Source organism: Carboxylicivirga sediminis (assembly GCF_018156225.1).
GTDB lineage: Bacteria > Bacteroidota > Bacteroidia > Bacteroidales > Marinilabiliaceae > Carboxylicivirga > Carboxylicivirga sediminis.
Window position 1 is genome coordinate 173,015 of record NZ_JAGTAR010000003.1, and the last position, 57,671, is coordinate 230,685.

Sequence of the window (57,671 nt, forward strand, 5' to 3'; positions counted from 1 at the left end):
TCAGCTTCATTGACAGCACCGGTATTGGCACCTTAATCAGTGCATTAAAAACAGCCAGGCAAAATGGCGGCACCTTTCAACTATGCTGTATTAAAGCTGACGTGCTAAGCCTGTTAAAACTTATGAAGCTTGATAAAGTTTTTGATATTTTTGAGTCAGAAGAACAAATAGTATAGTTAAAACCGCTTCGGCGGTTTTTTTTAATGCCTCAAATCAGCTGTTTTTAATTGCTGCTCAATGGCACTTAAATTCATTTCTTTGAGATATTCAATAGTTGATTGTGGCAATAATTGATTTAACCTCTGAGCATCATCGTTTTTTATAGCCTGGCGAACTTTACTGGCACTAATAAAATCACCCGCCACTCCTTCCGTTAATTGCTTGCGCTCCACCTCAATTAGCTCAACTCCTTTGAAAGGCAAAATAGTTTTCATGGCCTGGTTATAAAGCTGTGTTGTGGCACAATAGTTTTCGGTACCCACATAGCGTTTACATATACCAAGCTTAGGAACAATATGCTTGCAAAATATTTGTATATCCAATTCGGCTTGTTTCTGAGTCACCATATCTGGCGTTTCATTCTTTAAGAAGTAATTAGGAAAAGTAGCACACGATACAACATATTCACCACCCTTCACAAGCCTGACATTCGGTAAGTGACGTGTTCCTCGTCGTATCATTTCATAGCGATCGCCAAACTTAAAAACCGATTTTTCTGTTTCCACCACAAAAACATACACCAGTTCGTTTTCCACTGCTGCTTTCTCAATCAGGTATTGATGTCCCAATGTAAACGGGTTACCATTCATGACAATTGCAGCCACTTGTTTTTCTCCTCCCGTGGAGCGAATCGTACCTAAATATTTCTTGTAGTCATTAATATCTTTATACCCGAATTCAAAGACCGATATAAGCGGTTGTGCTGACGCAATATGACGATAGCCCAATCCTTCAAACCGGAGAATATTATCGGGCCTTGTAAAAACAAAAGCCTGCTGATAGTGATTCATCACATGCTCAGTAAGGTGAGTAACAATATGTGCGAAGGCTCCCGATTCACGAAAGCGGGGAGCCACAGCAACGTATTTAAGTATCTTACCTAAACAAGATCCCACCCCAACTATATCATCGTTAAGGTTATAAAGAATCACACTGTATTCCACTAATGACTCATCAAAATAAAAGCCCAAAGGGGAAAGAAACCGCCGGATTAAGTCAACATCATATTTACTGCTTAAATCAGGCTCTTCTATTCTAAAATCAGAATTCTCAATCATCACACTATTTCCTAAACTCAGTCTGACATAAATGCAAAGTTACTGTTACCGCTAAAAGATCTGCCGATCCACCAGGGGATATTTTCATATCGTTACACCAATCAACCAGGTCGGTATAGGTTTCACGACGATTATTATCCCAATCATTCAAAGCCTGCTTTGCTTTTGCTTTCAACTCTTCAAGCATAACAGCATTGTGACGATAGATAACATTGGTATCGTTATTCAATGAGATAAGTTTTAACAACACCGGAATTAAAAGGTCATGCACTTCAGTATCTGTGCACTCTTTTAGCTTTTTGTCAATACTATTATTAAGGCAGGGTAACGAATGGTGTAATACGGTTGGCATACCCTGCTCTGCCTCGCCCCTTGCGCCTGCCGCTTGCAGGCCATACTTCATGAAACTTTGCTGACCGTGCGTCAGTACATCGTCCTCACGTGCTGAACACAACTCCCGCTGCACCAATCCTCTTGTAAGCTGCTGAATGACCGAAGAAAAGGCATTTATTTTGAAGTAACCATATCTATTCACCACCCGCACAATGGCAAAGCAACTAAGTGCCAGGAGAAAAATCGCTCCCTTATGCGTGTTAATGCCATTGGTTGCATTGAACATGGCGTCTTCCATTTTAAGGCCAATCTGTTTAATACGAGGCAATATGACAGATACATCTTTACCTTTAAAATCAATTGCTAATTGACAAACCTCTATGAAATAAGGGGAAATAACCGCTGATGAATTTAAAAAAGTAGTAAAATCCATATCGGTATGCGCACCGCTCGACTGGCGACACACAAGCCCAGGCTTAGGACTCAGCGACACTTCGTACAGCAAGCCCTGAAGGGCAATAGATGCCACCTTGGTAACCACCTCTTTCATCCTCAGTTCACGCAGGTAGTTGTCAATGGCCTCCTCCATGCTTCTTCGCACATCGACAATCGCATGGCGCTTAGTTTTTCGACAATCTTCGGCTGCATGCTCACAAATAAAACAGACCTTTGCTTTACCAGACGATACCGGTTGTCCATCTGCATCCAGCACATCTAAATCTACAATTCGTCCCAGTACAAAGCTTTGCTCAAAAGTTTCGGTTATGGCCTTCAGTTCCATTGCACTGAGCTGCTGCTTATCAAACAAATAAATAACAGCATCACCTGCGGCATCCGTTAACACCTGTTTATTACTCCATCGGTTATTAGCATTCAAACTAACGATATAACGTTCAAAATCAGCTTCAACCTCTTTGATAAATGCAGTAAGTATATCGTTAGTTTTGGGCAGCCCCGGAATATTTAATTGGAGAGAAACCAGGTGGTACTGCTTTTGAAGCAAATCAAGCTTATATTGCTGACGCGCCTCCCTCGCCAGCAATAAGCTCTCAAATATCTCTGTCTCCTTAATTATCTCCATTACTCTTTCACCTGGTGAATCACATCAATAACAGTTCCATCACGGTATTCTACAATACCCACCACTCGTTCAGTTGTTTCAATTGGCTTAGCTTTACCTGTAATTCCCTCAACCTCTTCTGCTAACACTTCAATATCTTTGACTTTAATTCCTGCTGATTCAAGGTTCGCTTTTAATTCTGATTTTTGTGGATTAACACAAATCCCACGTTCGGTCACCAATACATCAATGCTTTCACCCGGGGTAACAATGGTATGTACTTTCTTCTTAACAATAGGTATACGACCTCTGAAAGATGGGCATACAACAACCGTGAGATTTGCACCAGATGCCGTGTCGCTATGACCTCCAGATGCACCTCGCACATATCCCTCCGAGCCTGTAATCACATTAACGTTGAAGTTAGTATCAATCTCTAAAGCCCCAAGTACAACTATATCCAACTTATTGGTCATACAACCACAGTTAAACGGATTGGCATACAAGCCAGCAGGAATTTCAATGTGATACTGATTCTCTAATAAGGATGAACTGACTGCTGCATCAAAAGACTGCACGTCAAAAATAGAACGAAACAGGCCTTCATTCAGCATATCAACACCATAGGAAGTAACACCTCCTAAAATAAAGCTGCCCTTTATCGAGCGATGCTTCATTATTTTTCGGATGTATTTGGCTACTGCCAATGAAGCACCACCTGCTCCCACCTGGAAACTGAATCCTTCTTTCAATTCGCCGGAATGCTCAATCACCTGAGCTGCCAAACGAGCAATCTGCAGGTCCATAGGTGCTTTGGTAATACGCGTGGTTCCACCAGCAATTTTAGAAGGATCGCCAATAGAATCAACTTTCACCACGTAATCGATGTAGTTTTGTGTAATAGACTGTGGTACACAAGGATAATCCACAATATTATCGGTGACTACAATCACCTGCTTGGCATACCAAGAGTCGATGGCTGCGTAACCCATTGAGCCAAACGCTGACGGACCATGTGCACCTGTTGCATTGCCTTCTTCATCAGCAGCCGATGCTGCCAGAATTGCTAGATCAATTTTTATTTTACCAGTGTGCACACTACGCACACGTCCACCATGCGAATGAATGACAAATGGCTTAGGCAAAACGCCTTCGGCAATGGCTTTCCCCAGTTCACCGCGAATACCACTGGCGTACACCTGAGTTATGGTACCATCCTTAAAATATGGTAAAATCGGGTCATGAGCAGTAGTTAGGCTACTGGCTGCCAAAGTAATATCCTTAATACCCAAATCTGCAAGAATCTTGATGGCTTCGTACACCAGGTTATCCCCCCCACGCAAATGGTGATGAAAAGATACCGTCATTCCATCACGAGGTTTGGTCTTTAATATGGCATCACGCAGCGTATCACAGATTTTGCTGGAATGTGGCATTTTGGCTTTATTGGGAGGCGGAACAGTTTTTTCTTCCATCCATCCTTTTTTCAGCTTTGAAAACGCTCCTTCAAAAGCCTCTAACTTCCCAATACCCTCAAGCTCTTCAGGTATTTCTCTTTGCAATATATTTTTCACAACTGTCGGGTTTAAAGCGATTCAACATCAATATCGGCCATTTCAAGTACACGTAAAGCACGTTGCACAACGGGTGCGTCGACCATTTTTCCATCAACAGCAAATACCCCAATTCCTTCGGCCTTGTTACGTTCAAAGGCTTTCACAATTTTAGCCGCTTTACGAATCTCCAACTCGGTTGGTGTAAACACCTCATTCACCACTTCAATCTGACGTGGATTAATGATTGCCTTACCTGTAAAGCCGAGCTTTTTGATATATTCAGCTTCTTCGCGCAGTCCTTCCTCATTTTCAACATCAACAAAAACGGTGTCGAATACATCTATTTTACATGCTTTAGCTGCCATTACTACCTGCTTACGGGCATAGTCAATACCTACACCATCATTCGCTTTTACCAGCTGCATATCGGCTGCCAAATCCTGCCCGCCAATTGAAATAGCGTCAATACGAGGTGAATATCTGGCAATATCATAAACATTTTGAACGCCGAGAGCGGTTTCAATCATCACATGCACATTCATCTGATTATGCGGCAAGTTATGCTCATCTTCAATTTGCTCGATAAGCTCCAGAATGCGCTTAATCTCATCAACGGTCTCCACTTTGGGTAGCCGAAGTGCATCGGGTTGAAGAGGAACAATCTGCTTTAAATCCTCCAATCCAAAAGGCGTATCAATATGATTAACCCTGACGGTTACCTCACACCCTTCATAGGAAATATACTTCAACATATGGGCTACCAAAATACGGGCAGCATCTTTCTGGTTAAGTGCAACAGCATCTTCCAAATCAAGCAGGACACCATCTGCACCATATACGCTACCCTGCTGCAACATCGCCGGATTATTGCCGGGAATATACAGCATTGTGCGTCTTTTAAAGGTTCGTTGTTTGACTTTCATCGACAATTACTTTAGGGTTCCGGATTGTAGTTGGGCAGCTCTCTTCAATGCCGTTTCCAGGCGAGCTGAGACAGTTGGCGGTAAAGCGCCTTTATCATTAATGATTAAGCGGACATCATCAATTTTAAAATCATCCAGATTGGCATGTATCTGACCCAACAAATCATCACCAAACTGCTGCATAACAATTGACTTCAACTCTATAATACGCCCGGCACCTTTCTCAACCGGCTCAACCAGAATCAGTACATCACTTGATTCGAAACTTCCAGCCTGAGCTTTTGTTTTAAGTTCCATAATTAGCAATTAAAGAAATATTTCATCAAATATTGAATATAATCTCTTAAAAACCTACTTATAACAATGGTTATAAAACATATCTTTCCACAGTGCAACTAAACGATTACATTATCAATTGATATTCTGTACATTATTACATTACATGATTTTCATCAGGCTATCGCTAAAATTCACAAACAATTGATTATACAACCATTAACTCCCGAATCAAATTAGCAATAAAAAGCTTTGAATTTCAGCCAAAAATCTTTTCTTAAGCAAAAAAGCCTGACACCAAATCTATGGCATCAGGCTTATAAGCTATTTTACATCTTGGTTTACAAGAAATCGTCGAAATACCTTGTTACTTTTTCCATGAGATGAATACGGTCCCGACCAATTACATTATGCTCATGACGTGGGTATGCGAAGTAATCTATCTGCACCCTATTCTTAACACATTCGCGCACAAATGTCAGACTATGCTGCCAAACCACAACCGGATCGATAGCCCCATGAACTACCAACAAACGTCCTTCAATGTTATTTACTTTCCCATTCAGATTGGCCAATTCATAACCTTCGGGATTCTCCTGTGGCATATCCATATAGCGTTCGCCATACATAATCTCATAATATTTCCAGTCAATAACCGGTCCACCTGCTACGCCCACCTTAAATACCTCAGGATGCTGAGTCATCATTGAGATAGTCATGAAACCACCATAGCTCCAACCATGCACACCGATGCGCTCTGTATCAACATATGGTAATGATTTCAAATACTCTATGCCCTGCATTTGATCTTCCACCTCCAACTGCCCCAATTGGCGATGAATGGCCTGCGCAAATGCCTTTCCTTTATTGGCTGTCCCACGGTTGTCCAGAGTGAAAGCAATGTAGCCTTTTTGAGCCATATATAATTGCCATCCCCGGGCACCAGCCAGCCAGCGATTCTGAACCATTTGCGAATGCGGTCCTCCATACACGTATACGATGACCGGATACTTTTTAGCTGGATCAAATCCTACAGGTAACACCATTCGTGCATCCAATTCAAATTGCCCATCTTTGGTTTTTAATTTAACCAACTCTACCTTTCCAGTTTCAATCCCTTTATACGGATTATCTACAACATGTAATGTTTTAATTAAACACCCTTGCGTATCCTTCAGGTTAGTCTTTGAAGGCACATTAAGCGAGGAGAAATTGGTAATGGCATAACGACCATCCTTACTTATTTTTGCACGATGAACGCCTTGCTCACTAGATATGCGCGTCATCTTACCCGAGGACAAGCTCACTTTGTAAATATGACGCTCTAAAGCCTCTTCTTTAGTGGATTCAATAAAAATATTTTTGCCAGCAGCATCAAATCCAAGTACATTGGTTACTTCCCAGTTGCCATTTGTCAATTGCTTTTTAAGTTTTCCATCAAGGCTGTAAATGTAAAGATGATTATAACCGTCTTTCATCGATTGCCAGATGAACTCACTTTTACGCTTAGGAATAAATAATGCAGGGTGTTGTGGTTCGGTCCATTTATCATCCTTCTCTTCAAACAAAGTGGCCACCAATTCTCCAGTTGTGGCACTATACTTTTTAAGCTGCATATGATTTTGCTCTCTGTTCAGCTCTGCAATTAATATAAACTGATTATCAGGGGTCCAGCAAACGTTTGTAAAGAAGCGATCATATGGAGCGCCTGTATTTAAGTAAATGGTTTCTTCAGTAGCAAGGTTGTAAATCCCAACTGTTACCTGATGGCTACTCATACCGGCCATGGGGTATTTAACGTTCTCCAACTTGGCAACTCGCTCATCTACATTAACAAGCGGATAATCACTGACCATTGAGTTATCTTCGCGATAAAAAGCCAGCGAGCCACCATCGGGCGACCAAAATGTTCCCTTATTGATACCGAATTCATTGCGATGCACAGTATGACCAAAAATCACATCGTCACCTTCTTTTCCGGCCACAAAAACCGGCTCGTTATTATTCGATTGTATAAATAAATCATTTCCGACAGTGTAGGCCACCTGAGCGTTATCTGTATTCAAATCAAAATTTTGCCCATTCTTAGCTTTGCCTACGAACATGGTTATCCGACCTTCGCTTTGATCGACAGTATAGAAACCACTGTTTGTTGTGAACGAAAAAGACGAGGCCGTTTCCCATTTCAATGCCGGCAACCGTTTCAATTCCGTATGATCTTCTTGCTTTAGGATGTTATTAAGCCAATTTAAATCAAACAGAAACAATGCTTTTTCATCTTTAATACCCTGCACCATCACCGAATCTTTTCGTTGAATGACCAGCTGGTTCATGTCTCCTCTAAAACTAACATTTAAAGCTCTTGGATAGTAGTTATATACTGTTTTTCCTCCATAAATAACATCTTCCAGCGATAACTGCCCCTCAGCAGGATGCAGACTAATTATGGCTAGAAACAAGATTAAGATTTGCCTCTTCATCAGATATATTTTAATTAATTAGATTATAATTTTTTACTCAACAACGCAATAATATCGTAGCGATTAAAGTTATCAATCAAGTGCATAATTGGTAAAATATTGTCAACTAAACAATGAGAAAAGTAATTAGTTTGATCTTTAATATGGGGTAAAGCCGTATGTAACAAACCAAACACACAGTTTAGGCGCTTTAAGTTTTTTTATTTTTTTTGCGCTATCAAACCTAATAATTGACAACTTTTGAATATCTTTCTGAAAATTTTGAACCTGTAAAATCTCGATAAAGCGCTAATAAAATGAAAAAGCACCCAATTATTTTCTTGCTACTAGCAGTTATTGCTTTATTCTCTCCTCTGAAATTAAACTCACAAGAAGATGTGTTATTCAACAATTGTATTAACCAGCTTAAATCACCATTTGTAGCCAGTGGTCAGCCTTTCAGAGCTTTTTTAACAGGTACTGAAGTCGCAGAATTTCATACAACTTTTTTCTCAGGAAGCATGTATCGTGTTGTAGCATGCAGCCATGAGGATAATAATATTCTCTTTTCTATTTACGATAAAGAGCGAAACCTGCTCTTTTCAAATGAACAATTTGAAGCAGCCGGTTCATGGGACTTTAAAATTGAAGGCTCGGTTGAGTGCATTGTTGAGGCTCGTTTAAATCCTAATAAATCAACTTCTGGTATTGCCATGTTAATGATTGGATTCAAAAGCTTAGAGGCCTTCAATTAATCATCAAAAGGCCCTTACAAATAAAGGAAATTAATACATCTACCTCACAGAGGTTACCTGAATATGCAGTATGAGCGAAGAAATATTAAAAGCCCTGATACAGCTGTTTGCGCTCATTGCATTTCCCAGAACTGAAATAAAATCACGCAGAATAATTGTTAAGTCATTTTTAAATCAACAACTTAACACTAGACTCGTCGAAGATTATCTGCTATTATTCGATAAACTGCAAGGCGAACATGAGCAGCGCCTGTCTGACAAAGATAAATTCTATAAACGTCATGCAGCCAGCTCTGTAAAAGTTCTTAAGATTGCAACAGGTATCAACGAAGCACTTACCTATTACCAGAAACTTATTGTATTGATTCAACTAATAGAGTTTCTGAATATTGATGTTGGCATGAGTGATTATGAGCGTGAGTTTATTGAAACAGTCGCACTCACCTTTAATATTCCGCAAGAAGAGTATCAGTCAATAATATCTTTTGTTACAAGTTCGTTTAACGCAGTACCCGATGCCAATAACGTATTAATTGTCGACAGCATACCCCGTTACGAATCAACGGCTTTCAAACATTTATTCTGGGAGAACCTGAAAGGCGAATTACGTGTTATTCATTTAAAATCAGTCAACCTATTTGCGTTCCGTTTTAATGGTAACATGGACCTGAGCATGAATGGGCAGCTGATAAACGAAGGAAGGGTACAGATTCTCAACCCAGGCAGTTCGCTCCGAAACAAGCTGATTGATACCATATTTTACAGTGATATTTTCAGTCAATTTATTACTGACAGCACTGAAAATGCCGTTGATTTCAGATGTGTTAATGTCGAATACCACTTTAGCAAGAAAGCCATTGGCTTGCATAAAACATCATTTGCAGCTAAATCAGGAAAGTTAGTCGGTATAATGGGTTCAAGTGGTGCTGGAAAAAGCACGTTGGTCAATGTTTTAAGCGGCATTAATGCCCCAACCAGAGGGCAGGTCTTAATTAATGATATTGATGTACATAAAAACCTGGATCAGGCAAAAGGCCTTATCGGCTATGTAGCCCAGGACGACCTGCTGATGGAAGATTTGACCGTGTATCAGAACCTGTATTACAATGCTAAGCTTTGCTTTGACAATTTGCCAGAATACCGTATTCGCCGGAAAGTGTTAAAGTTGCTTAGAAATCTGGGGCTCTACGAAATCCGTTTTATGAAAGTGGGCAGCCCGTTGAATAAGAAGATTAGTGGCGGCCAGCGAAAACGTCTTAATATAGCCCTGGAACTTATCAGAGAACCATCCATATTATTTCTTGATGAACCAACATCTGGGTTGTCATCACGCGATTCAGATAACATCATTGACCTGCTCAAAGAATTATCGATTAGAGGCAAACTGGTATTTGTAGTCATCCACCAACCGTCATCAGCTATCTTTAAAATGTTCAACCAGCTGCTGGTGCTTGATACTGGGGGCTACCTGATATACAATGGCGATCCCGTTGAAAGCGTTAATTATTTTAAGGCGTGTATCAACCATGCCAATAGAGATGAGAGTGAATGTCCGACCTGCGGTAATGTTAATGTGGAACAGATACTGAACATTGTCAACTCACAGATACTGGATGAATACGGAAATTTTACCCAAACCCGCCGTGTTGATCCCAAAGAATGGTATGATCTGTTTCATGAAGGCTGGGAGTCCATCGAACCACCAGCATCCGCTAACAGTGCGCTGCCCCCAAAAAGTTTTCAAATACCCAATAGAATAAAACAGCTCTTCATTTTTATGAAGCGCGACATTGTTTCTAAACTAGCCAATAAGCAATATCTATTAATTAACCTGCTTGAAACGCCAGTACTGGCACTTCTGCTAGCCACTATCATACGTTATTACGATGTTGATAATACCACCGATTCAGTATACAGCTTTGCAAAAAACCCTAACATAACTGTATACATAATTATTTCGGTTATTATCGCATTGTTTGTTGGACTCACGGTAAGTGCTGAGGAAATAATAAACGATCGTAAAATTCAACGGCGTGAATCATTTTTAAACCTTAGTCGCTTAAGCTATTTGTTTTCCAAGCTATTTATTCTCTCAGGACTATCAGCTATTCAGTCGGCTTTATTTGTGCTTATTGGCAACTTTATCATTGAACTCGAAGGCATGTTCTTTCAATACTGGTTGATACTGTTTAGCTGCTCTGTTTTTGCCAACATATTAGGACTGAACATCTCTGACACATTTAAAAAGACGGTCAATATATACATTATCATCCCATTCTTAATCATTCCCCAATTAATACTTAGTGGCGTATTTATTAGTTTCGACAGGCTAAACCCTAGTATCTCAAGCCCCGAACGCATTCCATTATATGGTGAGATAATAACTGCCAGATGGGCATTTGAGGCCCTGGCGGTTGCCCAATACACCAGCAATGAGTTTGATAAGGATTTTTACAGTTATGAAAAGCTTAAAAGTCAGGCAAAATATCGTAAAGAGTTTTGGATACCATCACTTAATAATCATCTACGTAAAATCGTCAATCAGACCAACGAAGAGCAAGCAACTAGTCATGAACAAATAACTTACTCTGCAAAGCTAATAAACAAAGAGTTAGAAAAACACCACCAACTCTACCCTAATCGTTCTGGTCAGCTTACACTTCTTTCTAATCACCAATCTGGATACAATCTGGATTCGGTAGATAACTACCTTCAGTATTTAAAAAACTACTATAAGACACTATACAACAAATCCGATAACCGACTTGATGATAAAATAAAACAACTTACAAGCACAGAAGAAAATCGTAAAATTTACCTGGAAGCTAAAAGTAAGTATCACAATAACGATCTGGAACGCTTTGTAACCAACTCAAACAATTTTTTCTCCAATAAGATAATCGAATATGACGGTGAGCTATGGCAAAAGATTGATCCCATCTATCAGGATCCGGAGAGTCAGTTTCTGAAAGCTCATTTCCTGGCACCAACCAAACCCTTTGATCAAAGAAAAATAGATACCTATTATGCAAACACCATTGTTATTTGGGTTATCAACCTTATCCTGTTTCTGATGCTTTATTTACGTGCACTGCCAGGCTTATTATCATTGCGCACTAAAACAATATGGTACTTTAAGGACAGAAAAAAAACTGAATAAGCAACTATTGCTACTTATTCAGCTTTTCAAATTTCTTTGAGTAGTTGGGTATTACTCTTCCATTTCAATCATTTTGAAAGGAATATTAATTATCGACTGGTAGTCTTCTCCTGCTTCAAACATGTCTTCATCATCTTCTTCATAATACCAGTTAATCTCAACCGGGTTTCCTTTTTTATGAATCAACTCAAGACGTTTAAAAATATCTAATATGCATTTTGAAGAACTGGTATTGAAATATTCTAACTGAATATTCACATTGGTTTCTTCAGAAGGTGCTTCTCCAAATTTCTCAAGCCAGTCAATTATTGGCTTGTAAAACTCAACAGAATTTTCAGGAATAGAGCGCCCCTTAATTTCAACTACTCCTTTTTCCCCATCTAGTCTTACAAATGGTGTCTTTGGACTTCCTTCGCGAATTATTGTTTCCATACTGGTAGCTATACGGTTAACTAATGTATACATCTAGCGAGAAAAAGATGTATTCATCATCAAATTGATAAAAATAATATTCTAATTTATTGCCTGTTTTTCGAACGATATCGAGCATTCCCAGGCCTCCCCCTCCTTTTTCAGAAAACTCATCGTTATTAAGTATATCCCTGTACAACATACGAACTTCTTCATCCGACAAGGAATTTACCTGATCAATTCGGTCTTTAATATAATTTAATTTTTCCTTTTTCACAAAATTGCCTGTTGAAATGCGGTAAAAGGTGCCATCTTTACTTAAAATGATGATTCCAAAATTACTACTCTGTTCAACAGGTGCTGTACTTGGCGGCAAATCGACGTGATGGTACAAATTCTGCAAACTCTCCACAAACACATTGTAGACCTTTTTTCGAACACGATTTTTTTCATTTTTCATGTTCAAACTGTTCTCAATGGATTCTAATGCCTCAGATATCAACTCTGGTGTAATTCCTCCATTGTACTCCAGGATAATATCCCCTTGCTTTTTTTCTAGATACCAGTTTTTTAAATCAAATGCCATTGCCAATGGTCTAATTGTCTACAAATATAGAAAAATATTAATACCGTCCGATTATGCACAAGTTTACATTAAATACTGCATTTTCTGTTTATTTGATTGACTTATTTGGTCAATCCCTTGTAAATGCTGACAAAACACCTTTTTTAGCTGATATTTTATATACCCCCTCCTTCGGTATATAATACATCGCGTGGCTTAAACTGAATAATTTTCGATTTCGGAGCAACTGAGTTAGTAACCCAAACGTTTCCACCTATAACTGAACCGGCCCCCACAGTGATACGCCCCAAAATAGTTGCCTGGGCATATATAACCACATCATCTTCAATTATTGGATGGCGAGGAATACCTTTGATTGGATTACCGTTTTCATCCAGTGGAAAGCTTTTAGCCCCCAGGGTAACCCCCTGAAAGAGTTTAACATTATTGCCAATAATAGAAGTGGCGCCTATAACAACTCCTGTACCGTGGTCAATACTAAAGTACTCACCAATTGTTGCCCGTGGATGAATATCGATTCCAGTTTCAGAATGTGCCATTTCACTTATCATACGTGGAATCAACGGGACACCTATAGTTAGCAGTGCATTAGCTATACGATAATTAGTAATGGCCCTAATGGCCGGATAGCAGAAAATAACTTCTCCTTTACTTTTAGCAGCCGGATCACCTAAGAAAGCTGCTTCAACATCAGTCACCAACATGCGTCTGATTTCAGGAAGCTTACTGATAAACTGACTGGCATAATCATGAGCAATACTTTTTCGTTCACTCAAATCAAATTTCTCGGGCATCTCACACATAAAACACAAGCCTGCAAAAATCTGATCGACTAAAATCGTATAGAGATTTTCAGTATTCACCCCAATATAATAGCTAACACTATCGGGACGTATTGAACTATCGCCATAATAACCAGGAAACAGAATCTCACGAGAAAGATTAACAACCTGTTCCAATGCACTTAACGAAGGCATTTTATGGTCCTTAAAATGCGGATGACAAACACTTTTATAGCTTTGCTCCTGCGAGAGTTCGTTGATGGCTTTTTTAATTCTTGAAAAGTGGTCAGTGGTCATTGTTTACTGTTTAATAGTTGGTTAATATGATATTTTGCTTGCTCAATACGCGATTCACCATTACCCTTTATCACTTCATAGACAAAGTTATAGTTTTCCAGTTCTGATCGATAACGTTCAAACAGATACAATCTTTTTGATTCATTTTCCCTTATCCCATCATCTATCCACTCTATATCGGGATAGCACAATAAATGCAGATCAATTGAAACACTGCCTATCAGTTCCTCCAACCATTCAGGAACTGAATTATAAACCTCAGCAAACCACACTTTTGTAATAATTAAAAAGGTATCGAAAACAACCAGCGATTGCCCTAAACCCAAAACTCGTTCATAACTGTCCTTCTGGTGTATGGCAATTTTTTCAACATCCTGATAAGTATATGGCCTGTTTAAACCTTCAACATATTCGCGGGCATACTCAGGTACCCACTGTCCTCCATAAATATCGCTTAACTGTTTCGATATACTGGACTTTGCTGTTGACTCAGGCCCTGTAAAAACAACTGTTACTGGTCGCTTAAGCTGCATGTTTTGCCATTAATCGTTTCCACTCATAAAACCCGATGATAGCACCTATTGTGTAAATCACAAACAGGAAACTATAAAAATACAATCCTTTATAGATATACATACCCATAGAAACACTATTAATTACCACCCAAAACAGCCAATGATGAATGTATTTACGAGCCAACAACCAAGTAGCCAAAATTGATGCTGCGGTAGTAAACGAATCCAAATAAGGCAAATCAGAACTGGCAATATCTACAAGTGCCGGAATATTCAATAACGCGGCTAGCAAACCACAGTAAATAATTACTCCCGCCAAAAAGAGTTTAGTTAATAGTCTTGATGAAACAAGTTTAATGGGCACCTCTACCGAGTCATCAGAAGCCTGACCACTTAACCAGTACCACCATCCATAAATACTTATGGCAACATAATAGAATTGCAGTCCCATATCTGCATAGAGTGCCGACTGGTAGAATACTACAATGGAAACACCTGATGCAATAATGCCCCAGGGCCATAGCCTGGGATTCTCGCGAATAGAGTATATTAAATAGATGATTGAAGCAACTGTTCCTGTCACCTCAAGACCATACTGAGCAATAAATTCGTTCATTGGTTAGGGTACAAACTTTAATTATTTAAGGTATTGAGAGTAATCTCTTTTTGATTCTACAATCTCAACAGCCTTTTGATAGGCATCTGATATAGGATTAATTGACTGGAAATACTCAGACGGGCTGAACAAATCTCTGGCAATTAGAGCTTTCAACTGTGCTTCTGCTAACTGTCTGGACACGTCCCATTCTTCCTTGTTAAATTCTACTTGTTCATTCTGGCCTTCCTCAATCAGTAAATCTACCAAGCTGGTATTCACATCAAATCCTTCCTCGAAGGTTTTATAATCAGGATAAAGACGTTTTAAATCTTTTCTATTATTATCCACATAATTCAATATCATTCTATTAACAGAACCACTGGCAATTAGATCTCGGTAATAATCAGAGTACATACTTGTATCAACGGCCACAAACACATCAGGCATTATACCTCCACCGCCATATACTGTGCGACCAACCACCTTGGTTTTATACTCCAGGGCATCATCAAAGTGGATACTGTCAACATTTGACAACTCTCCATGCAGGTAACGCTCATCCAACTCACTATGATAAGCATCAACGCCGTTTTCGTAATCCTTTTGTATGCAACGACCCGCTGGTGTATAATACTTAGCAATAGTCAGGCGAATCATCGATCCATCAGGAAAATCAAATGGTCGCTGAACCAAGCCTTTGCCAAAACTACGCCGCCCAACAACCAGGCCTCTATCCCAATCCTGCACTGCTCCTGAAACAATTTCACTGGCCGATGCTGAACCTTCATCAATCAGAACCACCAGGTTTCCTTTTTCAAACAAGCCTTTTTTGCGGGCCAAATGTTCTCTACGCTCACTATTCAAACCCTCAGTGTATACCAGTAATTTATTCTTATCAATAAGCTCATCTGCAATATCAATCGCAGCTTTCAGGTAACCTCCTCCGTTACCTCTCAGGTCGAGAATTAGATTCTCAAATTGATGTTCTTCCAGGCTTTTGAGTGCCTCTACAAACTCCTCATAAGTATTTAATGCAAACCGGGAAATTTTCACATAAGCTGTTTTGGGCGTAGCCATGTAAGCTGCCTCTACACTATGTAATGGAATTTTATCGCGTACCACAACAAATCTTAAGTCGTCACTGGTACCTCGTCGTAAGATAGTCAGATCTACTTTGGTACCTTTCTTACCCCTCAAATACTTAAAAACATCACTGTTCTTAATCCCAATACCAGCTACATTATCGCCATCAATCGATATAATGCGGTCACCAGCCCTGATGCCAACTTTCTCTGATGGCCCGCCAATAACCGGGTTAACCACCATCAAGGTGTCATCCATAATATTAAACTGAATACCAACACCTTCAAAGCTACCATCAAGCGGCTCATTCATAGCTGCCACCTCATCGGCCGAGATATAAACGGAGTGCGGATCCAAACTTTTCAGCATACCAACGATGGCCTCTTCAACCAGCTCTTGATTGTCAACTGAATCAACATAGAGCGAACTTATCAACTGATATGTTAATTGTAGTTTTTGAATATTTTTATCAAACACCTGAGCACTTACACTCGTCACCAACAAAAGGCCAACAATTGCCATTGTTATATTCTTTTTGAATCCCATCTCAGTAGTTTTAGTTATATAATCATCAGCATCAGACTCTATTAATAAACAAAGGCCGGAAAGAAAAAGTTCCTACCGGCCATATAAATCTCGTAATAAGATTATTCCCATTCGATAGTTGCAGGTGGCTTTGAGCTGATATCATAAACAACCCTGTTTACACCTTTCACTTTATTGATAATGTCATTAGATACTTTAGCTAGGAAATCGTATGGCAGATGAACCCAGTCTGCAGTCATTCCATCTGTTGATGTAACAGCACGCAAGGCCACTACCTTCTCATAGGTACGCTCATCGCCCATTACGCCCACTGACTGAACAGGTAACAACATAGCACCAGCCTGCCATACCTGATCATATAGGTTGTTATCCTTTAAGCCCTGAATAAAGATGTGATCTACCTCTTGCAACAGTGCTACTTTTTCAGCAGTGATATCACCTAAGATACGAATGGCCAAACCTGGTCCTGGGAATGGGTGACGGCCCAACAGGTTTTCATCAATCCCCATAGCACGTCCTACACGACGTACTTCATCTTTAAATAACAAATTAAGCGGTTCAACCACCTTAAGGTTCATTTCTTCAGGTAAACCACCCACATTATGATGCGATTTAATGGTTGCCGATGGACCATTGACCGATACTGATTCTATCACATCAGGATAGATAGTTCCCTGCGCTAACCATTTTACATCCTGAATTTTGTGCGCCTCGGCATCAAACACTTCGATAAATACACGACCAATAATCTTACGTTTAGTTTCCGGATCTGAAACACCGTCCAGCTCACTCAGGAATTCTTTCTTGGCATCAACACCTATTACATTCAGACCCATGTGCTTGTAGGAGTCCAGCACTGCTTCGAACTCATTTTTGCGCAACAGGCCATTATCTACAAATATACAGGTTAGGTTCTTTCCAATCGCCTTATGCAACAACACTCCAGCAACTGTACTATCAACACCTCCTGATAATCCAAGTACTACTTTATCATTGCCAAGCTTATCCTTTAATTCCTGAACAGTTGTTTCAACAAATGAATCAGGTGTCCAGTCTTGTGTACAGCCACAAACACCTACTACGAAGTTCTTCAGAATCTGCGTTCCTTCAGTACTGTGGTACACTTCAGGGTGAAACTGCATGCCATAGGTTTGTTCACTTTCAACCTTGTAGGCAGCCACTTTAACATCCTTGGTACTGGCAATTATCTTATAACCCTCAGGCAGATTAACAATGGTATCGCCATGTGACATCCAAACCTGAGAATGATCACTTACATTGGTCAACAGCTCACTTGTTGTATCGACATAATGCAAATTAGCACGACCGTATTCACGTGTTTTAGAAGGTTGTACTTCTCCTCCATAAAACTGCGATAAATACTGAGCGCCATAGCAAACGCCCAACAATGGCATTTTTCCTTTAATTGCAGTCAAGTCAGGCTTTGGTGCATCATCGTCGCGCACACTGTATGGACTACCACTTAAGATAACCCCCTTAACGGTTTCGTCCATCTCGGGACAATTATTAAACGGGTGTATTTCGCAATACACATTAATCTCGCGTACGCGTCTGGCAATTAACTGCGTATACTGAGAACCAAAATCCAGAATGATAATTTTTTCCTGCATTAATTTGCACCTTTATTTTCGATAAACAGATAGCCTGACAAACCATTTTAGATGGCCTGAATTTGCTATGACTGCAACCAAAGTTATACTTGAAAAATTTTGTGCAAATATACGATTTAATATTTGATAATAGCGTGGTTAAAACCAAGTAAAGCATCAAATCTTTAACCTGGGTAAAGTAACTTTCCGACTCTCTGAACCATCTGGTTTAAGCAGGTAAAAAGTCAATTCATCTTTTGCTTTGGTCAACGCTTTAATCGTTAGAAACACCTCACATGAGCTTTTGTCCTTGAGATTCACCCCCTCTATATCTTCTACAATATCCCCTTTTTCAATACCGCTTTCTTCGGCTGCAGTACCTTTCCAAATACCATTGACTATAAACAGGTCATCTTTCATAATCAAATCAATTCCAAAACTTTCTATAGCCAGGTCATTTGAATTTTCATCTACTTCAATAAAAAAACGCTTTTGCGGGTAGTCTAAAATAAAATTACCCTGTTCAAGCATTTTCATACCAATTTTAGATTTGCCATCACTCGTCTCAAGACTCACACTTTGAAATTGTGTAATACCAATTTGCAATGTAGAGTTGCAATAGATACTTGTCTCGTAATCACCTGCTCCCCAGGCTCCATGCGAGTTAGTGCCGCTGGAAACATAATCAGGCTGGCCTATTGCCTTTTTCTTGGTTAACCAGCTGGCGGTAGGATTATACAATGAAAATATATCACCACTGCCCGTGTCCAGCAATACCCAACCTATATTTTTGCTGTTTATCTTACACTTAATAAATGGAGAGCTCTGTTGCTTATTTACATGCATTTTAGCTCCTTGCTTACTCTGCTTGCCCAAAGTTTGAAATGAATCTGTTATTACTAGCTTCTTTTGATGCCAATCAATTTTAAAGGCGCCAAATCGCAATAAATTACTACCAATAATACCTTTGTACCCTAAACATTTAAAAGGCCCTGCAAACATATCAACATACATAACCGGTATATCTTCATACTGTAAATCCCCCACCTCAATCAGCGGCATCCTCACTACCTCTGCCATTTGCTTTTTTCCGGTTGCATCACCTATTCTTATCTTACTTGAATTGTCATATTGCTGATTGGTTGAATCCTTGAACAATACACACATCGCTCCGGTATCTAGCAAATACCTTCCTTTTATACCATTCATATTGGCCTCTATCACAATCTTATCATGAAGATATTCAAAGGGTATTTCTGTATAGAAATTATCAGTAACTGGTTGTCCTTCATTAAACTGTCCACACACAATAGATTGTTGCATGAATAACAACAAAACAATAGTCAGAACAAGAACTGTATTTTTATTTGCATTGATATTTACATTCGCCACACTGTTCATATTTACATATTTAGATTTGATTGTAAGTTATTCAATTCTCTGCCTTGCTCAAATATCATTATTTTCAAGCTTAATTTTTATTAAATTCGTTTCAAAATTTGAGATTTTGGAGAAAAAGCAAGAGGCATCGTGGTATGCTTTATATACTAAATCAAGGGCTGAGAAGAAAGTTTTTGAGCAACTGACTGCTATGGGTATTGAAACCTATTTGCCTTTAAAGAAAACTTTAAGACAGTGGAGCGATCGTAAGAAATGGGTCGAAATGCCAGTGATTAGCTCTTACATCTTTATAAAAATACCCAAAGCCGACTACCAGAAAGTATTTGATGTTAACGGTATTGTGGCCTATGTATCTTATAAAGGAAAGGCCTGTATTATTCCTGACAATGACATACTTGCTATGAAGCGTGCCATTGAGAATCAAATGGAATTTAGCGTTGAGAGCGGTCAAATTGAAAAAGGTCAACAAATCACTGTGACCTCTGGCCCTCTGGAAGGCATAAAAGGTGAAGTAATTGATATACAAGGGGCAAAAAAGATAATTTTACGCATCAACCAAATAGGCTACACCCTTGTTGTTAACCTGGACAGTGCCACATTTAAAAAAGACTAAAGCACAAGCAGACATGATATTGATATATTATCTGCCTATACTACCCAATTAACCAAACCACATGAGCATCAATAAAGAAACGAAAATACTAGTTACCGGCGCAGCTGGTTTCATTGGCTTTCACTTATGTCAACGCCTTTGTACAAGTGGATTCAATGTTATTGGCATTGACTCTGTTAATGATTACTACTCAACACAGTTAAAGAACGATCGCATTGAGCTATTAAGTAATTACCCGAATTTTACTTTTAAACGCATTGACATATGTGACAAAGAAAAGCTAGACAAGGAATTTGCTTCGCACAAATTTGAGGTGGTTATAAACCTGGCTGCACAGGCCGGTGTAAGATACAGCATTGAGCACCCTTATAAATATATTGATAGCAATTTAATCGGCTTCATCAATATACTAGAGGCCTGCAGGCAACATCCTGTACAACACTTGATTTATGCCTCTTCCAGCTCTGTATATGGCAATTCAGAGAGCATTCCTTTTAGCACACAGGCTCCCTGCAACGAACCGGTATCATTATATGCAGCCACAAAGAAAGCAAATGAGATGATGGCACACAGCTACGCTCAGTTATACAGAATCCCTGTTACCGGCCTGCGCTTTTTTACCGTTTACGGACCTTATGGACGACCCGACATGGCTTATTTTTCATTTACCCGAAAAATAATAAATAACGAAACCATACAGGTTTATAACAATGGCGACCTCGAGCGCGATTTTACTTATGTGGACGATATTGTAAAAGCCATTGAAAAACTAATTGATTTGCCTTTTGACTCGAAAGAAGAGAAGGAAAAGCCTTATCGCCTTTTCAATATTGGGAATAATAAACCTGTTAAGCTAATGGCTTTTATCAACACACTTGAAAAGCACATTGGTATAACAGCCAATAAAGAATACCTGCCCATGCAGAAAGGTGATGTATTCAGAACTTATGCTGACATAAGCGCACTTGAAGAACGTATAGGTTTTAAACCATCCACCAGCATCGACGAAGGACTGAAACAATTTATTGATTGGTATAAATCGTATTATAACGGACAGCAGAATTAATTATGCATTACGAAGAAGAATTACCCATTGAGGATTATATTTATAACGAAGCCTTAAAAGAACGTCATTACGATATGGAGCGCTTCAAAGAGCTAATTGCTGTTAATGACAGTAGTAATGAAGAAGCCGCCACAGAGCTGTTGTACGTTTCAAAAAGACTGTTTTACAATCATCATGGCTTGGATAAAATAATGATGGCACGTGATACCATGCTTCACTTTTGGGATGTGGAAACGGATGACGACACTATTCCTGCAACAATGAATAGTGGCATCAAGGAACATGATGAATTAATAGAAGATGTATTAAATGCCATGAGCGATATGGATGATCTTCAAAAGCTGAATATCAAAAAACTGGCTAATCGCTACCCTGAGCTATCCTTTTTGTCTCTGATGAAAATTATTTTGCTTGAATTACAAGAAGCAACGCCTAGCAAAATAATGAAACAACTGGATGAAGCCTTATCAATTTACCCAGATGACATCTTACTTAAGTTAGAAAAAGATACTCAGCTCAATAAACAGGAAAAAAAGGGCAGTTATATCACCAGCAGCTTGCTTGAATCTAAAAAAGCCTCAGAGTTATTTCGTCGCCAAAGCATTCACTCTTTTGAGTTAATGAGTTTAAATACCGCCATTTATGAGTTTCTGGTCAATCAAAAAGACATCCTTTCACTGGATGCCCTGATGTTTGCCTCCCAAACACTCTATCCTGAGTGGGAAGATGCCTGGAGCGACAAACTCCTTTACAGCGAAATACTAAAAGTACAGTTTTGCCAAATGCTGGTGGCTGGCAACCAGGCTATTTCATGAGAAATAGCCTTTTAAATTTTCTACCAGCGGACCAATATTTTCGGCCCCACCAGTGAAATAGGCTGTACCTAAATCAACTACTTTCTTTCCAGATTGAGTGGCTAATCCTTCCAGAAACTTACGAAGAATAAGCTTGAATGTGATGGCCTCTCCTTTTTCTAACTTTATAGCTGTCTTACACTCTTTTACAATACGCTCAATGGCTTTTTCGGGATAATAGTACGCCAGCAGGTCAATAAATGATTCAATGTGTATACGGACAATTTCTGAGTTAAACGAACTGTCGGCATAATGCCCCAGTTGCTTTAGTTGTGCCCCGATGCTACTTCGTATAAACTTGTTTTCAATCACAAATTCAATCTTATTCAAGTCACCACGTAGCTTTGATTTAGCAACAATAACAAAGAATGCTTCCTTAATATCAGACTCTGTCATGTGCGTGTATTTCAAATCACTTTCGTAGGCCAGGCGTCGCACCTTAGTCTCTGGTATTTGCAGATCAAGACTCATCTCAAAATTGGTCTTATTCTTCAGGTCGCCATACTTACGCAGCAAATTAAATATCAGCACCTCAAAATCATTTTTATTCATTGAACCAAAGCCACGATTCGAATACTGCTCAATAAATTCAGCTGCAAACAATTCTTTATCAAAAACCTCCATGTAGTATATTTTTCTTTATCAGGGTTTATAGTCTACATCTAACTGCCTGCCTTCACGCGCAGCTTTATTATCTTGTGCATTTCCCAGCGCTAAACCAATTATCATACCTACGCCAATTCCAATTCCTAGGGTACCCATATTGTCTGTTATCTGTCCCCATGCAATGCCCAGAGGCACACCAAACACAGTCATACCCAGCACCATCCATAAATTACGATAGTAGCCTTTGGGCACCAGCTTCAGTTCCTTTTCAAGCAGCTTAATGATGGCCTTTTGCGAGGCGGCTATTTGCTTTCTTAGTTCAAACTTTTTGTCAATGGCATGATTCACCAGCTGTATATTGTCATTCACAAATTCAACAATAGCTGAGGGCAATTCTCTCTTTTGCAGTTCCACCACCAGCTTACGAAATTGATGATAACGCATATAATCTTTTGATGGCACATCATTTGGTTTTATTTCAATCAGGCTAATTATTGTCATGGCACTTGATTTTCTGTTCTTTGATTAATATCCAGGCATCCTATCATCTGAAATAATCCACTTTCCAACATGTAGACAGCTTTAACTATTGGATGTTGATGGTGATTATAAGAATACCTCATCGCATAGTTACAATAAAATATCATAAACACCCCATGAGTCATCCTGCTCAAACTCCCCTCCCTCCAATTCAATTGCATTATAATCAGTGAACGAACAGCAATCTTCACTTTTCCGAACCGCATCCACATAGAACGTAAAAAGCAAATCCTCATTATGATACACATAGCAATTAACCACTTCGGTCTGCCAGCCAATTGAATATAAATTGATGTATCCCAGATCATTTTCATCAATAAAATCAAATTCCACACTCTTCTGAGTGATAACATCTTTTATTTGAATATCATCGATTGAAAAGGTTCCATTGGTAAAAAGATTCTCTCCGCTATTCCTGTCAATCATGTTGAAAATAAACGCCTGAGGTGGCGTCATACAGGCCGGACAATCTTTGACCATATCGCATGCACAGGCGAATAAAATCAGAACGAAACTACAGGAGAGTTTAGCTTTCATAAGTTTGGTATAGTTTAGACAAGCCTAAAGGTATCAATTAGATGAATTTATTGAAATAATTAGGTACAAAAAAGGTGCAGGACTTTACTAATCCGCACCTTCTCGCACCCAAATATCAACTTTATGCCAATTTCTGATTAGTAAAAACTAAACCATTTTCACCAGCATCAATAATGATAGAAGAATCAGCATGCACTTCACTACCCAATATTTTCTTCGACAACTCATTCAGAACCAATCGCTGAATCACACGCTTCACAGGCCGCGCCCCAAACTGAGGCTCATACCCCTCTTGGGCAATGTAATCCAATGCTGCATCTGTTATTTCAATATGCATCTGTTTAGCTGCCAGCATTTTTTTCAGGCTATTCACCTGAAGCACTACTACTTCTTTCACCTCGCTGATATCCAAAGGTGTAAACATGACCACCTCATCAATTCGGTTCAGAAACTCAGGCCTAATCGATTGCTTTAATAAGGTCAGTACTTCGCGCTTAGTATCCTCCACAACCGAGAATCGCTCATCCATATTAATTCCTTCCAGCTTATTCTGAATAATGTGGGCTCCCATATTGGAGGTCATGATGATAATGGTATTCTTAAAATCAGCCACTCGTCCTTTATTGTCGGTTAATCGGCCCTCATCCAACACCTGCAGCAAGACATTAAATGTATCAGGATGAGCCTTTTCTATTTCATCGAGCAACACTACCGAGTAAGGTTTTCGCCGCACAGCTTCGGTTAGCTGACCTCCTTCATCATAACCTACATATCCTGGAGGTGCACCCACCAGTCGGCTAACAGCATGCCGCTCCTGATATTCGCTCATATCAATGCGTGTCAAGGCATTTTCGTCGTTAAACAAATAATCGGCCAGGGTTTTGGCCAACTCGGTTTTTCCCACTCCGGTTGTACCTAAAAACAGAAACGAACCTATGGGACGACGACTGTCCTGCAAATCAGCACGTGAACGACGTACGGCATCTGCCACCACCTCAATGGCCTCTTCCTGACCAACCACACGCTTGTGCAACTCATCTTCGAGCCTTAACAGCTTTTCACGTTCGCTACTCATCATCTTCGACACAGGAATACCAGTCCAGCGCGCCACCACTTCAGCAATATCTTCGCTGGTTACTTCTTCTTTTATCAAGGCGTTTTCCTGATTAGATTTCAGTGTTTCCTGAGCCTTTTCCAGTTTCTCCTCCTCGGCTTTAATTTTACCATAGCGCAACTCCGCAACCAAACCAAAATTACCATCCCGCTCAGCTTTATCGGCTTCCTGTTTGTACTGATCTATTTGCGTTTTCAAATTTTGCACCTCTTCGGCGGCATTGCGCTCCGACTCCCATTTGGCATAGATGCTATTTCGCTGCTCTTTTAAATCAGCCAGTTCTTTCTTAATCTGACTAATCTTCGGTTTATCATTTTCACGTTTAATGGCCTCCAGTTCTATCTCCATTTGCATGATGCGCCTGTCCAATACATCCAATTCTTCAGGTTTTGAGTTCATCTCCAGTCGCAGCTTCGATGCTGCTTCATCCATTAAGTCAATGGCCTTATCGGGCAAAAAACGATCACTGATATATCGGTGTGACAACTCGACGGCAGCTATAATGGCACCATCTTTTATACGTACCTTGTGATGATTCTCATACTTGTCCTTAATGCCACGCAAAATTGAAATGGCACTCTCTTTATCCGGCTCATTGACCATCACTTTCTGAAAGCGTCGTTCCAACGCCTTATCCTTTTCAAAATACTTTTGAAACTCATCCAATGTGGTAGCTCCAATGGCACGTAATTCGCCACGTGCCAAAGCTGGCTTAAGTATGTTGGCAGCATCCATCGCTCCTTGTCCGCCACCAGCTCCAACCAAAGTATGAATCTCATCAATAAATAATACGATGCGTCCATCCTCGGCCACCACCTCTTTCACGACAGCTTTCAGACGTTCCTCAAACTCACCTTTGTATTTAGCCCCGGCGATTAGCGCACCCATATCAAGCGAATAGATAATTTTATCCTTTAAATTCTCGGGCACATCACCCCTCACCAATCGGTGCGCCAAACCCTCTGCAATTGCTGTTTTACCAGTACCTGGTTCCCCCACGAGCATCGGGTTGTTTTTGGTGCGTCTGGACAAAATCTGCAGGATACGCCGAATTTCATCATCCCGACCAATGACCGGATCCAGCTTACCATCATTGGCCAACTTATTCAGGTTGCGTGCATATTTTTCAAGCGATTGATAGGTTTCCTCTTGTGATTGTGAGGTAACATTCTTTCCCTTGCGCAACTCACCAATAGCCGATGATAAATCTTTTTCATTGATGCCATTATCTTTCATCAGGCGCGCCACCTCATCTCCAGCGCCGAGCATGGCTAAAAGAATGTGCTCGATGGATACATATTCATCCTTCATCTTTTTTGCCCTGACCGATGCATCATTTAATGTAGCTCCAGCCTTTCTTGACAGCATCATATCGCCCCCCTGTACTTTGGGGAAGCTTTGAAGAATACTCTCTAATGTTTGTTGAAATATGGCCGCATTAACGCCCAACTTATTAAGCAAAAATGGCAACACATTCTCGTCAACTGTATAAATGCCTTTCAAAAGATGGGCATTTTCAATTTGCTGATGCTGCATGCTCTGTGCAATCTGCTGCGCCTGTTGCAGCGCTTCCTGCGATTTGATGGTATAATTATTAAAGTTCATGGTCTTTTGTTTATACCCTGCTCACATCAAATGCTATACCTTTAACAAAAATCAGTCAACATGTCATTTAACCAACTAACAAATAAGACATTATGACTCTATCACTCTTTATTTCTATGACAATTATTCAGTTAGTATTAATATCCTGTAGTATTATTTAATCTTTCATATACAGGATAGTGTTCCATAACATCTGGAGCCATCTTCATCAGTCGTTTTCGCTCTGCCTCATTGTTCATCCACCTGTACACCCATGAAATCCCCAACTTTTTATGATAGTAATTCTGCTGCTGATAAACTGAATCATTTAATGCTTCTTCCAGACTCACAAATAAGTAACCTTGATTTCTGAGCATATTTATAATCCGGGGCAGGTAATCGACATTAATCGTATTATCATGACAAAGATATATCTGCTTTATTTGCCGATGGTATTGATCAATGGAAAGTGAATCCATCCACATAAAGTTTTTAATTGTCGCATTAACATATGCCTCACCTATAACAGCTGCCTTCTCAATACTATCTGTTTTTATGTAATACTCATAAATGGCATTAAACATCCAATCTGAACTTTCTATAGTAAATGGTGTAATTGTGAGATGGAGAGAATCAAGCACTTCCCCTATAACACCTTGCTCAATTGAGTCGTTACCCAAGCTATTATAAGGAAACCTGAAATACTTCATAGTTTTGCCAGCATCCGCGCAAAGCGTTTGGCTAAGCAACATTCCTTTAATAATATCATCTCTAAAAACTTCTAATCCCACCTTTGAATAATCGGTATGAGCAAAAGTATGGGTACCCACCGTAACCAATTCACTTTCTATCCAGTGTTCCAACAATTGTTCGTTTATCTTTTTATCTGCGGAATCAAAGATTAGTCCTTCGTTAATAAAAATGGCAACAGGTATTGCGAGTTCCTCCAGACTATCTAAAAGCAAAATCTTATAGCCATCTTGAGCATACAGTGATATGTTTGGCACATCATCAATGCTTATAGCAACCATCTTTTGGGCTGAAAGATTAGCAAAAACCACATTGCATAAAAAAACGAGTATAAGATTAAGCCTCCTGCTATTCACATTATTAATATTAATATTTTGTTAGGATAACATTAAACATTTAAAACCTAATATAGCATAAAACATTAAATTTAAAAGCAATTACAATACAATTGCTTTCAAACTTTAGTTAATGTTATAAAATATTAAAAAAATGATTTTTATCACATCCCATGATTGAAGCCATGAAAATTTGCCTAAATTTGGATTGGGAATGCAACTGGGAGTAAAACAACGCAACAACAGGAATTGAATTTTAAAAACGGTTATTTACTATTTGCGTATGAGTTACTTGAAGTTTGACAAGGCTCAATTGGTTAACACTGAATATTCGCTAAAAAGAGAGTTTATTCGAACCAACCGAGCCGGTTCTTTTGCCAGTTCAACAATTATTAACTGCAACACACGAAAATACCATGGCTTGCTCATCTGCCCCATCGATAAATTTGGTGGCGATAACCATGTTTTGCTTTCTTCACTCGACGAAACAATCATACAACATAGATATGAGTTTAATCTGGGTATACATAAATACCCAGGGACATACGCACCTAATGGCCATAAATACGTTCGCGAATATGAAGTAGATCCCAATCCTGCAATCACCTATCGCGTTGGAGGTGTATTGTTGAGAAAAGAACTATTATTGGTTGAAAAAGAGCAACGCATCCTGGTAAAATACACCCTGCTGGAAGCAAACTCTCCCACTACGATTCGTTTTCAACCTTTTATTGCATTCCGTAATATACATGACCTGACGAGTGCAAATATGGTAGCCAATACGCGTGCCAATACAGTTGCCAATGGCGTTTCTGTTCGCCTCTATGATGGATTCCCGAAACTATATATGCAAACCTCGCGTGAATCGGAATTTATACATGCACCCGACTGGTACTATGATATTGAATATACCGAAGAAAAAAATCGTGGCTATGCCTGCCATGAGGATTTATTTGTACCCGGCTACTTTGAGATGACTATCAAAAAGGGTGTCCCTATAATATTCTCAGCAGGTACAAGTGAGAGCTCACCAGGTAGTCTGGTAAGGCAATTCAACAGCGAACTTAAAAAGCGTATAAAAAGAGATAGTTTTGAGAGTTGCCTGGATAATTCAGCTGAACAGACCATTTCGAGAAAAGGTAAGCATGTTTCCATCATCAATGGTTTTCCATTTTTAAGCCACAGTGAACGTAATACCTATTTAGCCATTCCGGGCCTTTGCCTGTCGCGTGGTGATGAAAAAACCTTTCTGGAGGTGTTGCAAACATCTGCCCAAACACTCCTTAACCGCTTTTCTCCTGATGCCAACATCAACAAAGAAAAAACCTCTGTTGATGTACCGCTATGGTTTTTCTGGACCCTTCAAAAGTACGTTGAGTGGGGTGCTGATAAAAAAGAAGTTTGGCAGAAGTTTCGAAAAACAATTAAAACCATACTCAGCAATTATAAACAAGGTTCTCACCTGGCTGTGGAACTACATGATAATGGTTTACTCTGGACCAGTCAAAAAGGAGTGTCCTGGATGAAAGTAAGAAATAACGGGACCTTCCTGCAACAACGCATGGGCTACCTGGTTGAAGTTAATGCGCTTTGGTACAATGCCATTAGTTTTGCCATAGAACTGGCAAATACCACTGGCGATAAAGCTTTTATAAAAGAGTGGCAAGCCTTCCCTCAGAAGATTACTGAGAGCTTTAATGCCATATTCTGGACAGATGAAATGGGTTACCTGGCCGATTATGCCATTGAAGGCTATACAAGCTGGAGCACACGCCCCAATATGCTGTTTGCCTTATCACTCCCATACTCATGCCTTAGCACTGAACAAAAAAAATCGATCCTGGATAAAATAGAAAGAGATTTACTAACTCCCAGAGGCCTCAGAACACTTTCGCCCAATAACCAGGATTACCTGGGCGTAATTTCGGGCAATGAGTATGAACGCAACCGGGCCTTTCATAACGGCTCGGTATTTCCATGGTTGCTGGGCCATTATGCCGAAGCCTATCTGAATTTATATAAAGAGTCGGGCCTGTCACATATAAAAAGAATATTTGAGGGATTTGAAGAATGCGTCAACGAACATGGCATTGGCTCCATCTCTCAAATCTATGATGGTAATCCGCCTCATAAGCCGAATGAAGCCACGTCATATGCCTTAAGTGTGGCTGAAATCATCAGAGTAGGTAATATGATTAAGAATGTATCAAAAGAAGTTGACGTATGAAAGTATTAATGTTTGGCTGGGAATTCCCCCCTCATATATCCGGTGGATTAGGTACTGCCTGCTATGGCTTAACCAAAGGGCTGTCGAAAATTGATGATTTGGACATCATATTTGTGGTGCCTAAGGCATACGGAGATGAAGATGAAAGTAAAATGAAGTTGGTTGGAGCCAACAATACGCATATTAAACAGATACAGGAACATATTCGGAAGTTTAAAAGCAAGCACACTTATCTGGAAGTCGAATCGGAACTTATCCCATATAACGATCCGGATGAATATTACACATTCAGAAACTCGAAGCTTTTTGGTAAGAATAAACTGTTTAAGGTGAATAGTGAAGGTAAACTAGAGTTTACAGGTAAATATGGTGCCAACCTGATTGAAGAGATCTATAAATATGCCTACGTAGCCTCCACTATTAGCATGGACAATGAACATGATATTATCCATGCACATGATTGGTTATGCTATCCTGCAGGCATTGCAGCCAAGGAAGTATCGGGCAAGCCACTCGTTGTACATGTACATGCAACAGACTTCGATCGCAGCGGAGGAAGCGTTAATCCTAAAGTATTTGAAATTGAAAAAATGGGTATGGATGCAGCCGATAAAATTATAGCTGTCAGCAACCTTACGCGCAATATTATCATCGAAAAATACGGTCAGGATCCATCTAAAGTTGAAACAGTTTACAATGCGGTAGAACCCGTTTCTTATGAGCAAAAACAGGCCAATAAAAAAGGGGTTAAAGAGAAAGTAGTCACGTTTTTGGGCCGGATTACCATGCAAAAAGGACCTGAGTACTTTGTTGAAGCAGCCAATGCCGTGTTAAAAAGAACCAACAATGTAAGATTTGTTATGGCTGGCAGCGGCGACATGCTTGAAAAAATGGTAGCCAGAGCAGCTCAGTTGGGCATCTCTGATCGCTTTCACTTCACAGGCTTCCTTAAAGGAGATGATGTATTTAAGATGTTTGAGATAAGCGATGTATATGTCATGCCATCAGTATCTGAGCCATTTGGCATTTCACCTTTGGAAGCCATGCAATCGAATGTACCGGTTATTATATCAAAGCAGTCGGGTGTATCAGAAATCCTCACCCATGCCATAAAAGTTGATTATTGGGATATTGACGCATTGGCCGATGCCATATACGGCATTATTAAATACGACTCCCTATCGCGTGTTTTTAAAGAAAAGGGCAAAGAAGAGGTGGACAATCTGAAATGGACCAATGCTGCCCGCCACGTGCACCAGGTATACAGTACTGTGATTAACTAAATCCTTTAACTCTTAAACTAATAACAATGAAGTCTATTTGCTTATATTTCCAAATTCACCAACCCCTTAGATTGAGAAGATACCGTTTTTTCGATATTGGCAATGACCACTATTATTACGATGATTTTACCAATGAATCCATTATCAGTAAAATGGCAAAGGAATGCTATTTACCAGCCAATGAGATACTACTTGACCTCATTAGATCTAACAAGCAAAGTTTTAAGGTGAGCTTCTCCATCACAGGCGTCACTCTCGATCAGTTTGAAAGCTATGCTCCGGAAGTAATCGAAAGTTTTAAACAATTGGCAGAGACTGGTTGCGTTGAATTTCTGGCTGAGACGTATTCGCATTCACTGGCTGCACTCAAAGACCAGGATGAGTTTAAAGTGCAGGTTAAGTCTCATAGTCAACGCATACAAGAGCTGTTCGGTCATAAGCCTAAAGTATTCAGAAACACCGAGCTAATCTATTCAGACGATATTGGAGCTGCGGTAGCCAGCCTGGGCTATAAGGGTATGATTACAGAAGGTGCCAAACACATATTGGGCTGGAAAAGCCCCAATTACCTGTATTGCAACGCCTTAAACCCCAAACTAAAACTACTGATGCGCAATTATACACTCAGCGATGATATTGCTTTTCGCTTCTCGGTGCAAAGCTGGAATGAGTGGCCGCTAACAACAGAGAAATTTGTGAACTGGCTTGACCACCTTGACGAAAAAGAAGAGATAGTGAATGTATTTATGGACTATGAAACCTTTGGTGAGCATCAGAAAAAAGAATCAGGTATTTTTGAATTTCTTAGCAACCTGCCTGCAGCCATTCTCAAGTCAGGTTCATATAAATTTATAACTCCATCAGATGCCATAAAAGAGTATCAACCTATTGCAGTAGCACATGTTCCTCATGCTATTTCATGGGCCGATGAAGAACGTGACCTGTCGGCCTGGTTAGGTAATTCATTGCAGAATGAAGCATTTACCAAGCTCTATGAGTTAAAAAAGGATGTGGAGTCACTTAATCATGAACGTATCAACAAAGACTGGAGCTACCTGCAATGTAGTGATCATTTTTACTTCATGTGCACCAAGTTTTTCTCTGATGGTGACATGCACTCCTATTTCAATCCCTACAACTCACCATATGATGCATTCATCAATTACATGAATGTGCTCAGCGATTTTAAAATAAGACTTGATGAATTGAGAGAAGATGGAAAACCTGCCACATCCATCGAAAATGAACTACTCAAAAAAGACAAACTCATTAAGAGATACGAGACAGAGATAAAAAAACTAAAGAAAAAGATTTTATCGGATTAACAAAGTGAGCATGTAAGCTTCACTTATCTTTTATAATAACCAATCATATAATATGCGTATGAAAAAAATAAAGCCAACCCCGGATTTTATTTTTGAAGTCAGTTGGGAAGTATGTAACAAAGTAGGAGGAATTCATACGGTTATTTCTACAAAGTCATTATCCCTGAAAGAAACTTTTAAGGATAATATTATATATATCGGACCTGATTTTAACTATAAAGAGCATAGCAATAAAGAGTTTAAAGAAGATAACAACCTCTATCCTGAATGGAAACAAAAAGCCATTGAGCTGGGAATTCCTATTCGCATAGGTCGCTGGAAAATACCCGGTGAACCGCTTGTTATGCTCATTGATTTTAAGCCGCTATTAAAGAATAAGGATGCCTTCTATGCCAAAATGTGGGAGGTATATCGCCTTGAATCACTTTATGGAGCAGATGATTACCACGAACCTGCCATATTTGGCTATGCCGCCGGTCAAATTATCGAAAGCTTTGTAAAAGAGCATTTCACAGTGCGTGAAAAGGTAGTAGCCCATTTCCATGAGTGGATGACTGGTGCCGGATGTTTATACATTGAACATCATATGCCCGAGATAGCCACCATTTTTACCACGCATGCCACCATGCTCGGACGGGTATTGGCCAGTAATAACGAACCGCTGTACGACAAACTATACGAGTTCAATACTAAAGAAAAAACGAACCAATACAACGTATCGGCCAAATGTTCATTGGAGAAAAAAGCTGCACTGGCAGCCGATTGCCTGACAACTGTAAGCGAAATAACTTCCAAAGAGTGCAACCAGTTTTATGGTAAGCCGGTGGATGTGGTGCTGCCCAATGGTTTTGAAGATGACTTTGTACCTGAAACAGACAGCTTGGTTGCCTCACGTAAAACATCAAGAGAGCTGTTAAAAAATGTAGCCGAAGCCATGTTGGGCTATCAGCTGGCAGATGACACACTTTTTCTGGGCACAGGCGGACGCTATGAGTTTAAGAACAAAGGACTGGATGTATTTTTGGATGTACTCTCCACTATTAATCATGATCGGGCACAAGAGCGCGAGCTTATCGCATTCTTTTTTATTCCGGCCGACCAACGCGGACCGCGTAAAGATCTGATTGAGCACCTGGCAAATAATAAAAAAGATACAGCGTTGGTGACACCGTTTATTACACATTACCTTGGTAATATTGATCATGATCCGATTCTGAATAAAATCAAAGCACTGGGTTTTAGTAATCAGGCCAATGAAAAAGTAAAGGTGATATTTGTACCCACCTATCTCACCGGTCAGGATGGTATATTTAATAAATCATACTACGAGCTATTATGCGGACTCGATTTGTCTGTTTTCCCATCCTACTATGAACCATGGGGATATACGCCAATGGAAAGCATAGCGTTTGGCGTGCCTACCATCACCACCTCATTGGCAGGTTTTGGCAATTGGGTAACGCAAATTGAAGAAAACGGCAATGGTGGTGTAGAAGTATTTCACCGCAATGATTCCAACACCGATGAATTGGTGCATAATATGGCCCATTACATCCAACACTTTAGCCAGCGCACCAACGATGAGTTACTTGGTTATCGGGAAAATGCTCACAGGATAGCTCAGAAAGCATTGTGGAAGAATTTTATTGGGTACTATTTTAAAGCTTACGAACTGGCCATCAAAAACAACATGAACAAAGGAACTGACAAACACGAAATAAAGCATCTGAAGGTGGCGAAAAGCAACCAGCTTCAATGGCGAAAACTGGTGGTTGAATCCAATCTTCCAGATGAACTCTCCGGCCTCGAGGAATTATCCAGAAACCTATGGTGGTGCTGGAACTATCAGGCCATTGAACTATTTAAATCCATCGACCCAGAACTATGGATAAAGGTGAAGCGTAATCCGATAGTACTCCTAAAATCCATTAGCAGTGTCCGGCTCAATGAATTAGAGAATGATAAAGACTTCATTTCGCGTTATCAGTCAGTATACAAAGACTTTAAAGACTACATAGCTGTTAAGCCTGACGAGAACCAACCCCAAATAGCCTATTTCAGCATGGAATATGGGTTAAGTGACAATTTAAAGATATACTCCGGTGGCTTAGGTATACTGGCCGGCGACTATTTGAAAGAAGCCAGTGACTCTAATGTTAATATGATAGCCATTGGTTTCATGTATAAATTTGGCTATTTCACCCAACGCCTATCACTCAATGGCGAGCAGCTGGTAGAGCTGAATGCTCAGAAGTTTTCATTTCTGCCTATTGTACAGGTAAGGGACGAAGCCGGCGTGCCTAAAACAGTTCATTTCCACCTTGAAGGGCGAACCGTGAAAGCGCTTATCTGGGAGGTGAACGTTGGACGTATCAAACTATACCTGCTTGATACCGATACAGAGATGAATAATGAGCAAGACCGCGTAATTACACACCAATTGTATGGTGGAGACTGGGATAACCGAATTAAACAGGAAATACTTTTAGGTATTGGTGGAATCAGGGCATTAGACGAACTCAATGTAGAGCCAGATTTGTACCACTGTAATGAGGGTCATGCTGCACTCATCAACATTGAACGCTTACGCCAGCTCATAAGTGATGGTTATTCATACGATGAAGCGCTTGAAATTGTACGCGCCTCTTCCTTGTTTACCACCCATACGCCTGTTCCGGCCGGGCACGATACCTTTACGCCAGAGATGATACGACATTACTTGTATTATATCCCTGAGGAACTGGGAATTAGCTGGGATAAGTTTTTAGCATTGGGCAGGGCTAATCCACTCGATGCCAAAGAGAAGTTTTCAATGAGTAACCTGGCTGCACACACCTCCGTTGCTATGAATGGTGTGAGCTGGCTACATGGTAAAATTTCGCAGGAAATGTTTAACAACCTGTACGATGGCTACTTTGCTGAAGAGCTACACATAGGTTATGTCACCAATGGAGTACACTATCCAACCTGGACAGCAAAGGAATGGCGCACCTTGTACGAGAGTGAGTTTAAAGATGGATTCATTAACGACCAGTCGAATAAGAAGTACTGGCAGAAAATTCATGATATTCCTGATGAACGCATCTGGTCAATTAAAAACCAGCTTCGTAAGCAACTGATTGATTATACTAAGGAACGCTTCCATCGCAACTGGATTCGTCGATATGAGGACCCTAAAAGATTGGTGGAAATAATCGATTCCATTGATGAGAACACGCTTACGATTGGTTTTGCTCGCCGATTTGCAACTTATAAAAGAGCACATCTGCTGTTTAGCGACATCGAGCGTTTATCGCAAATACTGAACAATCCAGACAAACCTGTTCAGTTCATATTTGCAGGTAAAGCACACCCGGCAGATAAAGCAGGTCAGGATTTAATTAAACTGATTGTGGATGTTTCGCGCCGTCCGGAATTTGTTGGTAAAATCCTCTTCCTCGAAAACTATGATATGGAGCTTGGTCAAAAACTGGTAAAAGGTGTTGACATTTGGATGAATACCCCTACCCGACCACTGGAAGCCTCCGGCACATCGGGTGAGAAAGCGGTGATGAACGGCGTTATGAACTTCAGTGTGCTTGACGGCTGGTGGCTGGAAGGTTATCGCCAGGGAGCTGGCTGGGCCCTTACCGATAAACGCACCTATGAAAATCAAGACTTTCAGGATGAGCTGGATGCCCAAACCATCTATTCGATGCTTGAAAACGATATCATACCATTGTTTTATAAGCGTAACGGGCAAAACATTCCCAATGACTGGGTGAAATATATCAAAAATTGTATAGCCGAAATCGCACCGGATTACACCACCAAACGCATGATGGATGACTACAAGGAGCGTTTTTACACACCTATGTTTAACCGCGTTAGAAAAATTCGCTTGAACGACTACCAGATGGCAAAAGAACTAGCTGCGTGGAAACAAAAGGTATTGATGGCGTGGGATAAAATTGATGTGGTTTCGGTGGATGCACCTAGCACACCTAAACATAAATACCTGGCCGGCGAAGCCTATCATATGGAGGTAGCGCTTGACCTTAAAGAGCTGATTGATGAAAACATTTGTGTTGAACTGGTTATCCGCAACTCAGCCGAGAGTCAGGAAATTGGCCCTATCACCACCAAACGGTTTAAGCAGGTTCGAAAAGTGGATACACTAGCGTTTTATGAACTCGATTTGGAACTTCAGGATCCAGGTATCTTTGATTTCGGATTCAGGGTATTTGCCTGCAATGAGTTATTACCTCACCGCCAGGATTTTAACTACGTCAAATGGATTTAACAGCGAAAATTACCTTATAAACGAAAAAGGAGTCTGGAAACGGACTCCTTTTTTTATATAAAGTTTCAGGGAACATCTTAACTATTCTTCTTACTTAACAGTTGTTACTGTACCTCCATTATTGTTCGAATATTATTTAGTTAGCTTATGAACCCACATGAATTAAACCCAAACTAACTATAAAAGCCACCACTGAAATACACAATCCAATCACAAAAGTAATGTAGCCCATTCGAAGGTAGGTGTACTTTTTATTCAGAACTCGTCCAAGGTGGTATAAATCACGCGTCAGGCTCTTATACAGGTAGTCTTTGTCTTTCATCAGCTCGCTTACGCCCCACTCAAAATCCTTTTGTTCCATATTGTGGAAGTTACCAAAGAAAATAAGATTACCGCGCTTATTGCTGACATCATCCCGGGTCATCAGTCCATGTGTAGTACGGGGGATAGTTGAAACAATGGAGATGATAATGGTGGCTACACTAAAACAGATTAATACCAAAGCCGGAATTAACAAATACGGATTGTTATCCAACTTTGGAAATAAAGCTGACAATACGATAGAAATAATGATACCATTAACACTAATAAGCGTATTTGCCTTACTGTCCGCTATTTGACTTAACGACAGGTGATTGCGAAGGGTCACCCGAAACATCGTTTCAACACCTTTATCAGGCTTTTCCGTTGTTTCCTTCTTCTTCTTTTTCTTTTTTTCGGTATGTTTAATTAAATCTTCCCTTGTGTTAATCTCAATTTGCGACAATGCCACTAATCGCTCCCGGTTCTTAGCTTTCCCCTTTGTATAGTTTTCTTTGGCATAGACAGTATAAAACTGCTGCTCATCAAAGAAGACGATACAATCGTCAATCCACTCCATAGGCGACTTATTGGTACGGCTATTTATCTCATCAAACAAATTTAGAAACTGAACACGTATATAATCATTGTTTTTCAGGTGTGACAAATCGGCATCTTTAATAATCTGCTCATAGATATTGGCAGGCACATGCCCCAATTGAGTACTTAAAATCACACGCTCTACTAATTGAATCGATTCCTCAGGATAGTTCTTTCCTTCAAGCACTTCCCGCACGAAGGCTGCCGAACGCTTTTCATGGTCTTCAATTTGTTCACAGGCTTTCACGTCATGAAACAATGCCGCCAATTGCAAACTTTCCAACTCCTTAGCGGTTATCTCAGGGGTGGCAGCACCAATTTCACTTACCGAATGAAGCACATTGAGTGTATGTTCCCAGTTATGAAAGCTATGTTCGTTCTCCTGATAGTTTTTGATTTGCTCTTCTGCAATTGGCATACATTCAGTTACCAATATTGTCCATGGCTGCTCTGTCATTTTCTTATAGTTTTTGTCTTTTGCAAGTTAGCAACTAACTCATGCATATACTCTTGTGAAGTTAAGCTATTATTGCCTTCAACCAACTGATTATCCCCTTCAGAATTTATTATCCGGCCTTTTATCCCATCATTTAACTGATAACTGACTTGCTGAAGCAACAGATTTTGCACCTCAGCATCCCATATGGGGAACGCGATTTCAATCCGACCCGATAAATTGCGGGTCATCCAATCGGCCGAAGCGAGGTAAGTCTCTCTTTCAGAGAGGTGATAAATACGTGTGTGTTCCAGGTATTTGTCGATAACACTCACAATTTTCACATTCTTCTTTTGTGCTTTCGATAAGGGACAATAACAGCAGATTCCGCGCACAACCATTTGAAACTGCACGCCAACATCAGCTGCCTCTCGAATCAAATCTATCATCTCCGGATCTTCAAGGCTATTAAGCTTAACATGCAGAACCTGTTTCTCACCTGCTACCGCTTTCTCCATTGCACGACGAATGGCTTTCGTCACTTTTTTTCTTAAAGTAAATGGTGCCACCAGCAAATGCTTAAAGTGCGGTTGATACTGCTCATCTTTTAAAAACTTAAAAACCTCATTTAAGTCTTTTGTGTAACGTTCATCACTGGTTAAAATACCGTGATCGGCATATATCCTGGCTGTTTTCTCATTTAAATTACCAGTTCCCAGATAGGCATACGATTTTAATATGCCTTTTTCACGCCGTTTAATCAGAAAGGCTTTAGCATGTACTTTCAAATTGGCGATCCCGTATTTGACAACGGCTCCGGCTTGCTCCAGTCGTTCTCCCCAATAAATATTCGATTCTTCATCGAAACGAGCCAGCACTTCCGAAAATACAAACACCCGCTTGCCGTTTTTGGCAGCCCGCTCTAATGCCAGGCCTATCTCTGAGGTTTTACTAACCCTATATAAGGTGGTACTTATCTCTTCAACACCATCATCTTCAGTAGCGAACTTTAAAAAATCAGTTACATAATTAAACGATTGATACGGATAACTCAAAAACACATCTTCATCAACGATGGTCTGATACCAATCACTACTGTTATCCAACTGGCTACATGGCTGTTGTTCTTCAGTTAAGTAGTACAGGTGTGGTTTATCCTCAAACACAGGAAACTCAAAAAAATCGTAATAATTGTGATAGGTTCCGCCGGCTATGAGGCTCGACATATCCAGATCGAGCTTTTTGCGTAAGGCATTAATATGCTTAAAGGGAATGTTTTCATTAAATAATAATCGACAAGGTAAGCCTGTATCACGCTTCTTGAGGCTTTTCTTAATCTTCTTTACAATGCTTTCGTCTTGCTCTTCATCAATATACAATTCGGCATCACGCGAAATTTTAAACGCATATGCCTCTGCCCCATGGCCCAATAGTTTGTGAATATTATATCTGAAGATATCATCGACCTGCACTATTTTAGTGTACTGCTTATTTTCCTCCAGTGTAATAAATCGCCCCCAGCTGGTGTAATCCATCTCCAGCAGATATTGCCGGTTGTCATCTATAACCAGTTGATATATTGCCTGGTTTTTAAGATCCAAGGAGGTTTCATTGGTCACTTCAAGTAATTTAAATTCATGTTTAAAGTGCTCATCATAATACTTTTCAATCAGCTGATGGTCAACCGCGTTAATCTGACCACATAAAAATAAAATTCCTTCGTCGGCTAAGCCCGGCACTATTTCGTTATAAAACAGTTTACCCAAATAGGTTTGCTGTTCGCTTACAATGGTATTTATCTGTTGTAAAATATACGATGGACGGTAGCCATATTTATTGCGTTTATCGCCCTTATACTTTTGCGCAAAACGATGACTGGCTACCCGCACTTTGTAAAACTCTTCCAGATTAGACGAGTAAATAGCAACAAACTTCAGGCGCTCCATCAGCGGAACATTTAGTGAGGCAATTTCCTGTAATATGCGGCCATTAAATGATAACCAACTTAAATCTCTGTCTATGTATTTCATTGATGCTTGAGAGCTGTAGCCAACTTTTTATTTCGTAATTACTTCTTCATACGCCTTTGCATCTAACAGACCAGTGTTTGTACCTTTGAAATCTACTTCTATTCGCAGAGCTCTTAATCCGGATGCACCTTTTAAATCTTCCAGTTCCAAATCTTCTACCTTCCGGGTAATATAACCCTGGGCCTTCATAAAATCAAGGAAATGGCGATATTCTGCTATTTCATCGGCATGTGAATACACAATGGCAATTTTCCCCACTTGGGTTATGCGCTCATTGGAGCCTTTCACCAAGGCTTTATCAATGCGCTTTTTGGTAATTTCATAACGGATGTTGTAAGCCCCAGCGACATCAAATTTCTTCTCATCCTGCCTGAAGGCAATACTCAGCGGATTTGAGTGGACCAGTATCAATTGAGTAATATCCAGTTTAGTAGGCAATGATGACTGCAGAGATCTGACCTCGCGCGCTACCTTCACCATTACCAGCAATTGCCACAGCCGCATATTCTTTAGGTAGATATCGCTATATTCCATATCCTTCACCAGCGACTGTCCGATGTAGGCATTGTATTCTATTCCATCGGTTCGATACTTTTCAAAATAATGCGGATAAACTTTTTGTGCGCTAAGCTGCTCTTTATCGATAATATCGCTCACCTTGTCGTTGATAAGCGTTAAACTATCTTCAAAATCTTTTCGTTTATCATATATAACGCCCAATTCTGGATCCAGCAAAGCTTCATATCCGGCTATTAATGAGCCCATCTCGGGGTACCTGCTTTTAAATAAATCTAAAACTGGCTTCACTTCTTTTTTCAGGAAATCAATGATAACTACCTCATCACCCGCCTTAAGGCCCGAACCAACTGTTTTTAAATGCCTGCTAATTGTGTAGCGCAAATCATTCATCAATGGCACATCTGCCACCTCTTTGTCATTCTCCAGAATTTGTTTGGCTGCTTTTAATTGCGTTTCTAAATCCTCACGAATGGCTTCATTACGTTCTAACGATGAACCACGAATATCAGAAGCGCCATAAATAGGTACAACATCTGGAAAAACAATGTCTTCGTTCTTCACATTATCAATCGACTCATCATTATTTATCAGTTGCGCAGCGGCCTCTCTGAAGCGCCACTCTACTGTTGGATGAATAGCCGTATATTCTTCCTGAATGACAGACCGCACCATATCATTCCAATCTTCCTTTGAACGTTTCATGGCCAAAGCAAATATGGGAAATAAGTCATGAAGCAGCTTTAATTGAATCATAGTGATACTACCTGGTTTTTTACAACCAAACTCGAGCATGCCCATAATCTCACCTTCATGCAATAAAGGAACAATTGCGTGACTACGGATACCGTACTTCAGTAATTTTTCAACAACCACATTCCTCTCAAGTTGCGCAATATCTGAAGTCAATACTATCTGCTTTTTATTAAATGCCTTCTCATACATGGTACCCTGATAACTAAAGCAGTCCAATTCTTCACGCGGTATTATTGTATTCCAGATGAACTGCTGATTCAAGTTGGTTTCAAAACCATAATTGGCTGCCATACCAAACTCTGCTTCAGGGTTTTCAATTAAGGTTCTGATTTTATCCTTGATTCTCAAATAACCTTCTTTTGACAAGACAGTTTCTTTTTTCAATAAATCAGATTTTAGCTTAGAAATCGTGTGGTCACGAGTTACATCATGATACTGGAATTGTATAAAGCCTCTGAATTCAAACTCATCAAGTGGAATTAGTTTATTCCATAGATCCAAATCATGATCATTATCCAAAAGCACTTTGAGATCTTCAGCCGACAATTCTTTCACTTTCCCTGTTGTTCGTATCTCAAGGAAACGTGAATTGAAGCGCTTATTAAAAAACTTAACGATACCTGTGTCTGTATTCGTCATTTTTAAAGTAAAAGGTAAATCAACCGGAATATCCACCTTGTAATAGCGCTCCAGAATGATAAAATAGGCTTGATATAAGATGGTCACCAACAAAAGATTTTCATCTAATTCCATTTCATCTTCTTTGGCCAGTCCCATAATACGGTTGCCCTCACCCAAAACTCGCTTAAAGGCACTGGTTGAATAAAATTCACCATCGGGCTCAAATGGTTTCCAGGCTGCACTTAGCTCAAGGTCATCCTGCAAGGGATTAAATGCAAAACTCATCAATTGCTTAACCAGTTCCGGGTACTTATCCAGCATAGCCTGTGAAACACTATCAGCTTTTAATTCTGGTGCATGGTCGAGCTTTTTCAGCAGTTCAACAGCCATATAGCTCATTACATGCGAATGCTCAACACTCATCTTTTCAATTTCTTTTATCAGTAACTGAAAGCTGAGCTTTGTTTTAAATGGAATATTACACAAGCTGCAGTTTACCTTTATATAATCTTTGTCTATCATCTCCCCAATTTTACACCAAATATCTGCACTCAAACAAACCTTTTCAACTAAATATGTATAAAACAGTTAAATGCTTGATTAAAACCTAATCTTTAGACAATAAAACAGTTAATACCTTTAATTAGTTGACTGCCCACTTGATATATTACACTAATTGCTTTGGTTATAAACAGTCGTTTCCTGCATCACAAAAACGTTAGCATTTCAGTTAATTTAAGCCTATTTACTATCTTTGGTGGCTGATATAAAGTTGGGATGTGAAAAAAGAACTAGAAGCAGTTATTGACCAGGAGGAGTTTGACTCCATCGTGCTATATCGCTTACCAAATCAGGCTACTTGCCATATTTTACTGGGTACAAGCGAGAAAGTAATCAATGGCATCAATAGTCTTCACCTTAAAAGTGACGGTTTTGTGTTTGAACCCTTTGATAATACAACATCAAGTGGGTTATTTATTGATAACCTCTTTGAAGCCACCTTCGAGAAACTATCCAGTGCGCATAAGGCGTTAATCAGTCCGCTTTTTAATATAGCCCCATCTACTGAGGCTATATATGAAGATACTTATGAGACCTATCAGCGGCACTTCAACACCATGCATCAGGCTCTTAAAGATGGAAAGCTATCAAAGGTTATACTGTCGCGCGCACTTAAAGGACCAGCCGTTCAGAACAACCAGGTTCCGGACATTTTTGAAACCCTAACTGAAAAGTATCCGCACGCTTTTGTGTACGCCATCAGCACACCCTCTGGTGGTACCTGGATGGGTGCCGGACCTGAATTATTGCTGAAACATAACAATACCCAACTATCAACCGTTTCTTTGGCAGGTACACTTCCCAACAACGACCAGTTTAAATGGACAGCCAAAGAAATAACCGAACAGCAACTGGTAACCGAATACATCGAAAACGTGCTGGTTCATCATCAGGCCGATAACATTGAATACAGCAATGCTGAGACCATAAGCGCAGGTCAAGTAAAACACCTGCGTACAAATTTTCATTTTGAGATGGGTGAAATCAACGGTAACCATGTGGGACTGTTATATGATTTGCATCCTACCCCAGCTGTATGCGGGCTGCCCAAAGAACATGCTTACCAGTTGATTATTAACACCGAAGAACACGATCGCCAATACTATTCGGGGTTTCTGGGCCCCATTAAAGATGGCAATTATGAGTTTTACGTTAATATTCGTTGCCTAAAACTAACCAATAAGGAGTCAGTTCTTTATATAGGCGGAGGACTGACCCCCGAAAGTGAAGCCGAAAAAGAGTGGCAAGAAACAGCTCTTAAAGCACAAACACTCTTGTCGGTTTTAAAAAATATTTAACCTTTGTATACTTATGAATAAAGCAGTTTCGGATAAGAAAGTTGTTAAAACACTTGTTGATATATGTTTGTCGGAGGGACTGAGAGAAGTCGTTATTTCTCCCGGTTCACGCAACGCCCCCCTGACACTTACCTTTTGTGCCAACCCTGAATTTGAATGTTTCAGTGTTGTTGATGAGCGAAGTGCAGGCTTCTTTGCTTTGGGCATGGCCCAACAAACAGGCCGACCTGTGGCTTTGGTATGCACCAGTGGCTCGGCCTTGCTCAATTATGCACCGGCAATATCGGAGGCTTACTATCAAAACATACCATTGGTGGTTATTAGTGCCGATCGTCCTCAGGAATGGATTGATCAAGCCGATGGACAAACGATTCGCCAGGTAGGTGCCCTGGATAACATCGTTAAATACAGCTGCCAGTTACCCACATCTAAAAATGCCAGCAACTGGTATGTAAACCGCCTTATCAGTGAAGCATTTTATCAGTGCCAGCACAAAATGGCAGGCCCGGTACATATTAATGTACCGTTAGCCGAACCCTTGTATGGTAAAACAGTGCATCCTGAAGAAAAACAAAGACGCATCAAGCAAGTGGTATCGTCCAGCTCTGTTTCGACTGAAGCGATGCAGCAGTTGAGTGAAGACTGGCTGAAACACGACAAAATACTGATTGTAGCCGGCCTGAATAAACCAAATGGCCGAATGCAGCAAGCACTGCGCCAGCTCTCAGAGATGGAACAGGTAGTGGTACTAACCGAAACCACCTCCAACATTAACGGTGAATCAATTATTACAGGTATTGATAAAGTAGTGTCCACCATTACCGAAGAGGAAGTACATTTCTTTAAGCCATCGCTGCTGATAACCTTCGATGGCGCCGTGGTATCTAAAATGATTAAAAAGTTTCTGCGCGATTATCAGGCAAAAGAGCAATGGCATATAAGCGTGTCCAACCACCATATGGATACCTACCAGCAGCTGACGACTTCTATTGAAGCCGAACCTGCTGATTTTCTGGAAGACTTATTACCCAAGATAACATCCATTAAAAGCCGTTACCGCACCACCTGGTTAAACAGGGCCGAACGCTCGGACAAACACCATGAAGAATACCTGGCCAAAAACGGCTGGAACGATTTAAAAGCCATTGCGCATATTGCCAGCGCTTTGCCAGAGAAGTGGCAGGTGCAGTGGGGCAATAGTTCAGCCATACGTTATGCCCAACTTTTCAACGAGTTTTACAATGAGGACACCTACTGCAACCGGGGAACAAGTGGTATTGATGGCAGCCTTAGTACTGCTGTGGGTGCCAGCTACATCAGCCAGAAACCAACCTTGCTGGTGGTAGGCGACCTTTCCTTCCTGTACGACAGTAACGGACTGTGGAACAACTACCTGAAGCCTAACCTTCGCATTATAGTTATTAATAACGGAGGCGGTGGCATCTTCCGCTTTATTCCTGGCCCCTCTGACTCGGAGGAGTTAGAGACCTATTTTGAGGCTACACATCAACTCAACATGCAGCCACTGGCCGAAATGTATGGCCTGAATTATTTAAGGGCAGATAACGAGGAAGCAATGAACGATTGTTTGACACAATTGTTCTCTGAAAGTGACAAACCAATTATATTAGAAGTTAAAACACCTGCCAAAGAAAATGCCGGTGTGCTAAAATCTTATTTTAAACGCTTAAAAGAAGAATTATGAGCCAACGCAACTGGACTTCTGTAAAAGAATACGAAGATATTAAATTTGATTTTTTTGAGGGTATAGGAAAAATTACCATCAATCGTCCAAGAGTATACAATGCCTTTCGCCCCAAAACTGTACTGGAGCTTATTGATGCTTTTGATATTTGCCGCGAGCGCCAGGATATTGGCGTGATTGTATTAACCGGAGAAGGTGATAAAGCATTTTGTTCGGGAGGCGACCAGAATGTTAAAGGACATGGTGGATACATTGATGAAGGCGGCGTACCTCGCCTGAATGTATTGGATTTGCATAAACGCATCCGTTCACTACCTAAGCCGGTGGTTGCCATGGTAAATGGCTATGCTATTGGTGGCGGACATGTGCTACACGTGGTGTGCGACCTCACCATCGCCTCAGAGAATGCTATTTTCGGGCAAAGCGGACCTAAAGTAGGCAGCTTCGACGGTGGCTTTGGCTCATCATACCTGGCGCGACATGTAGGACAAAAGAAAGCGCGTGAGATTTGGTTCCTGTGCAAACAATACTCAGCCAAAGAAGCAGAAGACATGGGACTGGTCAATACCGTTGTTCCGTTTGAGCAACTGGAAGACACCACTGTAGAATGGTGTAAAATTATGCTGCAACGCAGCCCTATGGCTTTGCGCATGATTAAACGCGGATTAAACGCCGAGCTGGATGGACAAACTGGAATTATGGAAATGGCTGGTGATGCCACACTCATGTTTTACCTGATGGAAGAGGCTCAGGAAGGTCGCAACGCTTTCCTTGAAAAAAGAGATCCTGACTTCCAGCAATTCCCTAAATTTCCGTAACTATTAACGAAGAATTGTATAGCGCCCGTTGGTCATATCTGGCGGGCATTTTTATTTAATGAAGTTTCATTTATTGGACTAATCCGTTATGGCTTATAAGATATACTCTTTGGTAATCCAAATGCTAAAGGCCAAAACAACCAGTACAATAATAGTACTACCGGCTATTTTATTGATCCAAAATAGTCGACGCAGGTTAATTTTAGAACGAAACATATTAACCAGCGAACTCAATATTAACCACCAGCTGGCAGCACCCACCATCACACCTCCGATAAGTAATAAATTATCAATCAAGGTATTTTCGGAGCCTACCACCCTGAATCCAGCAAAAAATGCCAAAAACAGAAACACTGCCAGTGGATTCGCTATTGTTAGTGCAAAGGTAGAGAAGAAATCCTGAAGCAAGCTGGTTGTCTTACGCTTCTGACGTCTTAGCTGTATAGCCGGATTGGTATTAAAAATTTTTAGTCCTAATGAGATAAGAATAATAACGCCGAATATCTGTATCCACAATAATTGTGATTCAATGAATCCCACAATAAATGATAGGCTAAAACCGGCAATGATGGCATAAATTGTATCTGATAAGGCAGCACCTAACCCAGACACAAATCCCGATAAATGTCCTTTATTAAGTGTACGTTGCACCACCAACACTCCAATAGGCCCAAGCGGTATGGAAGCCGAAACACCTATTATAACACCATCAACTATATTTCCTAGAGTCATTCAAGCCTTTTTTTTAAACCTGTCATGTACCTTATATTAAGATATGATTGAATTATAAGAATGTCAGGTTTCTTCCTTCTTTAATGCAAAAGTCTCGCAAAATTATAAAAACCTTTTCAGATAAGGCAGGGATAATTTAGATAATAATGTATAAATATTAAATATGTCCATTTGCCGGTAAGTAAGGGCTACATGTTGACATTACATTTCCTCATCTGAGAATAGTTAATTACTTAAAACACTCAAATAAAACGCCTTAGTAAATTAAGTACAAAAATACACCATGCTTAAGGCAAATTAACTAAAAATGATCTAGATACATCGTTTAAACCGGCAACAATTAATAGTATTACACTGATATAAAAGTTACTATAGCAACACCTCTCCCACTTGAAATAACATTAAGAATGATTTAACTTGAACGAAATTAACACAAACTTAACATTCGCTTAAAATTAAATCAATCTCATACTGCACCCATCTAAGTATGTTTGCCTCGCGAAAAAGAACAACAAATAACATTTTCTGATGGAAAACATTTATTTAATTCTGGTCATCGTGCTTTTTGCACTGGCCATTTCTGACCTAATCGTTGGCGTAAGTAACGATGCTGTGAATTTCCTTAACTCGGCAATCGGAGCAAAAGCAGCGCCATATAAGTACATCATGATTGTAGCCGCTCTGGGTATCCTGTTTGGAGCTACCTTCTCAAGCGGTATGATGGAAGTAGCCCGTAAGGGTATTTTTAACCCGCAGTATTTCGTCTTTTCAGAGATCATGGTCATATTCCTGGCTGTGATGATAACCGACGTGATATTGCTTGATGTGTTTAATACCTTTGGTATGCCTACCTCTACCACCGTTTCGATTGTATTTGAGATACTGGGAGCAGCCGTGGCAGTAGCCATTATTAAGGTGGCAAACAACCCTGATATGAACCTTAGTGAATACATTAACACAGCTAAGGCATTAGGTATTATATCGGGTATTTTACTATCTGTTGTCATTTCATTCAGTGTCGGTGCACTGGTTCAATATGTTACCCGTCTTATATTTTCGTTTGATTATGACAAGCGTCTGAATTATTTCGGGGCTATCTGGGGTGGCATTGCCATTACTGCAATTACTTATTTTATCCTGATTAAAGGTGCCAAAGGTGCTTCTTTTATGGATTCGGCCACCAAAGACTGGATTAAGTCTAACGGCCTAACAATTATAGCCATTAGCATGGTTGGATGGACCTTTTTACTGCAAATTTTAAAGCTTGTATTTAAAGTAGATATCCTGAAAATAATTGTACTAACAGGTACTTTTGCATTAGCCATGGCTTTTGCCGGTAACGACCTTGTTAACTTCATTGGTGTGCCATTAGCTGGTTTCGAGTCATTCAAAATATTTGCAGCCTCGGGCGATGTTAATACCAGCATGGAAGCGCTGGCTGGTAAAGTAAGTACCCCAACCTACATGCTCATTATTGCTGGTATAGTAATGGTTATTACACTCTGGACTTCCAAGAAAGCTAAAGCAGTTGTAAAAACGTCGCTAGACTTAAGCCGCCAACAGGAAGGTGACGAACGTTTTGGCTCTTCGTATTTTGCCCGTTCGCTGGTGCGTGCATCTATCAATGCATCCAATGCGGTTAATGCAGTTATTCCCGCAGCTATCAGCAGAGGTATCAGTAAACAGTTTGACTCCACTAACTACGAAGAGCGTAGAAAGAAACTTGGTAAAGATGCTCCGGCCTTTGATATGCTGCGTGCCTCTGTTAACCTCGTAGTGGCAAGTATCCTTATTTCCATTGCCACCAATATGAAACTGCCACTTTCAACCACCTATGTAACATTTATGGTGGCTATGGGTAGTTCACTGGCTGATCGTGCTTGGGGACGCGAAAGTGCTGTTTACCGTATAACCGGTGTACTTTCAGTTATCGGCGGATGGTTCTTCACTGCCTTGTCTGCATTCACTGTAGCCTTTGTAATGGCACTATTAATCAGCACCATTGGCATTTGGTTTGTTGCTGTGCTGGTTGCTATTGCTATCTACGTGATGTTCCGCACACACATTGTTCATAAGAAAAACACCGAGACAGAAGTTGAGATTGACGAATTCGAAATTGAAGAAGTGAATGGCGAGATACACGTTGATAAGGTACTTGAAAAATGCCGCTACAGTGTTACCGATATTCTGAAGAAGATTTCACAACTATATGCCCAGGCTATTCACGACTTTGAAGCAGAAGACCGCCGTAGCCTGAAAGAAATCAACAAAGAGGTTAAAACCATCAACAAAAAAGCCAAAAAGCTGAAGAGCAATGTTTACCCGACAGTTAAAAAGCTTCAGGAACAATCAGTTGATTCAAGCTTGTATTACATTCAGGTTGTTGATTATCTGAGAGAAGTAGCTCACTGTCTGTCTTACATTACCGAGCCAGCCTACGATCATCTGGATAATAACCACAAGGTGTATTCACCTGAGCAATTTGAAGAGTTGAATAGTGTGCGTTCTGATGTACAGGATTTCATGGCCAAGTCAATTAAAATCATTACTCAAGGCGACTATGGTCAATTAGAAGAACTTATTGAAGAGCAGCAAAGTATTTTTGCTAAGATGCGCGACAACCGTAAGAAACAACTGAAACGCATTAAAAATGAAAAAGCCGGCACAAAAGTAAGCTTGCTGTACTTAAATGCATTACACGAAACGCAGAATTTAATGCTGCACCTGGTTAATTTGGTAAAAGCACAACGCGACTTCGTTGACTATCAATCAAAGTAATATAGACTAATACTTTAAAGAGCTGCCGCAAGAATTAACTTGTGGCAGCTTTTTTTTGCCCTGAATTCAGGTATTTTAGGTAAAAATACATACTTCTGCAGCATATCAGGTTTTGATACGCTAATACTTCACTGCGGTGCAGATACAACAGGTCAGAATCACCTGCCAAACCCAAAGGCCTTGCAAAGCCACCTGTTATTCTTCTTTTCCCGGAAGTTTAATCGTCTAGTAGATATAACAAAGAAGAGATACCATGACTCAATGTACCTAAGTAAATTCGGCATGTAGAAATTAAACAGGCATACGTAAGACGAAATAACTCTATTTATTCTACTAATGTAATTGGAACTATTACAAACTATACCTTGGTAAGCTGAAGTAAAACTCAGCACCCCCATTGGCTCCGTTTTTCACGGACACTATACCTTTATGAACACTCACCGCATGCTTCACAATGGCTAAGCCCAGGCCTGTACCACCCATCTTTCGCGAGCGCCCTGAATCAACTCTATAAAAGCGCTCAAATATGCGCGACAAATGCTTCTCAGGAATTCCTGTTCCATTGTCTATCACTGAAAAGTAATAGTATTCGTCATCCTGGTGATACATATCAATGACAATCTTCACATTTTCGCCAGCATAGCTTAATGCATTGTTTAATAAGTTTTGAAATACCGAACCCACCAGCGATTTATTTCCGTCAACTATGACTGACGCATCAACTTTAAGCACTATCTCTGCCCCTTGCAGCTTCACCACCTTATCCAGATCATCAATGATTTCCTGTACCAGAGGAAGTATGGCAACCTGGCTAAACTCATAGTATTCCTCCTGCTCCTCTATTCTGTTTAGTAAAACAATATCCGCAATCAAGGAAGTAAGACGACTACATTGCTTGTTGGCTTTGTTTATAAAATAATCTTTCTTCTCCTCTGGAATATCTTTGTTATTAAGGATGGTTTCGAGATAGCCACTGACCGAAGCAACAGGCGTCTTCAACTCATGGGCAATGTTTGATGTCATCTGCTGCTTTAGCAGTTTTCTCTTTTCAAGTTTAGTTGTGTCACGTATGTATATTTCAAAGCTCTTATCGGGAAAAATTATGCACTTAATTTCAAAATAATAGCCACTCTTCTTAACTGTCAGCTCAGCTTGAGGCAAATCGGTCTGTTGCTCAATATCACTCCTAAGCACAAGGTGTTTATCAAGAAATTTATGCAGCTTTTTCAGCTCCTTAATTTCAAATATCTGTTCTGGATTTAACGAAGCTTTCTCCCCTATTAAGTTTAAATACTGAACAAAATTAGGATTGGTAAGAATTGATATTTTTTCGCGTGAAAAGATGCCAATACCATCATTAACCACATACAAATGCTTTATCAGCTTCTCTTTCTCGAGGCTCAAAGCATCTTTAGTTTTCATCAGTTTTGTATACATCGATACAATTTCCTTACCTATTACCCCAAGCTCATCATGCGGAAACTGGTAATCCTCAGCTAAAGGTTTGTTTTGTCTTAATTGCAGGGCAAAATCCTTCAGCTTGGTTATACTTTCACTCATTTTACCTGTTACATACGAAAGGATTAACCAGGTAAGAAGGAATAAAAATGCTATAAAAATCAGAAACAGCTTTTCGGCTTTTAAGAAGTTTTTCACTTCAATATCGTAAACCACAGCTGCACGTATAAAAATGTCATTGTAGCAATGGACATAATAATAGAAATCCTGCCCGGTAGTAGCTGATTGCCTGATATTCGATCCGGCCCCGTTGCTTGATCCAATCGCCTTCTGTACTTCCGGTCGCTGAAGATGGTTTTCCATTTGCTGATAATCATCCACAAAATTATCATACAATACATCGCCATCATTATCGATTATGGTAAGCCTTGTTTCAACTGTCGGCAGTATCTTTAGTAATGAATCTACCAGTTGAATTTCATTATTGGCAATGATATCATTCTCAAGAAGAAAACCATTGGTAATTTCGGTAATGGCATTTAATGAGTTTTCTAATTGTGTAATCTTAAATTGCTTTTCTCTATAGTATTGAAATACAATAAAAGATAGTGTTACAATAAAAAAGATGGAGTAATAGTATAAAAACAGTTTTCGTTTAAAATTGATTTCAAACCCCATAAAGACATTTTTTGTGCTGTTAAGTTTCGAAGTAGTAACCCAAGCCTGGACGGTTTTTCAGATACTCTCCATATTGCTTTAACTTTTTCCGTAATCGTGTAATATTCACATCAACAGTACGGTTGGTGACCACTACACTATCGCCCCAAATTCGCTCAAGTATTTCGTCTCTTGAAAAAATCTTATTCTTATTCTCAAACAGTAAACAAAGAATTTGAAATTCTTTCAGCGTCAGTTCAACCTTTTCGTCATCAATCATCAAACTTTTTGCTTCCAAATCCAGAACTACCTGCTCATAATGCAGAACCTTTGCCTTTTCATTTTCAGAAATTGGCACTGAGCGCTTTAAAGCTACCTTTACGCGTGCAATCAACTCTTTTAACGAATAAGGCTTTGTGATATAATCATCTGCTCCTAAATTAAAACCGGTCAGCAAATCATTTTCTTCACTTTTAGCGGTTAAAAATATCACTGGTACATCCAACTTTAATTCTCTTCGGACAGTGTCTATCAGTTTAAAACCCGACATTTTGCCCATCATTACATCTAAGAGTAATAAATTAAATCGACTCAAATCTTTTTGTAATGCTTCTTCAGCAGAATAGGCCACCTCTGTTTCGTAACCTTCACTTTCCAGGTTAAATTGCAATATTTCGCACAGATCTTCCTCGTCATCAACAATTAATATCCGTTTAATAGCCTTACTCATGTAAATTGAACTTTTCACTAAGGTAAGTCAATTTAATAAGGAAATAATACTTTTTCGTTTTTTGGCTAAGAATATCGGGCCGCTTCAATTATGTCATTGAGTACCTTCACCTCTCAATACATCTGATTTTTAGGCGCTTTAGTTTTTGACAGGATAATCGATAGTACAGTCTAGTTAATGAGCTATTATAATGGTGTTGTTGGATACTTTTTAGTACAAAAAAACCTAAGCCCATACAGGACTTAGGTTCAATATTTTTTCGACTTTTGGCTTAAAACTGAAGTTCCATCTGTAATCTTGTAATGATTTGATCTTGCCCGCCCACTTTGTCGCGGAAGGTAACATCACCCTGAAACTTAAAGTTGTGCCCAATGATGTATTTACTTACACCAATAGTATAATCGGTTATTTCTTTATTAAAGGCTGTTTCGTTTGGTTTTGTAAATGCATAACGGCCTGATAATTCCCAGTTGTTCTTGAAAACATAACCCGTTTGAATATTGGCTCCATAACCAGTATAATAAACATCTACAACATCACCATTTTCGTCGTACACAAATTCATTATCATCAGTAACCGTTCGGTTAGCCGCCTCAACCATTAATGAGTACCCTCTGTATTTCAGCAGGAAATCGCCACCAATGTTTAACAAATCGGCCTCACCACCTATAACGCTACCAACCTGACCTCTGTCTTTGTAGGCATCAACGTTATAGTTTGTAAAAGCTGCAATTGCAATCTTAGGTGTTTCCTCACGACTCAAATCAGCTGATTTATAAGCACCCTTGGATTTAAACTCTCCCAATGGATGAACTTCTAATTTACCTGTTAAACTAACACCCGGTGCATAATCATTGTCCCTGATACCATCACCTGAAGTAACAGCCCACTGATCAAATACAATGGCTTTACCGATGTTAAATTTATGGTGGAATTGTAGGCCGACATCCCTGTCAATGTTATAGTATTTGTTAAAAACCGAACGATCAACCATCTGCATATTGGCTGATGACACTACGCGCTCACGGTTACCTGGCAGTTTTCCCTGACCAAACCAGATCTCATAGTTATCCTTCTTATATTTAAACAAAGCATCGCGCACATAGCCACCAACTACGTCGTACTCAATTTTGTAAACAAGGCTTTTATTAAGGAAGTAGCCGTCAAATTTTAAACGCGAACGCTTAACCCATGCTTTATCCTCGAAATAGGCATCATTAGACGAGTCGCCTAGTCCATTCACAAAGTCCCATCTGGTTTGAATACGAGTCGTGAATTTTAAGTAAAAAAGATCATCGTCAGTTTTAAATCGAATCCCTTTTCCAACTTGGGCTGACAAACTGTTAATTTCCTGTGCTTCAACAATGTCAATGCTTACCAACACTATTAAAGCGCTTAATAGTAAAATACGTTTCATGTTATTCCTGTGTAGAATTCCTATTTTACCAGAAAAATTAATTCCCACATTTCCCTGGTTGTTTTTTAACTTATTTTCCGGGTGCAAACCTAAACTCGTATTATTACGGAGCGGTTAAGATGATGTTACATTTTTGTTACAATTAACAAATAAACCCCAAAATATTATCTTTTACTTAATGCACAGACCCTATAACTATAACAAAAATCAGTTTTAAGATGATAAAAAAGAATCAATCACGAGTCCATTAGCTAATATTATTCTGGTTGTGTAGCCTTTTTACTTTTTAATTCTAATCGAAATGATAGGAACAGTAAATATAAAAGTACAAAAATAGCGAGTCCGGCTGTTGGAATGGCGGCCTTTTGACCAAATAAAGTTATGGCCGTAACAACGGCGAAACCCGAACTTTTAATGGTTAGCAACAGGTTTTCCGACATCACTTTAACTGCATTTCTTTTAAAAAGGCTTGCAATTTTTTCATATACCAAACCCAATCCGAAGTGGGTCAGTAATAGTACCAAACCTATTTGCAATAGGATCAACGGCTCACTAAAAAAAACCTGACGATTTAGACCAACCGCTATAAAAATTAATAAGGCAAATCCCCAATCAACCACTTTACCTCTTATTTTATCAACTAATTTAAACGGTTTTGAAAGCAATAAGAAACGTGAGATAATTAAAGGGAGTACAATTGTTTTAACCATCAGCATAAACAAATCCCATGATGCAATGCCACCATTACCAGTTATCCAACCAACGGCAAATGGTGTAAGAAAAACGGTACATATAAAGGCTCCTAGCACCCCTTTGATAGAATACTCAACATCGCCTTTTAAAATGTAAGAGAATGGTATTATTGCGACGCCCGGTGGTGTTGTGGCAATAACCACAAAGCCATAAAATAAATCTTTATCGTCAATTAAGAAATAAGCCAAGCCTATCATTATCGTAGCATAAATAACATAGTTAAGGAGCATACCAACCAGCATTGGCTTAACAAGCGCTTTTAAAGGAAGAAGGCTTGAGGTACGTATATTGGTCATTGAAAAAGTCATTACAATTGCCAGCACATAAGTAGTGTAAGCTTTGATATTAGCAGCAAAGTCGCCAAGCACAAGCCCAACAACAACGGCAAAAACCAAAACAAAATTTCGATTTCGTAATAAATTAATCAATACATGCATCTGATTGCTCTATAAGTGTTATGAATATTAATGCAGCGCAAACTTACAAATTTTATTTAGAATTAATCTACATTGACTGTCCTTTCAAATAGTTTGGAACAGATGGCAGCAATTGCTTACTTTTGGCACGATTAATTACAGGTTAATAAACCGCTTACCATAGAAAACTAACAATATGAAAGGGCAACTATATTTAATACCCAATACTTTGGGCGAAAGTCCTATAGAACGCAACCTGCCTCAGGAAACTATCGACATTATACGTTCCATAAAATATTATGTGGTTGAGAACATTCGCACAGCCCGCCGGTTCTTAAAAAAAGTAGATAAATCAATTGAAATTGATGAACTCACGTTTTATGTGCTGGATAAGCATACCAACCCCAACGACATTCCAGGCTTTTTAAAGCCAATTAACGATGGTCGGCACCTTGGTTTACTAAGTGAAGCTGGTTGTCCTATCGTTGCCGATCCTGGTGCCGATGTGGTTAGTTTAGCTCACACGCAGAAAATCAGGATTATTCCGCTAGTAGGCCCCTCCTCTATCCTGCTATCCGTAATGGCATCAGGACTAAACGGACAAAGCTTTGCCTTTAATGGCTATCTGCCACTAAAAAAGGGAGAAGTTGGCAAACATATCAAACACCTTGAAGAACGCTCTATACGTGAGAAGCAAACGCAGTTGTTTATTGAAGCTCCCTATCGAAATATGAAATTACTTCAGGAGTTAATCAATGCTTGTCGACCACAAACCCGATTATGTATAGCCTGTGATATTACGCTCGAAACAGAATATATTCAAACCAAAACCATAGCGCAATGGAAAGGCAAAATACCCGACATTAATAAACGACCAGCCATCTTTTTAATCCTCGGATAAATGAGTCATACAATTGTTTATTCATTTAATTGAATACCTTTGGTGCCAATACAAATATTGAGAAACAAGTTAGTATGAAGAACATTTTCACAAAAAGTAGTGTGGCCATCACATTGCTTGTTGCATTAGCGCTTACTCAAGCATGCAATACACCAGATTCAACCGCCACCTTGTCAAGCAAAGCTGATAGCCTTAGCTATGGCTATGGCGTAATGATGGCAAGACAACTGGCGTCTGAAGCCAATCTGAATGCAGATATGGTAGCAGCTGGTATACGCGAAGCATTAAACGAGTCAGCACAAATGACCATGGATGAAGCCAGCCAGGCTATTACAATGGCTAAAGCACAGGTAGGCATTGACTTTTTGGCTGAAAACGCTACCAAGGAAGGTGTACAAACGACCGAAAGCGGATTACAGTACAAAGTAATTGAGGAAGGCACAGGCGCATCACCTCTGGCCACCGATGAAGTTAAAGTTCATTATAAAGGTTCACTCATTAATGGAGAGGTATTTGATAGCTCAGAAGGAAGCGAGCCTATCTCTTTTCCGCTTAACAGGGTAATACCAGGCTGGACAGAAGGTTTACAGCTAATGAAAGAAGGTGGTAAAACCATCTTTTATATCCCTTACCAACTAGCCTATGGCGAAAGAGGTGCTGGCCAGGTTATTCCTCCTTATTCAGCGCTGATATTCGAAGTAGAACTCATTAAAGTTGGCTCAAACTAAAAATTGAGTTGAAAATATTTGCTTTGGAAAGGATAGCTTTGTTATGGCTATCCTTTTTTATTGCATCTATATTAAAAAAAGTTGCTATCCTATATTTCTAAGTCCTAAAAACTTACAATCAACTCCCCAATCGCTCTATATTTTTTAGTGCTTTTTTGTTTTGCAGTTTAAAAATAAACCCTACTTTTGCATCCGTTATCGAAAGAGATATACACTGAAACACTAGAGACCACAAGGGTTTCAGACAAGATATTAAAATACTGGAGAGATGGCAGAGTGGTCGAATGCGGCGGTCTTGAAAACCGTTGTACCGCGAGGTACCGGGGGTTCGAATCCCTCTCTCTCCGCAATTTAGCTTGAATATCAAGCAAATACGAAATTTACACGTATTTTTACACGCATCACTTGAAAAGGTGGTGCGTTTTTTTATGTCTAAACTTTACTAAACTCTATCAGCAGAATTCCGGATTTGATGCAAAACCTGGGTATTATGAGACTATTTTACTAAAAGTTAATTGAACAATTTCTAGGGAAGGCAACGACGAATTGTAGTTCCTGAAAATCTGACAGTTTAGAAGTACCATACGATCAGAACTATATATGTATTGATCCCAGAGAGAAAAATATTAATAGCTCGTCAGAAAAAGTGGCTTAAAAACTTGTAATTGATTAGAGTATATGAAAGCCTCTCCCTGCTAGCGTTTGCTGGCGGGGCA

The 57,671-nt window shown here is 39.8% G+C and carries 43 protein-coding genes and 1 tRNA gene (1 of these 44 cut by a window edge); 17 read left to right on the forward strand and 27 right to left on the reverse strand.

All coding sequences use genetic code 11. The features are described from left to right. Window positions 1–176, forward strand: partial view of an STAS domain-containing protein gene (locus KDU71_RS03570; RefSeq protein ID WP_244828162.1) — the 3' portion only. 151 nt of this gene lie to the left of the window's left edge; the window shows 176 of its 327 coding nt (coding positions 152–327); its start codon lies beyond the left edge, outside the window; its stop codon occupies window positions 174–176. Between the two features lie 24 nt (window positions 177–200). On the opposite strand, the gene citC is transcribed toward KDU71_RS03570, so the two are convergent. From citC to KDU71_RS03600, 6 genes are all read right to left on the reverse strand, one after another. Further along, a complete protein-coding gene (gene citC / locus KDU71_RS03575) occupies window positions 201–1,277 on the reverse strand; it encodes a [citrate (pro-3S)-lyase] ligase (RefSeq protein WP_212188527.1) in 1,077 nt (358 codons plus the stop codon). A 4-nt stretch (window positions 1,278–1,281) separates the two neighbouring features. Continuing rightward, complete coding sequence (locus tag KDU71_RS03580) at window positions 1,282–2,691, reverse strand: triphosphoribosyl-dephospho-CoA synthase (RefSeq protein WP_212188528.1); 1,410 nt, start codon at window positions 2,689–2,691, stop codon at window positions 1,282–1,284. Next, window positions 2,691–4,244 (reverse strand): citrate lyase subunit alpha, encoded by a 1,554-nt coding sequence (citF, locus tag KDU71_RS03585; protein WP_212188529.1) that lies wholly within the window; start codon window positions 4,242–4,244, stop codon window positions 2,691–2,693. The genes KDU71_RS03580 and citF overlap by 1 nt, the downstream gene beginning before the upstream one ends. Before the next feature lie 11 nt (window positions 4,245–4,255). Continuing rightward, window positions 4,256–5,149 carry an HpcH/HpaI aldolase/citrate lyase family protein gene (locus tag KDU71_RS03590; RefSeq protein WP_212188530.1) on the reverse strand — a complete coding sequence of 298 codons (894 nt, stop codon included), beginning with the start codon at window positions 5,147–5,149 and terminating at the stop codon, window positions 4,256–4,258. 6 nt (window positions 5,150–5,155) lie between these two features. Beyond that, window positions 5,156–5,446 carry a citrate lyase acyl carrier protein gene (gene citD / locus KDU71_RS03595; protein WP_212188531.1) on the reverse strand — a complete coding sequence of 97 codons (291 nt, stop codon included), beginning with the start codon at window positions 5,444–5,446 and terminating at the stop codon, window positions 5,156–5,158. A gap of 320 nt (window positions 5,447–5,766) precedes the next feature. Next, complete coding sequence (locus KDU71_RS03600) at window positions 5,767–7,905, reverse strand: S9 family peptidase (protein ID WP_212188532.1); 2,139 nt, start codon at window positions 7,903–7,905, stop codon at window positions 5,767–5,769. Window positions 7,906–8,201: 296 nt separating this feature from the next. Between KDU71_RS03600 and KDU71_RS03605 the strand changes: the two genes are divergently transcribed. Further along, window positions 8,202–8,639 (forward strand): hypothetical protein, encoded by a 438-nt coding sequence (locus KDU71_RS03605; RefSeq protein WP_212188533.1) that lies wholly within the window; start codon window positions 8,202–8,204, stop codon window positions 8,637–8,639. A gap of 70 nt (window positions 8,640–8,709) precedes the next feature. Further along, window positions 8,710–11,799: an ATP-binding cassette domain-containing protein gene (locus tag KDU71_RS03610; protein ID WP_212188534.1), complete on the forward strand. Its 3,090-nt coding sequence runs from the start codon at window positions 8,710–8,712 to the stop codon at window positions 11,797–11,799. Window positions 11,800–11,850: 51 nt separating this feature from the next. Here KDU71_RS03610 and KDU71_RS03615 read toward each other — a convergent pair whose 3' ends face one another. From KDU71_RS03615 to KDU71_RS03650, 8 genes are all read right to left on the reverse strand, one after another. Further along, entirely contained in the window at window positions 11,851–12,231 is a 381-nt protein-coding gene (locus KDU71_RS03615) for a DUF1987 domain-containing protein (protein ID WP_212188535.1), read from the reverse strand. 16 nt (window positions 12,232–12,247) lie between these two features. Next, the gene (locus KDU71_RS03620; RefSeq protein WP_212188536.1) at window positions 12,248–12,796 is read right to left on the reverse strand and encodes a SiaB family protein kinase; all 549 of its coding nucleotides are present in this window, start codon (window positions 12,794–12,796) and stop codon (window positions 12,248–12,250) included. Between the two features lie 155 nt (window positions 12,797–12,951). Then, window positions 12,952–13,875 carry a serine O-acetyltransferase gene (locus tag KDU71_RS03625; protein WP_212188537.1) on the reverse strand — a complete coding sequence of 308 codons (924 nt, stop codon included), beginning with the start codon at window positions 13,873–13,875 and terminating at the stop codon, window positions 12,952–12,954. Next, entirely contained in the window at window positions 13,872–14,408 is a 537-nt protein-coding gene (locus KDU71_RS03630; protein ID WP_212188538.1) for an AAA family ATPase, read from the reverse strand. The genes KDU71_RS03625 and KDU71_RS03630 overlap by 4 nt, the downstream gene beginning before the upstream one ends. Continuing rightward, window positions 14,398–15,006: a nicotinamide riboside transporter PnuC gene (gene pnuC, locus KDU71_RS03635; protein ID WP_212188539.1), complete on the reverse strand. Its 609-nt coding sequence runs from the start codon at window positions 15,004–15,006 to the stop codon at window positions 14,398–14,400. The genes KDU71_RS03630 and pnuC overlap by 11 nt, the downstream gene beginning before the upstream one ends. Window positions 15,007–15,027: 21 nt before the next feature. After that, window positions 15,028–16,593 carry a S41 family peptidase gene (locus tag KDU71_RS03640; protein ID WP_244828163.1) on the reverse strand — a complete coding sequence of 522 codons (1,566 nt, stop codon included), beginning with the start codon at window positions 16,591–16,593 and terminating at the stop codon, window positions 15,028–15,030. A gap of 125 nt (window positions 16,594–16,718) precedes the next feature. Then, window positions 16,719–18,248: a glutamine-hydrolyzing GMP synthase gene (guaA, locus tag KDU71_RS03645; RefSeq protein ID WP_212188541.1), complete on the reverse strand. Its 1,530-nt coding sequence runs from the start codon at window positions 18,246–18,248 to the stop codon at window positions 16,719–16,721. A gap of 156 nt (window positions 18,249–18,404) precedes the next feature. After that, window positions 18,405–19,628, reverse strand: a complete 1,224-nt coding sequence (locus KDU71_RS03650; protein WP_212188542.1) for an aspartyl protease family protein — start codon at window positions 19,626–19,628, stop codon at window positions 18,405–18,407. A gap of 106 nt (window positions 19,629–19,734) precedes the next feature. Here KDU71_RS03650 and KDU71_RS03655 point away from each other — a divergent pair, with 106 nt between their 5' ends. From KDU71_RS03655 to KDU71_RS03665, 3 genes are all read left to right on the forward strand, one after another. Beyond that, window positions 19,735–20,241, forward strand: a complete 507-nt coding sequence (locus KDU71_RS03655) for a UpxY family transcription antiterminator (protein ID WP_212188543.1) — start codon at window positions 19,735–19,737, stop codon at window positions 20,239–20,241. 61 nt (window positions 20,242–20,302) lie between these two features. Then, the gene (locus KDU71_RS03660) at window positions 20,303–21,307 is read left to right on the forward strand and encodes an SDR family NAD(P)-dependent oxidoreductase (protein WP_212188544.1); all 1,005 of its coding nucleotides are present in this window, start codon (window positions 20,303–20,305) and stop codon (window positions 21,305–21,307) included. Window positions 21,308–21,309: 2 nt separating this feature from the next. After that, window positions 21,310–22,122, forward strand: a complete 813-nt coding sequence (locus KDU71_RS03665) for a hypothetical protein (protein WP_212188545.1) — start codon at window positions 21,310–21,312, stop codon at window positions 22,120–22,122. On the opposite strand, the gene KDU71_RS03670 is transcribed toward KDU71_RS03665, so the two are convergent. The 5 genes from KDU71_RS03670 to KDU71_RS03690 form a co-directional block, all read right to left on the reverse strand. Next, window positions 22,117–22,785, reverse strand: a complete 669-nt coding sequence (locus KDU71_RS03670; RefSeq protein ID WP_212188546.1) for a hypothetical protein — start codon at window positions 22,783–22,785, stop codon at window positions 22,117–22,119. The two genes, KDU71_RS03665 and KDU71_RS03670, sit on opposite strands and share 6 nt — an antisense overlap. Window positions 22,786–22,803: 18 nt before the next feature. After that, window positions 22,804–23,268, reverse strand: coding sequence for a hypothetical protein (locus KDU71_RS03675; protein WP_212188547.1), 465 nt, complete (start codon window positions 23,266–23,268; stop codon window positions 22,804–22,806). 129 nt (window positions 23,269–23,397) lie between these two features. Further along, window positions 23,398–23,844 (reverse strand): hypothetical protein, encoded by a 447-nt coding sequence (locus KDU71_RS03680; protein ID WP_212188548.1) that lies wholly within the window; start codon window positions 23,842–23,844, stop codon window positions 23,398–23,400. 121 nt (window positions 23,845–23,965) lie between these two features. Continuing rightward, window positions 23,966–26,563: an ATP-dependent chaperone ClpB gene (clpB, locus tag KDU71_RS03685; protein ID WP_212188549.1), complete on the reverse strand. Its 2,598-nt coding sequence runs from the start codon at window positions 26,561–26,563 to the stop codon at window positions 23,966–23,968. Window positions 26,564–26,700: 137 nt separating this feature from the next. Next, window positions 26,701–27,573, reverse strand: coding sequence for a polysaccharide deacetylase family protein (locus KDU71_RS03690; protein WP_212188550.1), 873 nt, complete (start codon window positions 27,571–27,573; stop codon window positions 26,701–26,703). A gap of 337 nt (window positions 27,574–27,910) precedes the next feature. Here KDU71_RS03690 and KDU71_RS03695 point away from each other — a divergent pair, with 337 nt between their 5' ends. Genes KDU71_RS03695 through glgP form a run of 4 tightly spaced genes read left to right on the forward strand, consistent with a single transcriptional unit; the run spans window position 27,911 to window position 36,744 of the window. Next, a complete protein-coding gene (locus tag KDU71_RS03695; protein ID WP_212188551.1) occupies window positions 27,911–29,854 on the forward strand; it encodes a glycogen debranching enzyme N-terminal domain-containing protein in 1,944 nt (647 codons plus the stop codon). Next, the gene (locus KDU71_RS03700; protein WP_212188552.1) at window positions 29,851–31,137 is read left to right on the forward strand and encodes a glycosyltransferase family 4 protein; all 1,287 of its coding nucleotides are present in this window, start codon (window positions 29,851–29,853) and stop codon (window positions 31,135–31,137) included. The genes KDU71_RS03695 and KDU71_RS03700 overlap by 4 nt, the downstream gene beginning before the upstream one ends. 26 nt (window positions 31,138–31,163) lie before the next feature. Next, window positions 31,164–32,462, forward strand: coding sequence for a glycoside hydrolase family 57 protein (locus tag KDU71_RS03705; RefSeq protein ID WP_212188553.1), 1,299 nt, complete (start codon window positions 31,164–31,166; stop codon window positions 32,460–32,462). Window positions 32,463–32,520: 58 nt separating this feature from the next. Further along, window positions 32,521–36,744, forward strand: coding sequence for an alpha-glucan family phosphorylase (gene glgP / locus KDU71_RS03710; RefSeq protein ID WP_212188554.1), 4,224 nt, complete (start codon window positions 32,521–32,523; stop codon window positions 36,742–36,744). A gap of 145 nt (window positions 36,745–36,889) precedes the next feature. Here glgP and KDU71_RS03715 read toward each other — a convergent pair whose 3' ends face one another. Genes KDU71_RS03715 through KDU71_RS03725 form a run of 3 tightly spaced genes read right to left on the reverse strand, consistent with a single transcriptional unit; the run spans window position 36,890 to window position 42,525 of the window. After that, window positions 36,890–38,101: a Pycsar system effector family protein gene (locus KDU71_RS03715; protein WP_212188555.1), complete on the reverse strand. Its 1,212-nt coding sequence runs from the start codon at window positions 38,099–38,101 to the stop codon at window positions 36,890–36,892. Continuing rightward, a complete protein-coding gene (gene ppk1 / locus KDU71_RS03720; RefSeq protein WP_212188556.1) occupies window positions 38,098–40,110 on the reverse strand; it encodes a polyphosphate kinase 1 in 2,013 nt (670 codons plus the stop codon). Before ppk1 ends, KDU71_RS03715 begins: the two co-directional genes overlap by 4 nt. Window positions 40,111–40,137: 27 nt before the next feature. Next, window positions 40,138–42,525, reverse strand: coding sequence for a GAF domain-containing protein (locus KDU71_RS03725; protein WP_212188557.1), 2,388 nt, complete (start codon window positions 42,523–42,525; stop codon window positions 40,138–40,140). Window positions 42,526–42,782: 257 nt separating this feature from the next. On the opposite strand from KDU71_RS03725, the gene KDU71_RS03730 reads away from it, so the two are divergent. Genes KDU71_RS03730 through menB form a run of 3 tightly spaced genes read left to right on the forward strand, consistent with a single transcriptional unit; the run spans window position 42,783 to window position 46,385 of the window. Beyond that, complete coding sequence (locus tag KDU71_RS03730) at window positions 42,783–43,862, forward strand: isochorismate synthase (RefSeq protein WP_212188558.1); 1,080 nt, start codon at window positions 42,783–42,785, stop codon at window positions 43,860–43,862. Window positions 43,863–43,875: 13 nt separating this feature from the next. Continuing rightward, window positions 43,876–45,567, forward strand: coding sequence for a 2-succinyl-5-enolpyruvyl-6-hydroxy-3-cyclohexene-1-carboxylic-acid synthase (gene menD, locus KDU71_RS03735; protein WP_212188559.1), 1,692 nt, complete (start codon window positions 43,876–43,878; stop codon window positions 45,565–45,567). Continuing rightward, a complete protein-coding gene (gene menB / locus KDU71_RS03740) occupies window positions 45,564–46,385 on the forward strand; it encodes a 1,4-dihydroxy-2-naphthoyl-CoA synthase (RefSeq protein ID WP_212188560.1) in 822 nt (273 codons plus the stop codon). The genes menD and menB overlap by 4 nt, the downstream gene beginning before the upstream one ends. A 93-nt stretch (window positions 46,386–46,478) precedes the next feature. Here the strand turns inward: menB and KDU71_RS03745 are convergent, their stop codons facing one another. After that, window positions 46,479–47,117: a LysE family translocator gene (locus KDU71_RS03745; protein WP_212188561.1), complete on the reverse strand. Its 639-nt coding sequence runs from the start codon at window positions 47,115–47,117 to the stop codon at window positions 46,479–46,481. A gap of 528 nt (window positions 47,118–47,645) precedes the next feature. On the opposite strand from KDU71_RS03745, the gene KDU71_RS03750 reads away from it, so the two are divergent. Then, a complete protein-coding gene (locus tag KDU71_RS03750) occupies window positions 47,646–49,895 on the forward strand; it encodes an inorganic phosphate transporter (protein WP_212188562.1) in 2,250 nt (749 codons plus the stop codon). 351 nt (window positions 49,896–50,246) lie between these two features. Here KDU71_RS03750 and KDU71_RS03755 read toward each other — a convergent pair whose 3' ends face one another. The 4 genes from KDU71_RS03755 to KDU71_RS03770 all read right to left on the reverse strand — a co-directional run bounded on the left by KDU71_RS03755 (window position 50,247) and on the right by KDU71_RS03770 (window position 55,347). After that, complete coding sequence (locus KDU71_RS03755; protein WP_212188563.1) at window positions 50,247–52,031, reverse strand: sensor histidine kinase; 1,785 nt, start codon at window positions 52,029–52,031, stop codon at window positions 50,247–50,249. Between the two features lie 19 nt (window positions 52,032–52,050). Further along, window positions 52,051–52,740, reverse strand: coding sequence for a response regulator transcription factor (locus tag KDU71_RS03760; protein ID WP_212188564.1), 690 nt, complete (start codon window positions 52,738–52,740; stop codon window positions 52,051–52,053). A 271-nt stretch (window positions 52,741–53,011) separates the two neighbouring features. Continuing rightward, on the reverse strand, window positions 53,012–54,157 hold the full coding sequence (locus KDU71_RS03765) for a porin family protein (protein ID WP_212188565.1): 1,146 nt from the start codon (window positions 54,155–54,157) through the stop codon (window positions 53,012–53,014). 257 nt (window positions 54,158–54,414) lie between these two features. Then, window positions 54,415–55,347 carry a bile acid:sodium symporter family protein gene (locus tag KDU71_RS03770; RefSeq protein ID WP_212188566.1) on the reverse strand — a complete coding sequence of 311 codons (933 nt, stop codon included), beginning with the start codon at window positions 55,345–55,347 and terminating at the stop codon, window positions 54,415–54,417. Window positions 55,348–55,522: 175 nt separating this feature from the next. Here KDU71_RS03770 and KDU71_RS03775 point away from each other — a divergent pair, with 175 nt between their 5' ends. The 3 genes from KDU71_RS03775 to KDU71_RS03785 all read left to right on the forward strand — a co-directional run bounded on the left by KDU71_RS03775 (window position 55,523) and on the right by KDU71_RS03785 (window position 57,302). Further along, window positions 55,523–56,227, forward strand: coding sequence for an SAM-dependent methyltransferase (locus tag KDU71_RS03775; RefSeq protein WP_212188567.1), 705 nt, complete (start codon window positions 55,523–55,525; stop codon window positions 56,225–56,227). A 74-nt stretch (window positions 56,228–56,301) separates the two neighbouring features. Beyond that, window positions 56,302–56,955, forward strand: a complete 654-nt coding sequence (locus tag KDU71_RS03780; RefSeq protein WP_212188568.1) for an FKBP-type peptidyl-prolyl cis-trans isomerase — start codon at window positions 56,302–56,304, stop codon at window positions 56,953–56,955. A gap of 262 nt (window positions 56,956–57,217) precedes the next feature. Further along, window positions 57,218–57,302 (forward strand) — tRNA-Ser (locus KDU71_RS03785). Window positions 57,303–57,671: the final 369 nt, after the last annotated feature.

What these genes read in the sequence shown, in the direction of transcription:
- ppk1 (WP_212188556.1), bottom strand. Translation starts at nt 40,110, where the DNA reads ATGAAATACATAGACAGAGATTTAAGTTGGTTATCATTTAATGGCCGC.
- KDU71_RS03675 (WP_212188547.1), bottom strand. Translation starts at nt 23,268, where the DNA reads ATGACAATAATTAGCCTGATTGAAATAAAACCAAATGATGTGCCATCA.
- KDU71_RS03780 (WP_212188568.1), top strand. Translation starts at nt 56,302, where the DNA reads ATGAAGAACATTTTCACAAAAAGTAGTGTGGCCATCACATTGCTTGTT.
- KDU71_RS03615 (WP_212188535.1), bottom strand. Translation starts at nt 12,231, where the DNA reads ATGGAAACAATAATTCGCGAAGGAAGTCCAAAGACACCATTTGTAAGA.
- clpB (WP_212188549.1), bottom strand. Translation starts at nt 26,563, where the DNA reads ATGAACTTTAATAATTATACCATCAAATCGCAGGAAGCGCTGCAACAG.
- KDU71_RS03625 (WP_212188537.1), bottom strand. Translation starts at nt 13,875, where the DNA reads ATGACCACTGACCACTTTTCAAGAATTAAAAAAGCCATCAACGAACTC.
- KDU71_RS03750 (WP_212188562.1), top strand. Translation starts at nt 47,646, where the DNA reads ATGGAAAACATTTATTTAATTCTGGTCATCGTGCTTTTTGCACTGGCC.
- KDU71_RS03770 (WP_212188566.1), bottom strand. Translation starts at nt 55,347, where the DNA reads ATGCATGTATTGATTAATTTATTACGAAATCGAAATTTTGTTTTGGTT.
- KDU71_RS03670 (WP_212188546.1), bottom strand. Translation starts at nt 22,785, where the DNA reads ATGGAGGTTTTTGATAAAGAATTGTTTGCAGCTGAATTTATTGAGCAG.
- KDU71_RS03695 (WP_212188551.1), top strand. Translation starts at nt 27,911, where the DNA reads ATGAGTTACTTGAAGTTTGACAAGGCTCAATTGGTTAACACTGAATAT.
- menD (WP_212188559.1), top strand. Translation starts at nt 43,876, where the DNA reads ATGAATAAAGCAGTTTCGGATAAGAAAGTTGTTAAAACACTTGTTGAT.
- menB (WP_212188560.1), top strand. Translation starts at nt 45,564, where the DNA reads ATGAGCCAACGCAACTGGACTTCTGTAAAAGAATACGAAGATATTAAA.
- KDU71_RS03680 (WP_212188548.1), bottom strand. Translation starts at nt 23,844, where the DNA reads ATGAAAGCTAAACTCTCCTGTAGTTTCGTTCTGATTTTATTCGCCTGT.
- KDU71_RS03610 (WP_212188534.1), top strand. Translation starts at nt 8,710, where the DNA reads ATGAGCGAAGAAATATTAAAAGCCCTGATACAGCTGTTTGCGCTCATT.
- citC (WP_212188527.1), bottom strand. Translation starts at nt 1,277, where the DNA reads ATGATTGAGAATTCTGATTTTAGAATAGAAGAGCCTGATTTAAGCAGT.
- glgP (WP_212188554.1), top strand. Translation starts at nt 32,521, where the DNA reads ATGAAAAAAATAAAGCCAACCCCGGATTTTATTTTTGAAGTCAGTTGG.
- KDU71_RS03760 (WP_212188564.1), bottom strand. Translation starts at nt 52,740, where the DNA reads ATGAGTAAGGCTATTAAACGGATATTAATTGTTGATGACGAGGAAGAT.
- KDU71_RS03630 (WP_212188538.1), bottom strand. Translation starts at nt 14,408, where the DNA reads ATGCAGCTTAAGCGACCAGTAACAGTTGTTTTTACAGGGCCTGAGTCA.
- guaA (WP_212188541.1), bottom strand. Translation starts at nt 18,248, where the DNA reads ATGCAGGAAAAAATTATCATTCTGGATTTTGGTTCTCAGTATACGCAG.
- pnuC (WP_212188539.1), bottom strand. Translation starts at nt 15,006, where the DNA reads ATGAACGAATTTATTGCTCAGTATGGTCTTGAGGTGACAGGAACAGTT.
- KDU71_RS03605 (WP_212188533.1), top strand. Translation starts at nt 8,202, where the DNA reads ATGAAAAAGCACCCAATTATTTTCTTGCTACTAGCAGTTATTGCTTTA.
- KDU71_RS03755 (WP_212188563.1), bottom strand. Translation starts at nt 52,031, where the DNA reads ATGGGGTTTGAAATCAATTTTAAACGAAAACTGTTTTTATACTATTAC.
- KDU71_RS03705 (WP_212188553.1), top strand. Translation starts at nt 31,164, where the DNA reads ATGAAGTCTATTTGCTTATATTTCCAAATTCACCAACCCCTTAGATTG.
- KDU71_RS03600 (WP_212188532.1), bottom strand. Translation starts at nt 7,905, where the DNA reads ATGAAGAGGCAAATCTTAATCTTGTTTCTAGCCATAATTAGTCTGCAT.
- KDU71_RS03775 (WP_212188567.1), top strand. Translation starts at nt 55,523, where the DNA reads ATGAAAGGGCAACTATATTTAATACCCAATACTTTGGGCGAAAGTCCT.
- KDU71_RS03665 (WP_212188545.1), top strand. Translation starts at nt 21,310, where the DNA reads ATGCATTACGAAGAAGAATTACCCATTGAGGATTATATTTATAACGAA.
- KDU71_RS03725 (WP_212188557.1), bottom strand. Translation starts at nt 42,525, where the DNA reads ATGATAGACAAAGATTATATAAAGGTAAACTGCAGCTTGTGTAATATT.
- KDU71_RS03650 (WP_212188542.1), bottom strand. Translation starts at nt 19,628, where the DNA reads ATGAACAGTGTGGCGAATGTAAATATCAATGCAAATAAAAATACAGTT.
- KDU71_RS03620 (WP_212188536.1), bottom strand. Translation starts at nt 12,796, where the DNA reads ATGGCATTTGATTTAAAAAACTGGTATCTAGAAAAAAAGCAAGGGGAT.
- KDU71_RS03580 (WP_212188528.1), bottom strand. Translation starts at nt 2,691, where the DNA reads ATGGAGATAATTAAGGAGACAGAGATATTTGAGAGCTTATTGCTGGCG.
- KDU71_RS03690 (WP_212188550.1), bottom strand. Translation starts at nt 27,573, where the DNA reads ATGGTTGCTATAAGCATTGATGATGTGCCAAACATATCACTGTATGCT.
- citD (WP_212188531.1), bottom strand. Translation starts at nt 5,446, where the DNA reads ATGGAACTTAAAACAAAAGCTCAGGCTGGAAGTTTCGAATCAAGTGAT.
- KDU71_RS03640 (WP_244828163.1), bottom strand. Translation starts at nt 16,593, where the DNA reads ATGGCAATTGTTGGCCTTTTGTTGGTGACGAGTGTAAGTGCTCAGGTG.
- KDU71_RS03660 (WP_212188544.1), top strand. Translation starts at nt 20,303, where the DNA reads ATGAGCATCAATAAAGAAACGAAAATACTAGTTACCGGCGCAGCTGGT.
- KDU71_RS03590 (WP_212188530.1), bottom strand. Translation starts at nt 5,149, where the DNA reads ATGAAAGTCAAACAACGAACCTTTAAAAGACGCACAATGCTGTATATT.
- KDU71_RS03715 (WP_212188555.1), bottom strand. Translation starts at nt 38,101, where the DNA reads ATGACAGAGCAGCCATGGACAATATTGGTAACTGAATGTATGCCAATT.
- KDU71_RS03765 (WP_212188565.1), bottom strand. Translation starts at nt 54,157, where the DNA reads ATGAAACGTATTTTACTATTAAGCGCTTTAATAGTGTTGGTAAGCATT.
- KDU71_RS03700 (WP_212188552.1), top strand. Translation starts at nt 29,851, where the DNA reads ATGAAAGTATTAATGTTTGGCTGGGAATTCCCCCCTCATATATCCGGT.
- KDU71_RS03745 (WP_212188561.1), bottom strand. Translation starts at nt 47,117, where the DNA reads ATGACTCTAGGAAATATAGTTGATGGTGTTATAATAGGTGTTTCGGCT.